This window comes from Synergistaceae bacterium, assembly GCA_017450125.1.
Taxonomy (GTDB): domain Bacteria; phylum Synergistota; class Synergistia; order Synergistales; family Aminobacteriaceae; genus JAFUXM01.
In genome coordinates this window covers 1-57,671 of the sequence record JAFSWZ010000019.1, presented here as the reverse complement: position 1 = coordinate 57,671, position 57,671 = coordinate 1, and the positions used below count along the sequence as shown (strand labels likewise).

Annotated in this window: 48 protein-coding genes and 1 tRNA gene (1 of these 49 running past the window's edge); 17 read left to right on the top strand and 32 right to left on the bottom strand. The window is 54.0% G+C overall.

Annotated elements, in window-relative coordinates; translation table 11 throughout:
• The 4 genes from IJT02_04340 to IJT02_04325 form a co-directional block, all read right to left on the bottom strand.
• Positions 1–371: the start of an ABC transporter permease gene (locus IJT02_04340; protein MBQ7544154.1), read on the bottom strand. It extends 646 nt beyond the left edge of the window; only the first 371 of its 1,017 coding nucleotides appear in the window; its start codon is at positions 369–371; its stop codon lies beyond the left edge, outside the window.
• 3 nt (positions 372–374) lie between these two features.
• Entirely contained in the window at positions 375–1,931 is a 1,557-nt protein-coding gene (locus tag IJT02_04335; GenBank protein ID MBQ7544153.1) for a sugar ABC transporter ATP-binding protein, read from the bottom strand.
• Between the two features lie 76 nt (positions 1,932–2,007).
• Entirely contained in the window at positions 2,008–3,033 is a 1,026-nt protein-coding gene (locus IJT02_04330) for a sugar ABC transporter substrate-binding protein (protein MBQ7544152.1), read from the bottom strand.
• 92 nt (positions 3,034–3,125) lie between these two features.
• Entirely contained in the window at positions 3,126–3,902 is a 777-nt protein-coding gene (locus IJT02_04325) for an SDR family oxidoreductase (protein MBQ7544151.1), read from the bottom strand.
• Between the two features lie 169 nt (positions 3,903–4,071).
• Here IJT02_04325 and IJT02_04320 point away from each other — a divergent pair, with 169 nt between their 5' ends.
• From IJT02_04320 to IJT02_04305, 4 genes are all read left to right on the top strand, one after another.
• Entirely contained in the window at positions 4,072–5,193 is a 1,122-nt protein-coding gene (locus tag IJT02_04320; GenBank protein MBQ7544150.1) for a sugar ABC transporter substrate-binding protein, read from the top strand.
• Between the two features lie 78 nt (positions 5,194–5,271).
• A complete protein-coding gene (locus tag IJT02_04315; GenBank protein MBQ7544149.1) occupies positions 5,272–6,210 on the top strand; it encodes an ABC transporter permease in 939 nt (312 codons plus the stop codon).
• A 13-nt stretch (positions 6,211–6,223) separates the two neighbouring features.
• On the top strand, positions 6,224–7,717 hold the full coding sequence (locus tag IJT02_04310) for a sugar ABC transporter ATP-binding protein (GenBank protein MBQ7544148.1): 1,494 nt from the start codon (positions 6,224–6,226) through the stop codon (positions 7,715–7,717).
• Between the two features lie 12 nt (positions 7,718–7,729).
• Positions 7,730–8,695, top strand: coding sequence for an ABC transporter permease (locus IJT02_04305; GenBank protein MBQ7544147.1), 966 nt, complete (start codon positions 7,730–7,732; stop codon positions 8,693–8,695).
• A gap of 47 nt (positions 8,696–8,742) precedes the next feature.
• On the opposite strand, the gene IJT02_04300 is transcribed toward IJT02_04305, so the two are convergent.
• Both IJT02_04300 and IJT02_04295 read right to left on the bottom strand, forming a co-directional pair.
• Entirely contained in the window at positions 8,743–10,053 is a 1,311-nt protein-coding gene (locus IJT02_04300) for a cation:proton antiporter (protein MBQ7544146.1), read from the bottom strand.
• A gap of 27 nt (positions 10,054–10,080) precedes the next feature.
• The gene (locus tag IJT02_04295) at positions 10,081–11,016 is read right to left on the bottom strand and encodes a ribokinase (protein MBQ7544145.1); all 936 of its coding nucleotides are present in this window, start codon (positions 11,014–11,016) and stop codon (positions 10,081–10,083) included.
• Between the two features lie 85 nt (positions 11,017–11,101).
• Here IJT02_04295 and IJT02_04290 point away from each other — a divergent pair, with 85 nt between their 5' ends.
• Together IJT02_04290 and IJT02_04285 are read left to right on the top strand one after the other, a co-directional pair.
• Positions 11,102–12,520 (top strand): alanine:cation symporter family protein, encoded by a 1,419-nt coding sequence (locus tag IJT02_04290; GenBank protein MBQ7544144.1) that lies wholly within the window; start codon positions 11,102–11,104, stop codon positions 12,518–12,520.
• On the top strand, positions 12,517–13,497 hold the full coding sequence (locus tag IJT02_04285) for a hypothetical protein (protein ID MBQ7544143.1): 981 nt from the start codon (positions 12,517–12,519) through the stop codon (positions 13,495–13,497). The genes IJT02_04290 and IJT02_04285 overlap by 4 nt, the downstream gene beginning before the upstream one ends.
• A 50-nt stretch (positions 13,498–13,547) precedes the next feature.
• On the opposite strand, the gene IJT02_04280 is transcribed toward IJT02_04285, so the two are convergent.
• The 6 genes from IJT02_04280 to IJT02_04255 all read right to left on the bottom strand — a co-directional run bounded on the left by IJT02_04280 (position 13,548) and on the right by IJT02_04255 (position 23,385).
• Complete coding sequence (locus tag IJT02_04280; protein ID MBQ7544142.1) at positions 13,548–14,993, bottom strand: Do family serine endopeptidase; 1,446 nt, start codon at positions 14,991–14,993, stop codon at positions 13,548–13,550.
• 58 nt (positions 14,994–15,051) lie between these two features.
• On the bottom strand, positions 15,052–15,846 hold the full coding sequence (locus IJT02_04275) for a prolipoprotein diacylglyceryl transferase (GenBank protein MBQ7544141.1): 795 nt from the start codon (positions 15,844–15,846) through the stop codon (positions 15,052–15,054).
• Between the two features lie 7 nt (positions 15,847–15,853).
• A complete protein-coding gene (locus IJT02_04270) occupies positions 15,854–18,313 on the bottom strand; it encodes an acyltransferase (GenBank protein ID MBQ7544140.1) in 2,460 nt (819 codons plus the stop codon).
• Between the two features lie 182 nt (positions 18,314–18,495).
• Complete coding sequence (locus tag IJT02_04265; protein ID MBQ7544139.1) at positions 18,496–19,374, bottom strand: MBL fold metallo-hydrolase; 879 nt, start codon at positions 19,372–19,374, stop codon at positions 18,496–18,498.
• Positions 19,374–21,002 (bottom strand): AMP-binding protein, encoded by a 1,629-nt coding sequence (locus IJT02_04260; GenBank protein MBQ7544138.1) that lies wholly within the window; start codon positions 21,000–21,002, stop codon positions 19,374–19,376. The genes IJT02_04265 and IJT02_04260 overlap by 1 nt, the downstream gene beginning before the upstream one ends.
• Before the next feature lie 100 nt (positions 21,003–21,102).
• Positions 21,103–23,385 carry an ankyrin repeat domain-containing protein gene (locus tag IJT02_04255; GenBank protein ID MBQ7544137.1) on the bottom strand — a complete coding sequence of 761 codons (2,283 nt, stop codon included), beginning with the start codon at positions 23,383–23,385 and terminating at the stop codon, positions 21,103–21,105.
• Between the two features lie 185 nt (positions 23,386–23,570).
• Between IJT02_04255 and iorA the strand changes: the two genes are divergently transcribed.
• The 5 genes from iorA (at position 23,571) to IJT02_04230 (ending at position 28,204) form a co-directional block, all read left to right on the top strand.
• A complete protein-coding gene (iorA, locus tag IJT02_04250; protein MBQ7544136.1) occupies positions 23,571–25,331 on the top strand; it encodes an indolepyruvate ferredoxin oxidoreductase subunit alpha in 1,761 nt (586 codons plus the stop codon).
• A gap of 2 nt (positions 25,332–25,333) precedes the next feature.
• Complete coding sequence (locus IJT02_04245; protein MBQ7544135.1) at positions 25,334–25,909, top strand: indolepyruvate oxidoreductase subunit beta; 576 nt, start codon at positions 25,334–25,336, stop codon at positions 25,907–25,909.
• 24 nt (positions 25,910–25,933) lie between these two features.
• Complete coding sequence (locus tag IJT02_04240) at positions 25,934–27,238, top strand: phenylacetate--CoA ligase (GenBank protein ID MBQ7544134.1); 1,305 nt, start codon at positions 25,934–25,936, stop codon at positions 27,236–27,238.
• A gap of 15 nt (positions 27,239–27,253) precedes the next feature.
• Positions 27,254–27,688, top strand: coding sequence for an acetolactate synthase (locus IJT02_04235; protein MBQ7544133.1), 435 nt, complete (start codon positions 27,254–27,256; stop codon positions 27,686–27,688).
• An 81-nt stretch (positions 27,689–27,769) separates the two neighbouring features.
• Positions 27,770–28,204, top strand: coding sequence for an ACT domain-containing protein (locus tag IJT02_04230; protein MBQ7544132.1), 435 nt, complete (start codon positions 27,770–27,772; stop codon positions 28,202–28,204).
• Positions 28,205–28,239: 35 nt separating this feature from the next.
• Here IJT02_04230 and IJT02_04225 read toward each other — a convergent pair whose 3' ends face one another.
• From IJT02_04225 to IJT02_04150, 16 genes are all read right to left on the bottom strand, one after another.
• Positions 28,240–28,716 carry a GHKL domain-containing protein gene (locus IJT02_04225; GenBank protein ID MBQ7544131.1) on the bottom strand — a complete coding sequence of 159 codons (477 nt, stop codon included), beginning with the start codon at positions 28,714–28,716 and terminating at the stop codon, positions 28,240–28,242.
• 115 nt (positions 28,717–28,831) lie between these two features.
• Positions 28,832–29,062, bottom strand: coding sequence for a hypothetical protein (locus IJT02_04220; protein MBQ7544130.1), 231 nt, complete (start codon positions 29,060–29,062; stop codon positions 28,832–28,834).
• A 38-nt stretch (positions 29,063–29,100) separates the two neighbouring features.
• Positions 29,101–29,325: a hypothetical protein gene (locus IJT02_04215; protein MBQ7544129.1), complete on the bottom strand. Its 225-nt coding sequence runs from the start codon at positions 29,323–29,325 to the stop codon at positions 29,101–29,103.
• Positions 29,322–29,645, bottom strand: coding sequence for a hypothetical protein (locus tag IJT02_04210; GenBank protein ID MBQ7544128.1), 324 nt, complete (start codon positions 29,643–29,645; stop codon positions 29,322–29,324). The genes IJT02_04215 and IJT02_04210 overlap by 4 nt, the downstream gene beginning before the upstream one ends.
• Positions 29,645–30,334, bottom strand: coding sequence for a DUF1311 domain-containing protein (locus IJT02_04205; GenBank protein ID MBQ7544127.1), 690 nt, complete (start codon positions 30,332–30,334; stop codon positions 29,645–29,647). Before IJT02_04205 ends, IJT02_04210 begins: the two co-directional genes overlap by 1 nt.
• A gap of 25 nt (positions 30,335–30,359) precedes the next feature.
• On the bottom strand, positions 30,360–30,926 hold the full coding sequence (locus tag IJT02_04200; protein MBQ7544126.1) for a hypothetical protein: 567 nt from the start codon (positions 30,924–30,926) through the stop codon (positions 30,360–30,362).
• 88 nt (positions 30,927–31,014) lie between these two features.
• Positions 31,015–32,904, bottom strand: a complete 1,890-nt coding sequence (locus IJT02_04195) for a PTS glucose transporter subunit IIA (protein ID MBQ7544125.1) — start codon at positions 32,902–32,904, stop codon at positions 31,015–31,017.
• Between the two features lie 40 nt (positions 32,905–32,944).
• Positions 32,945–33,916 carry a sel1 repeat family protein gene (locus IJT02_04190; GenBank protein ID MBQ7544124.1) on the bottom strand — a complete coding sequence of 324 codons (972 nt, stop codon included), beginning with the start codon at positions 33,914–33,916 and terminating at the stop codon, positions 32,945–32,947.
• Positions 33,917–33,933: 17 nt separating this feature from the next.
• Positions 33,934–35,382, bottom strand: a complete 1,449-nt coding sequence (gene ascB / locus IJT02_04185) for a 6-phospho-beta-glucosidase (protein MBQ7544123.1) — start codon at positions 35,380–35,382, stop codon at positions 33,934–33,936.
• Between the two features lie 101 nt (positions 35,383–35,483).
• Positions 35,484–36,335: an amidohydrolase gene (locus IJT02_04180; protein MBQ7544122.1), complete on the bottom strand. Its 852-nt coding sequence runs from the start codon at positions 36,333–36,335 to the stop codon at positions 35,484–35,486.
• Positions 36,332–37,903 carry a sodium:solute symporter family protein gene (locus tag IJT02_04175; protein ID MBQ7544121.1) on the bottom strand — a complete coding sequence of 524 codons (1,572 nt, stop codon included), beginning with the start codon at positions 37,901–37,903 and terminating at the stop codon, positions 36,332–36,334. The genes IJT02_04180 and IJT02_04175 overlap by 4 nt, the downstream gene beginning before the upstream one ends.
• A gap of 70 nt (positions 37,904–37,973) precedes the next feature.
• A complete protein-coding gene (locus IJT02_04170) occupies positions 37,974–38,774 on the bottom strand; it encodes an MBL fold metallo-hydrolase (GenBank protein ID MBQ7544120.1) in 801 nt (266 codons plus the stop codon).
• A 4-nt stretch (positions 38,775–38,778) separates the two neighbouring features.
• Positions 38,779–41,691: an N-6 DNA methylase gene (locus tag IJT02_04165; protein MBQ7544119.1), complete on the bottom strand. Its 2,913-nt coding sequence runs from the start codon at positions 41,689–41,691 to the stop codon at positions 38,779–38,781.
• Positions 41,692–41,730: 39 nt separating this feature from the next.
• Entirely contained in the window at positions 41,731–42,348 is a 618-nt protein-coding gene (locus tag IJT02_04160) for a YigZ family protein (protein MBQ7544118.1), read from the bottom strand.
• Entirely contained in the window at positions 42,326–42,811 is a 486-nt protein-coding gene (locus IJT02_04155; protein MBQ7544117.1) for an HIT domain-containing protein, read from the bottom strand. The genes IJT02_04160 and IJT02_04155 overlap by 23 nt, the downstream gene beginning before the upstream one ends.
• 43 nt (positions 42,812–42,854) lie before the next feature.
• Positions 42,855–43,385, bottom strand: coding sequence for an epoxyqueuosine reductase QueH (locus tag IJT02_04150; protein MBQ7544116.1), 531 nt, complete (start codon positions 43,383–43,385; stop codon positions 42,855–42,857).
• A 35-nt stretch (positions 43,386–43,420) separates the two neighbouring features.
• On the opposite strand from IJT02_04150, the gene IJT02_04145 reads away from it, so the two are divergent.
• A complete protein-coding gene (locus tag IJT02_04145) occupies positions 43,421–44,365 on the top strand; it encodes a GDP-L-fucose synthase (protein MBQ7544115.1) in 945 nt (314 codons plus the stop codon).
• Here the strand turns inward: IJT02_04145 and rlmN are convergent.
• On the bottom strand, positions 44,310–45,359 hold the full coding sequence (gene rlmN, locus IJT02_04140) for a 23S rRNA (adenine(2503)-C(2))-methyltransferase RlmN (GenBank protein MBQ7544114.1): 1,050 nt from the start codon (positions 45,357–45,359) through the stop codon (positions 44,310–44,312). The two genes, IJT02_04145 and rlmN, sit on opposite strands and share 56 nt — an antisense overlap.
• A gap of 75 nt (positions 45,360–45,434) precedes the next feature.
• On the opposite strand from rlmN, the gene ftsH reads away from it, so the two are divergent.
• The 4 genes from ftsH (at position 45,435) to IJT02_04120 (ending at position 49,835) form a co-directional block, all read left to right on the top strand.
• Positions 45,435–47,336, top strand: coding sequence for an ATP-dependent zinc metalloprotease FtsH (ftsH, locus tag IJT02_04135; protein ID MBQ7544113.1), 1,902 nt, complete (start codon positions 45,435–45,437; stop codon positions 47,334–47,336).
• 38 nt (positions 47,337–47,374) lie between these two features.
• A tRNA-Gln gene (locus tag IJT02_04130) sits at positions 47,375–47,448 on the top strand.
• A gap of 26 nt (positions 47,449–47,474) precedes the next feature.
• Positions 47,475–48,848 carry a bifunctional UDP-N-acetylglucosamine diphosphorylase/glucosamine-1-phosphate N-acetyltransferase GlmU gene (gene glmU / locus IJT02_04125; protein ID MBQ7544112.1) on the top strand — a complete coding sequence of 458 codons (1,374 nt, stop codon included), beginning with the start codon at positions 47,475–47,477 and terminating at the stop codon, positions 48,846–48,848.
• Between the two features lie 18 nt (positions 48,849–48,866).
• The gene (locus IJT02_04120) at positions 48,867–49,835 is read left to right on the top strand and encodes a ribose-phosphate pyrophosphokinase (GenBank protein ID MBQ7544111.1); all 969 of its coding nucleotides are present in this window, start codon (positions 48,867–48,869) and stop codon (positions 49,833–49,835) included.
• A gap of 41 nt (positions 49,836–49,876) precedes the next feature.
• Here the strand turns inward: IJT02_04120 and IJT02_04115 are convergent, their stop codons facing one another.
• From IJT02_04115 to IJT02_04105, 3 genes are all read right to left on the bottom strand, one after another.
• Positions 49,877–51,880, bottom strand: coding sequence for a TRAP transporter fused permease subunit (locus IJT02_04115; GenBank protein MBQ7544110.1), 2,004 nt, complete (start codon positions 51,878–51,880; stop codon positions 49,877–49,879).
• Between the two features lie 89 nt (positions 51,881–51,969).
• Positions 51,970–52,944, bottom strand: a complete 975-nt coding sequence (locus IJT02_04110; protein ID MBQ7544109.1) for a TAXI family TRAP transporter solute-binding subunit — start codon at positions 52,942–52,944, stop codon at positions 51,970–51,972.
• 48 nt (positions 52,945–52,992) lie between these two features.
• Complete coding sequence (locus IJT02_04105) at positions 52,993–55,206, bottom strand: mechanosensitive ion channel (GenBank protein ID MBQ7544108.1); 2,214 nt, start codon at positions 55,204–55,206, stop codon at positions 52,993–52,995.
• A gap of 83 nt (positions 55,207–55,289) precedes the next feature.
• Between IJT02_04105 and IJT02_04100 the strand changes: the two genes are divergently transcribed.
• Positions 55,290–57,533, top strand: a complete 2,244-nt coding sequence (locus tag IJT02_04100; GenBank protein ID MBQ7544107.1) for a flavocytochrome c — start codon at positions 55,290–55,292, stop codon at positions 57,531–57,533.
• Positions 57,534–57,671 lie beyond the last annotated feature (138 nt).

The window sequence follows — 57,671 nt, the reverse complement described above, 5'->3', positions numbered from 1 at the left end:
GTCGCGATGATTGCCGGTATGCCTATAGTCGCAACCATAAAGCCGTTCAGGACTCCGATAAGCGTTGCCATCGCGATTGAGACGATGATTGCCAGCCACATGTTCCAGCCCATGTTCATCATCAGGTACGCGCACACGACGTTGACCAGAACGACTATTGACGCTATGGACAGGTCAATGCCAGCAATCAGAATCACGAACGTCATACCGATTGACGCGATGCCGTAATACGACACCTGACGGGAGATGTTCACGATGTTCGGGATGCTCAGGAATTTGGGGTTGAAGTATGCGAAGATTGCTATCTCGATGATGAACACAAGCCATATTGCGTTCTGCTTGAATGCCGCCGCAAATTTGTTCTGCTCCATAAGTTACACTGCCTCCTTCTTGCTTTCAGGAACAACTCCCGATGCGTATAACATGATTGTATCTGCGGTGAACTCGTCCTTCTGAAGTTCTCCCATAGCGTTGCCTTCCGCGAGAACTATAATTCTGTCGGACATGCCCATAAGTTCCTCCATCTCCGACGAAATCATTAACACTGCTACTCCGTCTTCAACAAGGTCATTAATCAGCTTGTAGATCTCGAACTTCGCGCCTACGTCGATTCCGCGTGTGGGCTCGTCGAAGATTATCAGCTTTGAGTTAGCCGCAAGCCACTTCGCCAGAATAACCTTCTGCTGGTTTCCGCCGGAAAGGTTCTTCACGAGCTGGTGAATGCTCGGGCACTTTATCTGTATGTCCTCGCGGTAACGTTCTGCTGTAGCCTTCTCCGTCCTCGCGTCAATAACCGTAGCTCTGGAGATGCGCTCATAAATCGGCATCGAGATATTGTTCTTGATGGAATTGGTGAGGAGCGCGCCGTGCCTCTTTCTGTCCTCCGGCAATAACGCTATTCCGTAGTCGATTGCGGCTCTGGGTGCATGAGGGTTAATCTCCTGTCCCATGAAGATAATCTTTCCCGACTCCTTCGGACGCGAACCGAAAATCACCTGCGCGATTTCCGTCCTGCCTGCTCCGACGAGTCCGCCGAGCCCTAAGACTTCTCCCGCGTGTACCTTGAACGAAATATCTTCGTCGCCGTTTCCGTAGACGTGCTGGAGTTCGAGGACGACATCATCACGCACGCAGGGTTTGCGCGGAGGGTATTTCTGGGTCATTTCGCGCCCGACCATGAGCTTGATGAGGTCGTCAACCTGATGCGGAATCGTCGCGGGGTCTTTGTCGGTTATGAGCGTGTCGACATATTCGCCGTCTCTGATGACTTCGATTCTGTCAGACAGCCTGAAGATTTCCTCGAGCCTGTGCGAAATGTAGATTATCGACACTCCGCGCGACTTCAGAAGCTCCACAACCTTGAACATGCTCTCGACTTCCTTAGTCGTGAGGGGCGCGCTGGGCTCGTCCATGATGAGAACCTGCGCGTTCTGCTGGATGGCCTTCGCGATTTCAACCATCTGCTGATAACCGACGGAGAGATTCTTCACCAGCTCTGCGGGGTTGATGTTGATCTCGAGCTGTGCAAACGCCTTCGCGGCCTCAGCCTCCATTGCTTTGCGGTCAATCGTGATGCCGTTCTTCTTGAGGATAGGGCGGCCAAGAAACATGTTCTCTGCGGCGGAAAGCTCTCCGACGTTGTTGAACTCCTGATAGATTATCGCTATTCCGTTCTCAGCTGCCAGCTGGGGAGTCATTCTCGCAAACTCTCTCACTTCGCCGTTGGGGTCTTTCTTGACCTTGATTTTTCCGCTCGTCGGGATAACCGCTCCTGAACAGCATTTGATGAGGGTAGACTTGCCTGCTCCGTTCTCGCCGATAAGTCCCAGAATTTCGCCGCGCCTGAGCTGTAACGTTACGTCCTTCAACGCCACGACACCGGGATATTCTTTGCGTATGTGTTCGAGTTCAAGCACATAATCTTCTGCCATTCTTACACCTCCTGTACTTAATCATAAAACGAGCCTCCCGTTACTGCCCGGGAAGCCCGTAAATTCTTCATCCTCTCTACTTCATTCCTGCCTGAATTGCGGCGACGTTCTCGGCGGTGATGGGTGCAACTGCCCTGAACACGTTCTTTGCGCCTACTTTGTCCTCAAGAATGAGTGCGAACATTGACGCGGCAGAACGTGCTGTGTCTTCGTCCGAGCCCTCGAAACCGATAATGCCCTTCGCGGGATATGTCGGGTCTGCGAGCTGTCCGAGCTGCTGCTTGGTTACGTCCGTCGTGAACACGCCCATATCTTCGGGAATCTTTCCGCCCGTTGCAATCTGCAGTGCTTCGTCTGCACCGATCATTGCGCCCGCGCCGATGCCTGTGAAGACTTTGCAGTCAGGGTGTGCCTGAAGGATTGTCTCTACTGCGTCCTGTGCAAGGTTCGCCTCGATTGCGGCGGTCGTGGCTACGATCTCGTACTTGCCGGCGGCTGTCTCTTCGAGTCCCTGCTTGATGCCGTTCTCACGCTCAAGAAGGATTACTGTCTGAGGATAGCCGATAATCGTAACTTCAGCCTTCTTCTCCGCGCTGTAATGCTGGTTGATGAATGCTCCGGCGAGCTTGCCGATCTCTGTTCCCAGATAGGTATTGTTCAGAACCCAGTTAGCGTCGGTGTTGGTCATGGGGTCATCCCAGCACATAACCTTGATGCCGAAGTTGCGGGCTTCTGCGCAGGCATCCTCGACTGCGTTTGCGTCTGACGGGTGAACCATGATGAGGTCGCATCCTGCTGAGACGAAGTTCTCGATCTGGGAGATCTGAGTTGCGGAGGAGTCGTTGCATCCGACGATGGTATATTCTGCTCCGGCGGCCTGCAGGATTTCTCCGAGTGCGGTCATAACGCCTGCCCAGTAAGCATTCTGCAGGGACTGAATCGTGATGCCGATTTTCTTGCCCTTGAGCGTCTCAAAGTTAGCCTTTGCGTAGAACTCAGGGGAGGCCTGTACGCCTTCAGTCTTGCCGGTGTCGGCGGCCATTGCTACGACGGGGAGAGCGAGGATCATTACGAGGGTGAACAGTGCTGCAAACTTCTTCATGAGTGTATCTCCTTTGCGTGAATATATTTTGCTTCGTCCAAACGATAAGCTGTTATCGTTTAACGCTAAAGCCTAACTTCGTTGCGCAGGGCTTAGAAGCAGGTGAATGCTCCGTCAAGGCAGAAATCCGCGCCCGTAGTAAACGTGCTGGTGTCTCCTGCCAGATATACGCAGATTGACTCTAACTCTTCGGGTTTTCCGAGTCTGCCCATCGGTGCAAGTTCATTCCACTTTGCGATTAAGGGCTTCAGGAACTCGGAGCTGAGAGTAAGGTCTGTGCCGATATAGCCGGGACTGATTGAGTTCACACGGACTCCGCGCTTTGCCCACTCGATGGCGAGGGACTTCGTGAGCTGGATTACTCCGGCCTTCGAAGCGTTGTAGGCGCACTGAGGCTGAGGGACGTTGACGATGTGCGCGGACATTGATGCGGTGTTGATGATTGAGCCGCCTCCGTGAGCGAGCATGTACTTTCCGGCGATTGTGTCGGTCAGGAACACGCTGTTGAGGTTCACATCAATGTTCTTCTTCCACTGGGCGTAGGTCATCTCGTCAGCGGCAGCATTGATGCAGATTCCCGCGTTTGCGTGGCAGAAGTCCAGTCCTCCGAGCTCAGCAACTACCTTATCAACCATTGCCTGAACATCGGCTTCATTGGTTACATCGCACTTGATGGCGATGACTTTGCGTCCCGTAGCCTGTGCGATCTCCTGAGCTGTCTTCTCGGCTTCAGCTATGTCCAAGTCGACAATGGCAACATCCGCGCCAGCCTCCGCGAATGCCGTAGCCGTACACTTGCCGATACCTCTGGCCGCGCCTGTAACGAAGCCTTTTTTGCCGTCAAGGCGCATCTTCTCAATAATGCCCAATAGTAACCCCTCCCGTTTCTCAAATGAGCATAGGATAATGTAAATTGTTCGGAAATTTGGAATAGCATAAAAATAACGTTTTGCAGTGATTTTGTCAACGCGGGATTACGTGTTAGAGAGTATAATATCTGCGCCCAAACAATTACAATTTATTCACGGAGGTATTCTCATGAAGAGAAGACTTGTTGCTATTCTTATGGCTGTATCGTTCATCTTCGGTACTGCCCCCGCAGTTTTTGCCGCCCCGATCAAAATCGGAATCTCCATCTGGAGCAGCACTGACACGCTCGGCAGCGAGTGCAAGAGAATCATTGACGCTGCAGCAAAAGCACTCGGTGTTGAGACGCAGTGGGTTGACCAGGCTCACATCTCCGAGCAGGTAACCTCGAGCGCAGAGACCCTCGCCCTTGCGGGATGCGACGGAATAATCATCTGCAACAGTGCCAGCGCAGAGATGGGAAGCGTCATCAAGACTTGCGACGAGAATGAAGTCTACGTGGCGCAGTTCTTCCGCGTAATCGACAAGGACGCAAACCCCGACGAATACGCACAGGCTTCCGCGTCAAAGTACTACGTCGGAGCAGTCCACGAGTCGGAGTTTGACAACGGCAAGAACCTCGTGCTTATCCTCGCAGGACAGAAGGGATGCCGCAAGATCGGCCTCGAAGGCTGGGAGCCTGGCGACGCAACGTTCTTGGGACGCTGGGCTGGCTACAAGGCTGGCGTTGAGGCGTGGAACGCAGAGCATCCTGATGACAAGGTAGTTCTCCTTGACCCGCAGTACGGACGCACGACAACCGACACAGGACGCGCGACCGCAGAAGCAATCATCGACGCGAACCCTGACATCGACGCGCTGATAGTTGCTGGCGGCGGCGGAGATACGTTGCTGGGAGCAATCGCGGCAATCGAGGCCAAAGGACTTACAGGAAAGATAGCGGTTGTGTCTACAGACTTCCTGCCTGACCTTGACGCGAAGCTGAAGAGCGGTGCAATGGCGGCAGAGTCCGGCGGGCACTACGCAGATCCGTTCTTCGCGTTCCTGATGGTCTATAACGCGGTAAGAGGCAAATTCGAGGCCAAGACTGACGGGTTCTATGATATGGTGTTCCCGTATATGTACGTTGCGAGCCCGGAGGATTACGCGAAATATGCGCAGTACTTCACGGGAGATGCCCTGCCCTATACAGCTGATGAGATTAAGGCACTCGCTGAGCTGGGCTATGATGACCTTGCGGCGGCTTGCGCGAAGCTGTCCGTTGAAGACGTTGTAGAGCGTCATTCGAAGTAAGAGCTGTTATGTTCGTGAGGTCGGAGCTGTGATTTACCGGCCTCATTTTTTGTGCACACTAAAGGATGTGAAAGGTTTATGCAGAACTTCAGGAACAGTAAATTTTTCGGCTTCATGATTCTGGGAGTGATGGTGCTGTTCTTCTACTCAGTCTTCAAGTTCCTCACGCCCGGGAACTTCGGAAGCCCGGCAAACATGTACTCGTACTTCCAGTCGTCAATCATCTACTCCGTCGGAGGGTGCGGACTGTACTTCATCGTAGTTATGGGACTGTTCGACTTCGCTGTCGGTGCTAATATCGTCCTCTCGTCAATTGTCGGCGTTCTGCTCTCAAAGAACTTCGGCTATCTCGGCTTCATCGTCGGATGCTTGGGCTGCGGTACGTTAATCGGAATACTAATCGGCTTCCTCTACAATCAGCTTAACGTTCCCTCAATGATCGTTACCGTAGGGTTAATGCTGGTGTTCGAGAGCTTGGCCGTGTTCGCGGCGGGAGGAGTGAAGCAGACCCTAGACCCGAGCCTGCGCTTCTTCTCGGGAGCTCCGGGCAACATCATTCTAGCCTTCATGGCGTTCGCGCTGATGTGGTTCATCCTCAACTATACCCGCATAGGCACATACTGCAACGCAATCGGGAGCAACGAGTTCACGGCCAAGAACATGGGAATAGACGTGAAGAAGTATAAGCTCATCGGCTTTGCGCTGCTTCATTTCTTCGTCGGGGTAATGGCAATCCTCACCGTCTCTTACGGCACAACAATGACCGCCCTTACCGGCATGAGCACAATGAGCCGCAACTTCCAGCCCCTAATGGGAACGTTCTTCGGGGTTGCCTTCAGGAAGTACGGAACTCCGATAAGCGCGATAGTGATCGGCGAGTTCATCATTGCGATAATCTTCAACGGCTTTGTTGCTCTGGGTGCACCGACGACGATTCAGAACGTTGTTACCGGCGCGGCACTGCTCCTCATCGTAACCCTGACGGCACGCGGAAAACGCGGCTCTGTCGTGAAGTAAGGAGGCGTGAAGAATGAGCACACTGCTTAAGGCTGAACACATAGACAAACGGTTTGGGATTACCCACGCGGTCAACGACGTTAGCCTGAACATCGAGGCAGGAGAGATACGCGCGCTCATCGGGGAGAACGGTTCGGGGAAGTCGACGTTCTGCCAGATGCTTTGCGGGATTTACACCATTGGCGGAGGGACGTTCACCCTTGACGGCAAGGCACTGAGCGTACGCAATCAGGTAGAGGCAAACGACGCGGGAGTCTCGATCATAGTTCAGGAGATGGGCACGCTGTCGGGCTTGAGCGTCGCGGAGAATATCTTTCTGGGGCACGAAGAACCCTTCATGCACTGGGGCATCAAGGACACGCGCGCGATGATTCGGGAGGCACAGAAGCTGCTTGATGATTACGGCTTCGGGAAGATTCGTGCTGGTGCAATGATAGACAGCTACAACTTCGAGGACAGAAAGCTCGTCGAGATTGTGAAGGCAACCTACATGAAGCCCAAAATCCTAATCGTTGACGAGACGACAACCGCGCTTTCACAGAACGGCAGGCTCGAGCTGTATAAGATTATGGACGCAGTGAGGGCGGACGGACGGAGCGTGATATTCATTTCTCACGACTTGGCCGAAATCCTCTCGCACAGCGACACAATCACAGTCCTGCGGGACGGCGAATACATCGACACGGTGAACGCTAAGGACATCGACGAGGACGGCTTACGGAAGCTGATGGTCGGCAGGGACATCGGCACAGCGTACTACAGGACGGACTACGGCACAGAGATAAGCAGCGATGTTGTGCTGAGCGTGAAGAACGTCTCTGTACCCGGCCAGCTCGAGGACATCTCGTTCGAGCTCCACAGGGGAGAGATTCTCGGTTTCGGCGGCCTGAGTGAATGCGGAATGCATGAAGCGGGTAAAGCGGTCTTCGGCGCGTCGTGGGACAGGACAGGCACGGTAACCCTCGCGGACGGTACAGCCATCAACGATATTCCTACAGCCATAAAGCACTCGATAGCCTACGCCAGCAAGGACAGGGACAACGAGTCCGTCATCTTGGCCGAGAGCATCAGGAACAACATTGTTCTTCCGTCGATTGATGACCTCGCGGAGAAGCACATACTCTGGGGCGGAAAGCTGAGCCGTTTTGCGCAGAAATACGCCGAGCAGATGCAGACGAAGATGCAGGGAATAAATCAGTTCGTCTCTGACCTGTCGGGCGGCAACAAACAGAAGGTAGTCCTAGCGCGCTGGATAGGCAAGGGCAGTGACATTCTCGTGCTGGACTCTCCGACGAGGGGAATTGACGTGAAGGTGAAGCAGGCGATATACGCGCTGATGTCGGAATTGCGTGCGCAGGGAAAATCCATCATCATGATTTCCGAAGAGATACCCGAACTGCTGGGAATGTCTGACAGGATACTTATCATGAAGGACGGACGTATCAACGGAGAGTTCATGAGGTCAGAGAGCCTGAGCGAGGAAGACCTCATCGCAAAAATGGTGTAGGAGGCGGGAACAATGGCACGGAAAAACAATGATGAGCCTTCGGGACTCTCTGCGTTATTGGCTAGCGACACGTTCAAAGGGTTGCTGCCGTTCATCGGGCTTGTGGTGATTCTGGGAGTAATGTACTGGCTCACGGAAGGCAGGATAATGCAGCCGAGAAGGTTGCGGCTTCTGATGTCGCAGGTGTATTACCCGATGATAGTTGCTACGGGAGTGTTCTTCGTGATGACGCTGGGTTCAATCGACTTCACGGAGGGTTCTACGCTCGGTGTTGCTTCAATCGTAATCTCTGAGCTGTCGTTCTACAGCATACCGTTAGCGATAGCCGGAGGGATTCTCACAGGCGCATTAATCGGGGCGGTCAACGGTTTCTTTCACGTGAAGTTCAAGCTCCAGAGCTTCATCGTAACGATCTGCACAATGTACCTGTTCAGGGGAGTATGCGCGTACATGACGACTGAGACGGCCATACCTGCGAGCGCGGCCATCAAGGCTCTCGACAGCGACAACCTCAAGATAGGCGTAACGGTTGCGGTGCTTGTAGTTGCGTGGTTCTTGTTCAGGTTCACGCGTATCGGCGCGGACGTTAAGGCTGTCGGGAGCGGCGAGACTGCGGCAAGGTTCTCGGGCGTTCGGACGGACAGGGTGAAGTTCTGGGTGTTCGTTGCGGCGGGGGCACTGACGGGGCTAGCGGCGTTCGTGAACGTCATCAAGGTAGGTTCGATCACGGCGACTGCGGGCAACCAGCTTGAGACACAGATATTAATCTCGCTTGTTCTCGGAGGACTGCCGATTACGGGCGGTGCGAAGGTGCGTTTCTCGAACATTATCGTAGGAACGTTAATGTACACGGTGCTGAACAACGGGCTCGTTATGCTGGGGCTTGAGTCGGCGACGCAGCAGCTCATCAAGGGGATTGTGTTCCTAGTGTTCGTTGCACTGACGATAGACAGGAAGGCCTTGAAGGTGATTAAGTAAGCGGGCAGAAAAATTCCCTCCCCCAAACGCTGAGGGAGGGATTGTTGTTATTCGCCGCCGTACGTCTGCTGTGCCAGAAGACTCCTTCGGTGGAACATATCTTCCGCTATCTCGTCGGCCTGCTCGTTCACCATGAAGTTATCCTCGAACACCGTGCTTCCTGCCTCGTCAGCACCCTTGAAGGCATCCTTCAGGAAGATGGGCGTGATTATCGTACACACGATTATCATGATAACTATCGGGCCGAGATAATCCTCACTGATGAGGTTCATCGCCATTCCCTTGCCCGCAACGATAAGCGCAACCTCTCCCCTGCAGACCATTCCCAGCCCTATCTGGTAGCTCTGCCTCTTGCTGAACCCGCACATCAACGCTCCGAGCCCGCAGCCCCATAGCTTGGAGATTATGCTCACAATCAGGAGTGCCGCCGTGAACGTCATCAGGTCGTACGAGAACTCCGGCAGAGTAACTTCAAGGCCGATGTTCGCGAAGAATATCGGTGTCAGCAGCAGGTACGCTATCGTGTCGAACTTGCTCGCAACGTACTGGCCTTTAGGCGACATCGCGATAATCATTCCGGCCGCGAAAGCACCGATGATGTCCGCAACGCCGAAGACGACTTCCGCCGCCCACGCCATGAACAGGCAGAACGCGAAACCCATAACAGGATAACGCCGGAGGTTGCGCTCCTCCTGCACTCTGTCCGACCACACCATCCAGTTGTAGTACGCCAGCCCGGCAATCCCCACGAACAGGAAGAACCCGAGAATCTTCACAAGCACGAGCCAGATGTTCACGTCTCCGCCGGCAATTCCTGTGATAACCGTGAGGCAGATTAAGCCCAGAATATCGTCTATCAGTGCCGCAGCAAGAATCGTGTTGCCGACCTTCGTTGACATCTTGCCGAGCTCCTTCAGGGCTTCGACGGTGATTGACACTGACGTTGCCGTGAGGACTGCTCCGACGAATATTGCTGACGCGAACGTGGCATTGTCGTCGAAGAAGAACATCAAGCCCGCACCAAGTCCCAGAGGCGCGAGAACTCCCAGCAGTGCCACGAGGAATCCGACCTTGCCCGATGCCTTGAGCTCGTCGACGTTGGTCTCCATTCCGGCGGTGAACATGATAACGATGACTCCTAGCTCCGCCATCCTGGAGAGCAAGGGCGAAGGCTGAAGGCAGAACGCAGCACCAAAGAAATGCTTGGTTATTGCACCGAGAATCGCCGGGCCGAAGAACAATCCGGCCATCAATGCCCCTACGACTTGCGGGAGCTGTGCCCTGCGCGACAGTATGCTGAAGATTTTTGTGGACATTATGATCACGCAAAGGCTCAGCAAGTAAGTATAATCTTCCAAAAATATTACCCCCTATGTTGGCAAATTTTAGAGCTCATATTCATCATCGCCTGCTTCTCCCAGAAGAGCACCTACCTGATGCCGCCACGGGAGGGACGGATGCGCACCTATCTTTGTACACGCCAGAGCACCGCACGCCGCACCGAACCTTGCTGCCCGGCGCATGGGCATTCCTTCGCTGAGGCCGACGCACAGTCCGGCGCAGAACGCATCCCTCGCACCTGTGTTGTCGACAGAACGGATGTTGAACGCGTCGAACGCGAAATTGTCCCCTGTCTTCGTGAAGACCATTCCTCCGCGCGCACTTCTCGTTACGACGAGCTCGCGTACTCCGCGATTGAGGATGTCCCGCGCCATGTCGCTGATCGATCCTCTGGATGTAGTATCGGCATAAAAACTGAGTGCACGTTCATTGAGAATCATGCACTCGATGTCCTGCCATGCTTCTGACGGGAGGGAGAACGGAGGTTCAGCTGAGAGGAACGTTCGGCATCCGTACCGCCGTGCCATCTTCAGGCCTGCTGTAACTGTCTCTGCCGGGCTCTCCATCTGGAACAGTGCCGCGTCGCTCGACGTGAAGACCTGTTTTGCCTCGAGAATGTCGCTTTCTGTGAGAAATGCATTTGCTCCCTGAGAGATAACTATTGCACTTTCGCCGTCATCCGTTACTGTTATGACTGCCGTGCCTGTTGAAGCCTGGCTTCTGGTATGAAGGTGTGTACAGTCCACGTTGTTTTCTGTGAGGACGTTGCGGAGTCGTTTTCCGAAATCGTCATTCCCTACACAGCCTATCATGTAAGATTTTGCGTTCAGGCGGGAGACTGCCAGAGCCTGATTCGAGCCCTTGCCGCCTCCTGTTATCCCGAATGGCCCGCCTATAACTGTCTCGCTCTTGCCGGGACAGCGCGGAGCTCTCATAATCAGATCGATATTCAGCGAACCTACCACAGCTATAGTTGACATAATAATTTTCCTCCTGTAAAGAATAATTCCGCGTATAATATCACAATTACCGCATTTCACTAATCTTACAGGGAGGTTTTGCTTTATGCAGGAACTTATCAATTTCCTCGACCAACTTGACAGCTTCCTCTACTACCCGGTACTTGTTGTCGTGCTGACCGTTGCGGGAGTGTATTTCTCCTTCCGCACAAAGTTCGCGCAGATACGGCTGTGCTTCGAGAGTGTCAGAATCACGGGCGAGCGTCCGTCCGACACAAACGCTATCTCGTCGTTCGGTGCGCTGATGGTCTCGACGGCCTCGCGTGTCGGGACGGGCAACATTATCGGTGTCTCGACGGCAATATGTCTGGGAGGGCCGGGAGCGGTGTTCTGGATGTGGGTGCTGGCGATACTCGGAGGAGCTAGCGCACTCATCGAGAGCACCTTAGCGCAGATCTACAAGCACAAGGACGAGAAGACCGGCCACAGCTACGGAGGCCCGGCGTACTACATCGAGGCGTTGATTCACAGCAGGTTCGTCGCTGTACTGTTCTCCGTGTTCCTCATTGCGACGTATGCCTTCGGGTTCAACGCTCTTGCGTCGTACAACCTGCAGTCAACGTTCTCTGTCTACAGCTTCTACAACCCTGAGACCACGCCGTTAATCATCGGCTTCGTGATCGCGCTTGCCGTCGGCTGGTGCTTGTTCGGCGGGGCGAAGAGGATAGCCGATGTCAGCGGCGTAATCGTGCCGTTCATGGGAGTGGTGTACGTCCTCACGTCGATAGCGATAATCTTCATGCACGTTGAGGCTCTGCCTGCCGTCCTGAAGGTAATCTTTGAGGACGCGTTCAACTTCAAGGCAATCGGGAGCGGCATAGCAGGTTCATGCTTGATGTACGGCATCAAGCGCGGGCTGTACTCGAATGAAGCCGGTGTAGGTTCAGCACCCAACGCCGCCGCCGCCGCGCAGACTTCTCACCCCGTGAAGCAGGGGCTCATTCAGATGCTCTCGGTGTACATCGACACGATACTAATCTGTTCCGCAACAGCCTTCATGTGCCTGATGTCCGGCGTTCCCGCAACGAAGGAAGCTGCAGGAGCTCAGTACGTGCAGGCCTCAATGAGTGCGGTATTCGGTGAGTTCGGGCCTGTGTTCGTAACGGCGATAATGGTTCTGTTCGCGTTCACGACACTGCTGGGAAATCTCTTCTACGTCGACAATGCTTTAGCCTACATCAACGGCAAGAAGATGCCCGGCGAAAAATTCATGTCGTTCTTCAGGGTAATCTGCGCGCTGGTGATTCTGTTCGGAGCAGTACTGCCGATGTCGACTGCGTGGGCAGTTGCTGACATAACGATGGCATTCATGACGCTCATCAATATTCCCGTGATTGTTGTTGCGGGGGGAATTGCGATGAAGGCACTCGCTGACTATGAGAAGCAGAGGCGCGCGGGGAAGAATCCTGTGTTCCATGCGGCGGATATTGGGCTTGACCCAGAGAAGCTGGATTACTGGAAATGAAGATATGCTTTTACGCGCTCAGGGACGACGAGCTGGACTTCTGCCCTGAGATGCAGGCCAAGTACGGAATAGACTTCATCTACACGCCCGAATACCCGAACGAGAACAACATTTCTCTTGCGGCCGGATGCGACGGGATGAGCTGTACACCCTGCGACATGTCAGAGAAGGTGCTTCGCGCTTTCCGTGATGTCGGAGTGAAGTACGTTCTTACGCGCTCGATAGGCTATGACCACATCGACCTGAAGGCGGCGCGTGAGCTCGGAATGAACGTCGACACCGTGAGCTACACGCCGACGGGAGTTGCGGACTACGCGATACTGTTGATGCTGGCGAGCATAAGGAGATTCGCGCACACGCTGAAGAGGGCGGAGCTTCAGGACTACTCGCTGAAGAACAAGCTGGGCCGGGACTTCACCGCGTGCACTGTCGGCGTAATGGGCACGGGACGAATCGGCACGACTGTCCTTCAGCACTTGTCGGGGTTCGGGTGCAGGCTTCTGGCGTATGACGTTCACGAGAACGACACGGCCAAGAAGTTCGCACAGTACGTTGACCGTGAGACATTGTTCCGCGAGTCGGACATCATTACCCTCCACATGAACGCCAACGAAGACAACTACCACATAATCTGCCGCGAGAGCATCGCCATGATGAAGGACGGAGTTCACATCATCAACACAGCGCGCGGAAAGCTCGTAGACTCTGGGGCTCTTATTAAGGGGATAGAGTCCGGCAAACTCGGAGGGGCGGCACTTGACGTTCTGGAGTACGAGAACGGACTGTACTACTATAACCGTATGGGCGAAGTCATGATTAATCCCAAGCTGGCGATACTGCGTTCATTCCCGAACGTGATTCTGAGTCCGCACACTGCGTTCTACACTTCGGAGGACGTGAGGGACATGGTTGAAGGCGTGTTCAGGAGCTGTTACGAGTTCGGGACAGGCAAGCGTCCTCACGGAATCGAGGCATAACAAAAGCGGGATTCTCGGTTGTGAGAGTCCCGCTTCATTCTTCAACGCTGTTACTTCTTAGTTCTGTCGACCTGCAGGAAATACGTTGACCCTTCACGTTCAATCATGAGCACAACAGAATCATCACTGCCGACTGCCTTCACGAGGTCTTCTGACGTTCTGACTTCATGGCCGTTGAGCTCGACGATGAGGTCGCCCTCACGTACGCCTTCCTCGTAGTACGCTGGCGAGTCCTTGTCCACCTCAACGATGACGAGGCCTTCACTGCCTGCATCAATCTTGTACTGCCTGCGGAGTGCTTCATTCACCGGCACAACGCGGTCAATCCCGAAGTCCTTGAGTGCCTCGCTGCCGGAAGTCTCGGGGGCTTTTATGTCGCCGCCGGGCTCAGGCCTGCCGTCCGCAGTGGCGGGGCGTTCACCTAGCTTCACGCTGAAGTCCATTGTCCTGCCCTTGCGCACAATCTGCAGTTTCGCCGTCGAGCCGGGAGCGATTGTCCTGATCTTCTGCACAAACGCACTTGCGTCCTTGATGTCATCGCCGTTCAGCTTCACAACAACGTCTCCGCGCTTTATGCCCGCCTTGTCCGCAGGGTCGTCCTTGAACACGTCGTTAATCATTGCGCCGTTCGTGCCCTTAACGCCGTAAGCCCGTGCCATCTGCGGGGTGATGTCCCTCACGCTGACTCCGAGCCAGCCGCGGCGTGCCCTGCCGTACGACACGAGGTCGCCCATGATCTCCTTCGCCTTGTTGACGGGAACAGCGAAGCCCAAGCCCTGAGCGTAGGGGATAATCGCAGTGTTGATGCCGATGACTTTTCCGTCCATGTCGATTAACGGACCGCCGGAGTTGCCGGGGTTGATTGCCGCGTCGGTCTGGATGAAGTCGTCGAAGTTCACGTCCTGCGCGTGAATGCTCCTGTTCTTGGCCGAAATCACTCCCACAGTTATTGAGTGCTCAAAGCCGTAAGGGTTGCCGATAGCGACGACGTATTCACCGACTTCCGTTGCGTCGGAGTCCCCGAGCTCGAGAACGGGAAGGTCTCCGTCCGGCTCAATCTTGATGACTGCGAGGTCATACGTCGGATCACTGCCCACGATTTTTGCGGGGTAAGTCTTCTTGCTGCCGTCAACAAGCTGGAGCGACACCGTTATCTTGTCCACGCCGTCAACTACGTGGTTGTTTGTGAGTATCTGGCCGTCCTTCGTTACGATGAAGCCCGAGCCTCTGCCCTTCATGGGGACTGAACGCGTGAAATCCTTGAACGCATCCCCAAAGAATCTCTTGAAGAACGGATCATCGTCGAACGGGAAAGGCGACACCGAACGTTTTGCTGTCTTCTCAACGTCGATGTTCACGACCGCGACAGATGCAGTCTTCACGATGGGAACTATGGGGTTGTTCTGCTTTGGGAACGCCGCCCATGCACTCCCATAAAGCGAGAGTATCAGTGCAAGCGCAAGAGATAACGCTAAAAACTTTCTGCTTCTCAAAATGTGATTACCTCCATCAAAATTTTTCAGGGAAGAATTTTAGCGGGCAAATGTGATTATTTCATGGCTTGTTTGGCTTATGTGAATTTTCTGCGTTTAACCTAAGTAAACTATACGCGAGCCATAAGCATATCAGCGGAAGCAGTGTAACTATCCATCTGTACGTCCACGAATATTTCACGAGCCACGAGAGAGGCTGAGGGTCGCGCACGAAGGTTACGGCTATCCTCATGAGGGAGTAGAGGAGCATTCCCAGAGGCGCAATCACGGAGTAGTAGCGTTCCTTCTTCATGAGCCTGCGTTCTACGAGAAGCAGAACGACGATTATTGCGGCGGAAATGACAGAGTAGTACACCTGCACGGGGTGGCGGAAGACTCCTGCCCTGTCTCTCGGGAAATGCACAGCCCCGAAGAAGTCCGTAACGCGTCCGAGACAGCAGCCGTTGAGGAAGCAGCCCCAGCGTCCAACGGCAATAGCGAGGAACGCGGGGATTACAGCTACATCACAAAGCTTAAGGAAGGAGATTTTTCCGCGCGAGAGCAGGCACATCACCCACGCGGACACGAACGCTCCGGCGACTGCTCCGAACTCGTGAAGCCCTCCTCTGTTGAGGTCAAGGAAGTACGAAGGGTGCTCGAGGTAGGTCTTCCAGTGCGCTATATATTCGTATGACCTTGCGCCGAGAAGCATGAACAGGAACGACACAGCCATGACCCTGCGGGAGTCGTCCTCGTCGAGGCGGTAGAGTTCGAGCCTGCGGATGCTCCAGAGTATCGCGAGGCTAAGGGCGATGAACCACACTACGCTGTATGTGTCGATGCGGACGCTGCCGATGGTGAACAGAGTAGGGTACATAAATTTATCAGTCCTCCTTGCGCTGACGATTATATACCCGCAGAAGATACGCCTTGCACAGGTTCTGCATTGCGTATGTCTCGCCGGAAACAAAGTAATTTTCGCCTTCACCGAAAATCTTACCCGTCGTGTTTCTGCTGACCATAAGCATTACTTCTTTGAGGTGAACATCTGCCCAGTCTGAAGCCTTCAGGCCTTCGGGACAGTCTTTGTCCAGCCCGAAAATTTCTGCCTCAGTATCAGCCAGGTAACAGCTCGTGAACCACTTTCCGCCCCAGTCATTAACGCCGGGCATGTCAAGTTCAGGTGCGGGCATCCCGTCCTCTGTCCTGCCGTAAAAATGATGTCCAGCTTTGCTGCTGTCATATGTGCCCAAGTCGAGATTGACCAGCGCAGAATAAATAATGTCATGGTTGAAGAATGCGGACTCCGGGACTTTACGGCCTGCGAGCGCGTAAATTATCGCTGTGCCGGTCATGCCCTCTATCGTAGTGGTCATGTAGTCTATGTGGTACAGCCCGTGATTCATTACAGTACCGTCTGAATTTATGTTAGAGCCGTGCAGGACATCCCCGACTTTCACGCCGTCAATGCTTCTTTCTGATGACGTATCTTCAGGGACGGCGGTCGAGGACAGCAGGAGCTCAGCAAGTTTCGCCTCCCACAGCCTGCAGTGCTCGTGCTCCGGCAGCATACACGCAGCTAATGCCAGTATCCGCGAGTTCCACGCGTTCTCTTCGGCTTTTGTGTCGTCAGGGGAAATCACGCGGCCTTCACTGTCTCTGTAATACGGAACTTCATAGCCTATAAACCTGTCTGCCTCGTAAACCAGCATGTTCAAGACGAAAGCTCGGTCCTGCTCCGAGAGGTCATTCCACATAAGCCAGCCCGCAAAAGCTATGTTCTCTGCCCACAGCGCGCTCTGCCAGAGTCTGCCCCAGCCGCCGTGAGAGTTAGAGCAGTGATTACGTGCGAGAGTGGCGGTCAGCTTGCAGACCATCTTCACAGCGTCATCTTTCGGGATTCCCGTAATCCCTTCCTCGTAAATGTTGAATCTGAGCACTGAGGACAGGATAAAGCATGTGTGTGCCCAACCCCTCAAGGCACTTTCTCCGGGCACTACGTCCGGGCATTCTTCAAGAGTGTTGGCAACATAGAGATAGTCGTTGTCCCGCCAGTTCCTGAAGGACTCTGCGCTCCGCAAAACATTTCTTCTTGCGGCGGCTGACAGTCCGAGCGGAGCACTCGTGTTGCTGTTCTGCGAGAATGCATACCAGTGCGGCTCGTTCCACCGCGTAACAAGAAGGTACTTGGTGCTGAGCGCGATAATTTCTCTGAGCGTACCTTTATCCTGCAGAGGTGAGGTGTCAATCCTGCTCCAGTCCGGCAGGTGTACATCCGCATATGAAGCCTTCAACCGATAATGCCCCGCGAAGTTCACTCCTGCAGATGTGAGAAGCAGCACCGCAAGCGCAGAACACACCGCAAACTTGAGACAGCGCGGGCTTGATGATTTGCCGAGAGCCGCCTTCAGCGCAGTGCGCGAGAAAATCACACTGATGAACATCAGCGCAACCATCGAGACAGCCAGCACTCCGCAATGTTCAGCCAGAAGCATCAGCTTTCCGTGAGCCTCAGCATTCCCGAATACTCTTCCTGAGAGCTTGAACGCCGCAAGAATAACGATCTGATTCAGGCACAAGTACACGATGGAGTTTTTCCCTACGCTCTGAAGGCAGCCGTCAATCAATGTGCCCTGAAAAGTTCTGTGCAGTATCTCAGCTAGGCTCATCCCGACAATGCACGACAGCAGAACATTGACGTAGAACAGCGGAACAAATCCGTAAACGCCTATCCTCACGTTCACGTAACCGTTGAGGAAAATTAATGCTCCTGTAACTGTTCCCAGTGCCAGCGTTTTTCCCAGAGACAGCGTGAAAAGTCTGCTGTGCTGCCTGAGCATTGCCCCGATGTGGTACAGTCCGAGACCGACTAGGGCAGCTCCTCCGGCAAAAGGCAGAGTTACGGGGCAGAAGTAATACGCGGCATGTCCTGCCAGAGTAAGAAGGATGATGACTGCGTGCCTGATGTATTCACTTCGCACACAGCGGAAGATTATGCAGTACGCGGCTTCGGTGAGGAATAAGGCGGTCAGAAACCAGAGCGCGCCCGCATAAGGCAGTGCGTAAGTGTTGACGGACATCAAGTGCAGCAGCGGAGAAAGATAGTTTACGGTTCGCCAGTGCCTTAGAGCCCACAGAGCATAATGAAGGCTTCCGAAGCATACATACGGGATAAGCAGTGTCTGTGCTTTGCGTTTCAGGAAGGAAGAACAGGGATTCGCTGATGTGCCGCAGAAACGTTTGTACGAGGGCTCGAAGAACATTCCCGACACGATGAAGAACATGGGCATGTGGAAAGCGTGGATGAAGTGGTCAAACTCTCCTCCGAATCCTATATGACCCATAACCATAAGCAGGATTCCGAAGGCTCTGAAGATGTCTACATGTTCGATTCTGCCTTCATGAAGACAATCGATAGGGTTCGTGGTTCAGTTTAACGATTTTTTCCGTCATTGTCAACGTTCCTTTCTCGTAAAATGTAAAAATTTCTCCCCCTGATGCCATTAACACAGAGGGAGCAAATTCCTCACACTGCCTCCCACAGTAACAGGTTATCCGCAAAATACGCCCTCAGCCTTCCGCTCTCCTTCATCCACGACAGGTAAGAACGCACCGTGCTTCCTACAAGCGCGTATTGTTCGAACGTCATCGTGAGGTTCAGCTCAGCAGACAGCCTCTGAAGCACCGCCTCAAAGTTCAGAGGAGTACGGCAGATTTCCGCTATCGTGTCTGCGACCTCGTTAGCCTTGTCGATGTTGAGCTGTGCGAGCTCCGCAATGTTCTCTGTTACCGGCGCATGTGAGGGCACGAACACATCAGCCTTCATCGTCTTCACCATCTCCAGCGTAGAGATGTATGCTTCAACATCATAGAGGAAAGTTATCTGGTACTTGGCCAGCGTTTCGGCACTCGACAGGCAGTCCGCAAGATACACAACGTTATCAGGAGTCCGAAAACCCGCCATACTGAAGAAGTGTCCGGGCAGAGGAATAACCTCCCATCCTTCGGGCATAACTTCAGGCGTGAGGTACTCGGCGGGACTCTCCTGAGCCATCAGGAACTTGTGCCGCAGTTCCTTCACCGGGAAGCCACCGTACAAGAACGACGGCTCAAGTACGGGATGACGCGTGAACGCGCACTCAGCATCAGGAGCGTAAATCCTGCACCCCGTCTGAGCGTGAAGGTACTTGTTGCCGCCGATGTGGTCAGCGTTCGAGTGAGTGTTGTAGATTGCCGTCAGAGTCCAGCCGTTAGCGTCGAGAATCTGCCGTACTTTTCTCCCCGCTTCCTTATCGCTCCCGCTGTCGATGAGGCAGACATTATTACCTTCCAGCTTCACGAGCCCGATTTTTGCGGGGCTCTGTATGTAATAGCTCTGCCCCTTAACGTGAATCAGCTCGTACATTATTCGGCCTCAGGAAAGCTGCTTCCGTGCGCGTACATTTCGCGGAGCTTCGGCTTCTCGATTTTGCCGGTCGGGTTGCGCGGAACATCAGCGAAAATGATTTTGCGCGGCCTCTTGTAGCGCGGAAGGCCGAGACAGAATCTGTCTATCTCTTCGGCTGTGCACTTCATGCCCTTCTTCACCTGAATTATTGCCGCTGGAATTTCGCCGAGTCTCGGTTCAGGAAGACCGATAACAGCAACATCATGAACCTTCGGGTGTCCCGCCAAGAAGTTCTCAATCTGCACGGGGTAAATGTTCTCTCCGCCCATAATGACCACGTCCTTCTTGCGGTCAACGAGCCACACAAAGCCGTCCGAATCCATCATCGCCATATCTCCAGTGAAAAGCCAGCCGTCCCGAATGCTCTCGTGCGTCGCGCCGGGATTGTGGTAGTAGCACAGCATTACGCCCGGCCCCTTCACGCAGAGTTCGCCGGTTTCTCCCTGCTTTACTGGGTTTCCGTTGTTGTCGACAATCTTCAGCTCCCAGCCGTAGCCCGGCACGCCGATTGCTCCGACCTTGTGAATGTTCTCGAGGCCAAGATGAACACAGCCCGGCCCGGTTGACTCCGAGAGGCCGTAATTCGTGTCGTACTTGTGGTCAGGGAAGTAGTCCAGCCAGTGCTTGATGAGTGCTGGAGGTACAGGCTGAGCACCGATGTGCATTAACCGCCACTGCGAGAGATGCCGCCCCTCAAGTTTGATGTCTCCTCTGTCGAGCGCGGTAAGTATGTCCTGTGCCCACGGAACTAACAGCCACACAATCGTACAGCCTTCCCACGACACAACGTCAAGAATCGCCTTCGGTGATGTGCCTTTGAGGATTACTGCGCGGCTGCCGGTGTAGAGAGAGCCGAACCAGTGCATTTTTGCGCCTGTGTGGTAGAGCGGAGGAATGCACAGGAACACATCATCATGAGTCGTAAGGTGGTGCTTGGCCTCCATCCGTGCTGACTGAAGAAGTGCAGTGTGGTTATGGAGTATCGCCTTCGGGAAGCCTGTTGTGCCGGAAGAGAAGTATATAGCCGCCTCGTCAGTGTCCTCAACGAGAATCTTCGGCGCGCTCGAGGAGCAGTTGTTCACAGCGTTGTTGTAGCTCTCCGCGAACGACGGGCAGTTATCCCCGACGAAGAACAGCAGGCACTTGTCCCCGAGAGCCAGCACGGTGTTTTCAACCCTGCCGATGAACTCCGGGCCGAAGAACAGCACATCAACATCGGCCAAGTTCACGCAGTACTCTATCTCTTCTGAGGAATAGCGGAAGTTCAGAGGGACAGCTATTGCGCCGGTCTTGAGAATCCCGAAGTATATAGGCAGCCATTCGAGGCAGTTCATGAGGAGGATTGCTACCTTCTGCCCCTTCTTGATGCCGCGCGAAAGTAGCATATTTGCGACACGGTTAGCTTTCTCGTCAAAGACTTCCCAAGTTATGTCGCGCCTGTAAGGTTTTGAGGATGTCGGCTGAATCAGCGCGTATTCTTTCCATGTAATACGTATGGGTTCTTCCTGCTCGGGGTTAATCTCGACGAGAGCGACTTCATCCCCGTAAAGTTTTGCGTTGCGTTCGAGCAAATCAGTGATGGGCATTGTGAGAAATATTCCCTCTTTCACTAAGAATAAAGCCCTGCAGAATGCCAGCAGGACTCGTGAAAATTACCCTAAACGAGAATTTATGTCAAGAAATCAATTATGCTTCAAGTTTTCTCAGAGCTTCCGTGTCCTCGAGCCTGTAGTTTCTCCGTGCGTAATCGAGTGCCGAAAGCCCCGCGTTGTTGGTGATGGTCTTGTCAGCTCCCGCCGCGAGCAGTGCTTCTACAACGTCTTCTGTGTTCCTGTATGCCGCGTAGAATAGTGCTGTGCTTCCTGAGTTGTCCTGAGCGTTGAGGTCTGCACCGGCGGTGATGAGCATGTCGACGATTTCTGCGGTGTTGCTCTGTGCCGCGAACATCAAGGGAGTCGCGTTTTCTTTGCTGGTTACGTCGATGGAAACTCCGGCTTCGAGTGCTTGTGTGAGGTCTTCGGGGCTTCCTGCCCTGCAGATTTTGAGGATGTCGCGCTGAAGTGTCATCCTGAGTGCCTCGCTGGCTTCCGCCTCCTGCTCCTGCGTCAGTGCTTCGGGCTCTTCCGGCGTTTCTGGTACAGGTCCTTCCGGCTCATCAACGGCGGGCTGTTTCTTGCCGAGCAGGGCTAAAAGTTCCGCGTCGTGGCACGTTCTCGGATTCTTCTCCGCGTAATACAGCGCATCATGCCCCTTGCCGTCCTCCGCGTAAATGTCTGCCTCATAATCCAGCAGCGTCCTCACAGCTTCAGTCGTGTTGCTCTCCGCCGCAAACATCAGCGCAGTCTTGCCCTTCGAGTCCTTGTCGTTCACGCGCGCTCCCCTGCGAAGCAGCATCTCGATGAGTTCCGCCCTGTGATGAGACACTAGGAGCATTAGTGCCGTCGTCTTCGCGTTCAAGGTCTTGGCGTTGGGGTTAGCGTTGTGGTTCATCGCACTGATTATCTTGCTCTCGTCGTTGCCCTTGCAGAGTTCGAGGAACAGCGTCTCGGCTTTGCGCTTCAGCTTCTTGGCGATTTTCCGGCCGTAGGGTGCCGCCGACACAACGTAATCCATCGCAGTCTTGCCGTCGCAGTCCAGTGCGAAAACGTTGGCGTTGTGGTTCAGCAGGGCATCGACCGCGTAGATGTTGTCGTTCTGCACCGCGAACATCAGAGCAGTGTGCCTGCTGATGTTTCGTGCGTTCGGCGAAACTCCGCGTCCTATGAGTGCGTCGATTACACGTGCCTTGCCGTGCTGTGCCGCCAGCATAAGGGTTGTCGTGCCGTCCATCGTCTTCGAGCTAGGGTCTGCTCCGCCCTCGAGGGCGCGAATAATCTCGTTCTCGTTGCCGATCTGGCACACACGCAGAAAGTCCGCGTTTCCTCCCGCCGAAACAGCAATCACCGGCCTGCTTTCTTCCGCGCCGGACGTGCCTTCAGACTTTGCGTCTGCGTCCTTCATGCTCAAGTATAACGGCTCTGCTGTGTCCTTCGGGTTGCTCACAATCCTGAACGAGTACACGTCCCCGCTCTCGCACTCGGTATTTTCCGGCTTCTCGTCGCTGTTCACCACTCCGGCTAACGGCCCGATGTCTACGCTTATTTCCCCCTCCGAAGTTACGTCGGCTATCTTGCCCTTCACCGCGTCTCCGGCTTCAGCTATCTTCCTGAACGTCCACGCACACAGCTGCAGTGCCTCGTCAATGAGCTGCTCTGCCCTCTCCGAAGAAGACTCGCGCTGGTGAACCGCCCTGTTCCTTGCATCACGGAGCTTGTAGAGGATGTCCTTCTGCTCGTCGCCGATTATTCCGTTGCGCTTCAGGATTTCTTCTTTCTCTGAGGTGTCGGCCTGCTTGAAGCTCTGGCGGTCATAATCCTCCATCTCTTGCGCGTACTTCTTGCCCAGAAAGTCGCAGAGGAACTCGCCGATGTTCCCCAAGCACAGAAGGCTGTAACGCGTCCACGTGTAGAGGCTCTCCTCTGCCTCAGAGCCCAGACCTGCCGCCTCAGACAGGGGCGAGGAAGATGCTCCGGCGGGAAGAAGCCCGTTGAGGAAGTCGAACTTTCTGCGGGACACGAACCATTCGCACAGCTCGTAGGCCGTCGTGAACATCCTTATACATGCCATGTCGGAATCATAATCATCACGCAGGGCATCATCCCTGACTTCGAGGAGCGTATCTATCTTGAGGCGTATATCTTCACCGATTATCCCGGCATTAGCTAAGGCCTGCACAGGGTCATGACTGTGCTTGTAGGGAATATTGCTGTGCTGGCACAAATGCTTGACGATTGTTTCAGCTATCCTCCCCAAGTTCAGGAGGCATATATTCCTGTCAGAAGCAAGTGCGTTGTTGGCGGCCTGTCCGTAATGAGCAAGCTCCGGGTAAAACTCGCCGAAGAGCCCGAAATTTTTCTGTGTAAACTGCATGGCAATTATCTCCTGAGATTTTGTCCGTTAATTGTAATACACGCGGGAACATTTGACATTGGCACACAGCGCAATAATATAATCTCCTGTTCTCCAGCGTTTATGCAGTTATGAATTATTAATGAGCGCATAAGTACAGGAGGGCAGGTGTTACAATTCACAGCAATTCAGAAGGGGGAAAAATTATGAGACAGTTAATGCAGGGCAACACCGCCGCCGCCAGAGGACTTTGGGAAGCGGGATGCTGCTTTGCGTCGAGCTACCCGGGAACGCCGAGCACAGAAATCACAGAAGAGCTCGCGAAGTTCGCTGAGGTGTATTCCGAGTGGGCACCGAACGAGAAGGTAGCGATGGAGGCAGCGTTTGGTGCGAGCCTCGCGGGAAAACGCAGCTTCTGCGGGATGAAGCATGTCGGCCTGAACGTTGCGGCTGACCCGCTGTTCACGGTCTCTTACACTGGGATTAACGCGGGAATGATTATCTGTGTCGCCGATGACGCGGGAATGCACTCAAGCCAGAACGAGCAGGACAGCAGACATTATGCGCGCGCGGCCAAGCTCCCGATGCTCGAGCCGTCGGACTCGCAGGAAGCGTTAGAGTTCTTCAAGAGTGCTTATGCTCTCTCGGAAGAATATGACTCGCCGGTAATCGTGAAGATGTGCACCCGTATTGCGCATTCACAGTCAGTAGTTGAGACAGGAGAGAGAACCGAAGCTCCAGAGCACCCTTACGCAAAGAACATCGCGAAGTACGTCATGATGCCCGGCAACGCCATAAAGAGACATCCTGTCGTTGAAGAGAGGATGCTACGGCTTCAGGCTTTCGCGGAGACATCAGACCTCAACCGCACGGAAGAAGGCAGTGATTCATCACTCGGGATAATCACATCTTCGACCTGCTATCAGTACGTGAAGGAAGCGTGCGGAGACACATTCCCGATTCTGAAGCTGGGTATGGTGTGGCCGATGCCCGACGGGAAGCTGAAGAGTTTTGCGCAGAGCGTCAAGAGGCTCGTAATCGTTGAGGAGCTTGACGGCTTCATAGAGGGTTACTGCCGGGAACTTGGCCTGACTTGCGAGGGAAAATCGCTGTTCGGACTTCTCGGAGAACTGAGCCCCAACGTGATTGCGGAAAAGCTGGGGCTTGCTCACGGAGAAGGAGTGAAGCTCGGGGAAACTCTGCCAGCTCGTCCGCCGATGATGTGCGCGGGCTGTCCTCATCGCGGAATCTTCTACACCCTCAACAAGCTGAAGTGTACGGTTCTGGGGGACATCGGGTGCTACACGCTTGGTGCAGTTGCTCCGCTCTCCGCAATGGAGATGACGTTATGCATGGGAGCATCTGTGAGCGCGCTTCACGGCTTCAACAAGGCAAACAGTGCCGCTCACTCTGTTCACGGCAACCCGCCCGCCCACCCCCCAGTAGCCGTAATCGGAGATTCAACCTTCATGCATTCAGGAATGACCGGCCTCGCAAACATCGCCTACAACCAGAGCAAGAGCGTCGTGATAATCCTCGACAACTCCATCACCGGAATGACCGGCCACCAGCAGAACCCCACGACAGGCCTGAACATTCACGGAGACCCGGCGGGGAAAATCGACCTCGAGGCACTGTGCAGGGCAATGGGCTTCAATCGCGTCAGAGTCGTTGACCCCTACAACCTCAAGGAATGCGAGGATGCCTTACGCGAGGAACTAGCCGCAGGTGAATCCAGCGTGATAATCTCCCGCAGACCGTGCGCTCTCTTGAAGTACGTTAAGCACAACCCGCCCCTTCATGTCGACACCGCAAAATGCGTCGGGTGCAAGTCCTGCATGAAGATAGGCTGCCCCGCAATCTCGATGAAGGACGGAAAAGCCCGCGTTGACGAAACATTATGCGTGGGGTGCGGAGTGTGTACGCAGATGTGCAGGTTCGGAGCGTTCTTGAAGGAGGGTGAGTAGACATGAAGACGCGCAGCATCATGATAGTAGGAGTCGGCGGACAGGGAAGCGTGTTAGCCAGCAAGCTGCTCGGGCATCTCTTAATCACGCAGGGCTATGACGTGAAGGTCTCGGAAGTTCACGGGATGAGCCAGCGCGGAGGAAGCGTCGTAACTTACGTGCGATACGGCGACAAAGTATATTCTCCCGTAATCGACAAGGGACAGGCAGATGTGATTGTGTCTTTCGAGCTTCTGGAGGCCGCGCGAAATCTCGAGTACCTCAAGAGGGGCGGCCAGATAGTTACCTCAACACAGCAGATTGACCCGATGCCCGTACTCATCGGCGCAATGACTTACCCTGAAGACCTGTTAAGCAAGATTAAGGCTCTCGGCGTGAAGATTGACGCTCTCGACTGCGTGAAGCTCGCCGGACAGGCAGGAAGCACCAAAGCCGTGAACCTCGTGCTTCTTGGAAGGCTGTCGCATTACTTCGACGACATACCTTCTGAGGCATGGGATGAAGCGATAAATTCATGTGTTCCACCGAAATTCCTCGAACTCAACAAACGAGCCTTCGAGTTAGGGAAGAACGCATAAAGTTATATGGAGATGATGTAAGCAATGGAACAGAGATATTTTCAGCCTGAAATAGAGACGATGCCCCGCGACAAGATCCGCGACCTGCAGAATGAACGTCTCTTGAGGCAGGTTCGGCATGTGTGGGAAAACGTACCGTATTACCGCGCAAAGATGCAGGAGAAGGGCTTAACCCCCGACGACATCAAGTCGCAGGATGACCTGTACAAGCTCCCGTTCCTGACGAAGGACGACCTCCGCAAAGCGTATCCTTACGGCCTGATGGGGAAGCCCCTTCATGACTGCGTACGTATTCAGTCGACGAGCGGAACAACAGGACAGAGAGTCGTAGCCTTCTACACGATGCATGACCTCGACATCTGGGAGACGATGTGCGCCCGTGCAATCGTCGCGGCAGGCGGGAGCAGGGATTCTGTTGTGCAGGTGTCGTACGGTTACGGTCTCTTCACCGGCGGGCCCGGCCTCAACGGAGGAAGCCACAAGCTGGGCTCACTCACCATTCCTACATCATCGGGCAACACCGACAGGCAGATAATGTTCATCAAGGATCTGCAGGCTACGATTCTGTGCTGTACACCGAGCTACGCGGCCTTCATCGGCGAACGCATGAAGGAAATGGGCATGAAGCCTGAGGATATTCCGCTGAAGGCAGGGATTTTCGGCGCGGAAGCATGGAGCGAGGCAATGCGCCATGACATAGAGGCAACGATGGGCATCAAGGCTTACGACATTTACGGCCTCACGGAACTTTGCGGGCCCGGCGTGTCGTTCGAGTGCGAGGATCAGCACGGAATGCACATCAACGAGGATTTCTTCATCCCCGAAATCATTGACCCGAAGACCGGCGAACCTCAGCCTGAAGGAACGCTCGGCGAGCTGGTGTTCACGACGTTAGACAAAGAGGCCTTCCCGCTCATCAGGTACAGGACGCGCGACATCACTACCCTCACTCATGAGCCATGCCCTTGCGGTCGTACTCACGTGCGCATGACGAAGCTCAAGGGCAGGACGGACGACATGCTGATTATTCGCGGAGTAAACGTCTTCCCGAGCCAGATTGAGACAGTCCTCATCAACAGCGGCTATCCTGCGAACTATCAGATTATCGTTGACAGGGTGAACAACACGGACACTCTTGATGTCAGGGTTGAGATGACCCCCGAAATGTTCACGGACAATCTCGGTACGGTCAACAAGAGGCAGGCAGAGCTGGTTGACGGACTGCGCTCGATGCTCGGCCTGAAGGCGAAGGTTACACTTGTTGCGCCGAAAACCATAGTGCGCAGTGAGGGCAAGGCTGTACGCGTAATCGACAACAGGAAGATTTAGTGAGGTGAACGAACAATGAGCGTAAAACAGATTTCCGTTTTTCTGGAGAACAGGCCGGGCTGCCTTCACGAGATGACGAAGGCTCTTGCGGACGCGAATATAGACCTGCGAGGACTCTCCCTTGCTGAGACGAGCGATTTCGGAATTGTGAGATTAATCGTTGATGACGTTCTCGGCACGACAAACACCCTCAAGGATGCCGGGTTTGTGGCGAGCATGAGCGACGTTCTGGCAGTTGAGGTGCCCAACGTTCCGGGCGGGTTGAACAAGGTGCTGGAGATTCTCAGCGGGACAGGCATCAACGTTGAGTACATGTATGCGATTCTCGGGAACAAGTCATCGCAGACAGCGTACATGATCTTCAAGGTCAGCGACAACGACAAGGCGGCATTCGCGCTGAACATCGCGGGAGTGAAGATTCTGGAGGCGGAGGAGCTTTCTGCCTTGTAGCAGTAGTATCGTATAAACGTAAACATTTCAGAGGCTGCTGCTCGTAATGCGGCAGTCTCTTATTTATTTGAGGTGATATGTATGAACGTCAAGCAGATTTCTGTGTTTATGGACAACAAGCCGGGCAGCTTGTACGAGATTGCGAAGGTCTTTGCGGATAACAATATAAGCATCAGGGCACTGACTGTTACGGAGACGAGTGATTTCAGTGTTGTGCGGGTGATTGTGGATAATGTCCTGTGGGCTTCGTCTGTACTGAAAGACGGAGGCTTCTTCACGAAGATTCAGGAGGTTATTGCGGCAGAAGTCCCCAACACTCCCGGCGGGCTCAACAAGGTTCTTGGGGTTATCAGGGACGCGGACGTAAATATAGAGTACACGTACACGATTCTGACGGGCAGATACGTAATCAACACCTGCATGATACTCAAGCTCAGCGACAACCTTAAGGCAATTGCTGCACTGAAAGAAGCCGGGATCAAGATTCTGGAGCAGGAAGAGTTTTCCGCGCTGTAACTCAAACAGCCCCGTGAAGGACACTGCACACTTCTTCACGGGATTTCCCTTAGATGACGCTTCACGGTGTTCTGCACAGACATTAACCCTATTCCGTGCTCTTCGCCGTCCGAACGCGGAAGGCCGTTCCGCCCGAGCACAACGCTTCCGCAGAAAGGATTCTCGACTGACAGCCCGATTATCGCATCCGAGAGCAGGGACGAAATCACCTTAACCCTACGCCGTTCTTCAGGAAGATTCTTGACGGCCTTTAACGCATTCTCGACCAAGTTGCCGAGAACAGCGCAGTACTCTGACTCGTTCATCGGGAGTTCAGCCGGCAGGTTCATGTGCCATTCTATGCCTGCTCCCAGCGACTCAGCGTAAGCCGTGTAGTGCGAAGCCACAGCATCAGCCGCAATGTTCCCGCAGTAGCCCGTGTAGCCTGCCTCCGAAGCGTCCGCACACTGCTGAAGGTAGTATTCTCCTGCCTCTGCCTCGCGCCCTCCGAAAACTTCGCCGACGTCCGCCACAGCAGATAGTAGAACAGAAGCAGCACCAGCGGAATCAACGGCAGAAGGATGAGCGTAAACATCTGAACGCGTCCGACCAGAAAATATTTCGGCCACACGGGAGTCATCCACGCTATCAGAAGCACTGCTCCGAGAAGAATATGCACCCGGCCAAGACAGAGAGGCTCAGGGACATAATCCCCTCATCGAGGCTCAGAAGCCGCGCGGAGTCCCAAAGAGGATTCACCGCTTCAGCAGAGACCATCAAGGCGATTGAGTAGAGCAGACAGAACGCACCGAGCATCACTGCGTTGAAGAAGCAGAAGAGCTTGCGGCCAAGAGAAACTTTCACGGAGAGGCAGAACACCAGAAACAGGAAGGTTACGCTGACAACGAGAGCCGGGATTACCGGCAGGAAGATGAAGACTGCGTCGGGGATAATGATTGCGAGAACGCCGCCTTCACCTGCGCGCGGCCGTTGACCTTGATGGGGTACACAGCACCGTTCTTCATGATGAATGTTCCGTCCTTCATGTCGTAAATCTGCGACATGTTCACGATTATTCCTCTGTTGCAGAGAAGAAAATCACTGTGCCGGGACAATTCCTCTGCTGCTTCGCGGAAAGTCATACTGCATAGTCTGAGTGCGGGACTCTCAGCCTGATTTTCGGGTCTTGAGCATCAAGGAATCTCACGGCTTCGGCGAGGACTTTGCTGACGTTCTTTTTCGTGCACGGCTTGATGATGTAATCGAACGGGTGAAGCGGAAACGTGTCGAAGGCGTATTCCTTCGAGGTTGTGAGGAAGATTATCAGCATTTCCTCGCCGCTCTGGTACGAAGTGATATTAGGCACAACATCAAGAGACTCCTCAGCCCCAAACCACGTGCGGATGAAGCTGCGGAGTCTCATGCTGTCTGAGAGATCATCGTCAACGATTGCGATGTTCATTACCTGCTATAAAGTCGCGTATACCTGCCCTCAGCGTTAAAGTCCATTGCACGGTTGAATGCCTCGTTGGTCTCGATACGTATGGCGTTCGCATTGACGAAGTACAGCGTTACGGATTTGCTTCCGGCTTCTGCTGTAAGTTCCCGTTCGTGAAGGCGACCCTTCCCGAACCATTCTTCATCACCGCAGCGCAGACGGACTCCCATAAGCCTTGAGGACTTGTTGACCCACTGGACGGACATATAGACATCGTCGTCTTTGCTGAATTGCCCGGTAAAGATGTCAAAATCGGGTCTGTTCGGGTTGCGTCTTGGTTCGGCAGGTCTCGGTGTGCTTGGCCTGTTGCGCGGAGTTCTTGCTGAGTATTCCGAAATTTGCTGCCGGATATAGGCGGTTCTGCGGCGGGTAACTTCGGTGTAGGCCTCAACGCGGGAATAGTCCTGACGCATGAGTCTGCTGGCTTCCTGATCGCGGCCGTAGTCTATCCATTCGCGCTGTGATTCCCTGAGTTCCTCGAAGGCCGAGTAACTCATAGCATCTTTTGCGTCGTTGTAGGCACTTGCGAGCGAACGGTCAGCCTCAGCAAAAGCTGGGGATCTCTTGAGGCGGATATACTCCTCATCACTGAGGGCGTGTGCGGGGACGCACAGAGCAAGTATCAGTGTCAGTGCAGCGAGTAGACGTTTCATGATATTACCTCCTTAAGACTAACAGCTATCTGTTGTACCACTGTGTTTTGAGCGAAAGGATTGCCCACGTATTTTTGCCTTTGAACTTGTAGGGCTTCGCACGGGCTATGAATGATGCTACCTTCTCTTCGCCGACACCTGAAGAATAAACTTCTCCGCGCATGGTGATGATGTTTCCGTTGCGAGAGACCTCCTGAACGTCCGCGTAATCAGGAACACCGTCCGCAGCAGCGAAGTGGTAGACTTTGCCGTCGTAATGCTCATCCTCTGTGCTGGCGTGCTCAAGCACAACGTCAAAGTATTTCCTGACGGACTCAGCAACATACTTCTTGTCGATGACAAGCTCGCCGTAGGGGCATTTTTTCCTTGAGCAGCGTTTGACTCTGGAGTTGCGGTTGTTGATGTAGTTGTGCCAGACTCCGAAATGCACAAGCTCTTCCGACGTAATAGTGTCAATGTCGATGTCGTACATGCCCAGCTCAGTGAAGTTGCTGATGAATGTACCCATACGAGCCATTTCGGTACTAGAAGCCCCGAAGACCGGACTGCATACGAATGCAGCGATAACCAGCGCGTAAAAAACTCTTCTCATTGCTAATAAACCTCCTTGAAAGATAGGGAAATGCACTTTTATGCACAAGCCCCCTGCCGTCAAAAGCAGGGAAAAATTATACACTACATTACTTCATCAAGCTGTCGCCCCTCTTCACGGAAGCTCCGAACTCGATGAACGACATCAGCTCGTCTTCACGGACAGGCTCGGTGATTACCACGATGGTCTGCGGACTGTAACCAGCTCCCTTAACCGCATCGAGGTCAACGCGCACAACAGGTTCTCCGGCCTTGACGGTGTCGCCCTGCTTCTTGAGGAGGGTAAAGCCCTTGCCGTTGAGCTTCACGGTGTCTATTCCGATGTGAACGAGAAGCCCCGTACCGTCCTTCATCCTGAGGCCGAAAGCGTGAGCCGTCGGGAAAATCATCTCTATCGTGCCGTTTGCCGGTGCGGCTATTATTCCGTCGGCAGGGTCAACCGCGATTGTCTGTCCCATCGACTGTCCCGCAAATGCTTCGTCCTTAATCTCGTCCGGGCCGATGAACCTTCCGTCAGCCACAGCGACGATTGCATCATCAGGTACGTCGGGCAGAACTTGGCCGAGTTCTTCGGGTGCGAGCTTGCCCTGCTTCTTCCAGATGTCGAACATGATGTTGCACGCCACCCACGAACCGACGAACGCAATCACTACGCCGCCTATCACAGCGTGCATGAAGTTCGTCATTGTGTAGCCCATCGCCAGAGCCTCAGCGTGAGGGATGTAGCCCGGCAGAACCAAGAGTCCCGGAGAACCGCCCGCGAACCTCGCAACGCGCGTCAGTCCCATGTACAGGCCTCCGAGCCCTCCGCCGATCATCGCGGCATAAAGCGGGAACGTGAAGCGCATGTTGACACCGTAGAGCACCGGCTCAGTGATTCCGAGAACGGCAGTAAGTCCTGCAGATGAAGCCTGCTGCTTCGTGTCGGGGTTCTTCGAGCGCACTGCAACTGCAAGACCAGCCGCACCCTGCGCAACGTTGGAGGGGAGCATTCCGATGACGACGGAGTCCCACTTCACTGTGGCGAGGTTGTTCGTGCCGATGGGGATAAGTCCGTAATGTGTGCCAGTCATGACGAGCAGCGGAGAGAAGATGCCTACGACTGTCGGGACGAGCCAAGGAATTGTGGCGTTCATCCACGTGAACAGCGAGTTGATGAGCCCGGAAGCCCACGAACCCAAAGGCCCGAGAAGCGTAATCGTTACGGTTGCTCCGACGACGAGGCTGACGAGAGGAACGGAGAAGAACTTTATCGAGCGCGGAGAAACCTTCTGTATCCAGTGCTCAACTACCGACATGAACCACACGCCGAGAATTATCGGTATGACTGATGAGGCGTAAATAGCTTTGGTTACGGGGAGGAAGCCCAAGAACGTAACGGCCTCTTTCCCGCCGAGTAGGCTCACGAATGACGGATACACCAGCACTCCGGCGAGGGCTAATGCGTTGCCCTGATTGCACTTGAACTTTCTGGCACAAGACGCGGCCAAGAGTATGGGCATGAAGTAGAAAGCTGCGTCTGCCATCGCGTTAAGGATTGTGTAGGTCTGAGTGCCGGACTTCAGCCACCCCAGCCACACGAACAGAGCCATCAAGGCTTTCAAGAGTCCTGCGCCGGTGATTGCGGGGATGATGGGCTGGAAGATGCTTGCGATGCTCTCGAGGAGCTTGCTCAGCTTCGAGCGGTTGTCCTCTTTCTCGGCGTTGGGGTCATCGATTGCGGCAGAGGACTCGAACCCTCCGGCAGCTACGACTTCCTGATACACCTGCGGAACGTCCGGGCCGATGACAATCTGGTACTGTCCTCCGGCGTTGACGACCTGAAGAATGCCCTTCAGCTTGGTGATTGCGTCAGTGTTAGCTTTGGTGTCGTCGTTGAGGGTGAAGCGCAGACGTGTTGCGCAGTGCACTACACCTTTGACGTTGAACTTTCCACCGACGAGCTCGATGAGTTTTTCGGCTAATTCCTTGTAGTCCATTGTGCTACCTCCTGTGAAATTTTAGTTGTTTTGTCGCAGATTACCTCAGGCGTTCGAGGGCTTGTTCTGCGTCCTCATTCCCATTAGCAGCTGCTTGTTCATACCATTTGCGCGCTTCGTTAAGGTCTTTCGGGACTCCGATTCCGTTTTCGTATATTCTCCCCAATTTGTATTGTGCTATCGGAGCAAAAAATTTTCCCCGGAGGTCTTTCCTAGCGGCTTCTTTATGGTATCCTTCCGCGGCTCTGCTATACCACCTCATAGCCTCTGATTTGTCTTGACTCACTATCTCGCCATCAGAGTACACATCTCCTAAATGGTATTGAGCGTCAGCATCTCCATTTTCAGCTAATTTGCGACACCACTTGAAGGCTCTCCATTTGTTCTGAACCCTCATGTCATATTCGTAATTAAACCAAAGGCGATGTTGGGCTTGTACATGTCCCTGTTCAGCGGCTTTAGTCCACCATTCAATTGCCACCCTGATGTTGCCTTGCAAATAGTCTCCATCCACATAGCCTGAGTAATACATACACCCTAACTCGTACTGAGCTTCTGCAAGGCCTTGTTCTGCCGCTTTACGATAAAAGTTAGCAGCCTCTGAGTAACTTTTACTCACCCCACGCCCCCAACGGTACATATCGCCTAGCTTACATTGAGCCTCAGCAAGTCCCTGTTTAGCGGCTCTGCTATACCATTTGAAGGCTTCAGCATCATCCTCTTCTGTGCCATAGCCGTAATAGTACATATGTCCCAGATTGACTTCTGCTACTGCAAGACCTTGTTCTGCAGACTTACTAAACCACTTGAAAGCTTCTGTGTAGTCTTGCTGTACTCCATCACCGACTGCGTACATAAGCCCCAAATAACATTGTGCTTCAGCGTTCCCAAGCTCTGCATATTTTTTCAAGGCTTCGCTTTGAGTAGCATACGAGTATGTTGCCAATGACAATAACCCTGAAAAAAATACCAAGCTCACCAGCAAGGGCAATAAAAATTCTCTGCGTCGCATTAGTACTCCTCACTTCGTCAATAATCAAGGCTTGCACCGTCCGACGCAATCACTCCCTTGTACCACCAGAAGCTGTCCTTCCTCGAACGCTTCAGAGTTCCTCTGCCTTCGTCGTCCTTGTCGACGTAAATCATCCCGTAACGTTTCTTCATCTCCCCGCTCGACGCACTCACAAGGTCAATGCACCCCCACGCAGTGAACCCCATCACAGGAATCCCGTCCTCAGTTATCGCGTCCCTCAGAGCCAGCAGGTGCGCCTTCAGGTACTCTATCCTGTACGTGTCGTGAATGCTCCCGTCAGCTTCCGGCGTGTCGTTCGCACCGAGCCCGTTCTCCACAACGAACAGCGGCTTCTGGTAACGGTCATACAGCGCATTGACGGTTATCCTCAGTCCCAGCGGGTCAATCTGCCATCCCCATTCCGTATGCTTCAGGTATGGGTTCTCCACAGCACGGAACACCGCATTTCCCGGCCTCTGGTGTTTCGCGAAAATTTCCGGGTCTGCAGTAGTGCACCTCGAGCAGTAGTACGAGAACGACACGAAGTCCACCGTTCCTTCACGCAAAACTTCAGCGTCTCCGTCCTCGAAGATGTTTGTGATGCCAGCGCGTTCCATTCTCTTCAACGCCCACACAGGATATTCGCCCCGCGCCTGAATGTCCGTGAAGAAGTAATTATCCCTGTCCTTCTCCGCCGCGTCCCAAACGTCAGCAGGATTGCAGGAGTACGGGTAGAACTGTCCCGCCGCGAGCATACAGCCGACCATTGAGCCGGGCATAATCTCGTGAGCCAGCTTTACGGCCTTCGCACTGGCTAAAAGTTCGTGATGCGCTGCCCTATACTTCACCAGCTCTTTGTCCTCGCCATCAGCAAACGCGATGCCCGCCCCCATGAACGACATGTGAAGCAGCATGTTGATTTCGTTGAAGGTCAGCCAGTACTTCACTAAATCTTTGTAGCGCGTGAATATTGCCCGGCAGTATTTGAGGTACGCATCAATCATTCTGCGGTCTCGCCAGCCGCCGTATTTCTTGATTAACGCTATCGGTGTGTCGAAGTGGTCGATGGTTACGAGTGGTTCAATGCCGTACTTCCTGCACTCCCTGAACAAATCCTCGTAGAACGCTAGGCCTTCCTCGTTCGGGGTATCATCGTCGCCGTTCGGGAGAATGCGCGTCCACGCGATGGAGAGCCTGTAGCACTTGAAGCCCATCTCCGCGAATAAAGCTATGTCCTCCTTGTAGTGGTGGTACATGTCGATAGCCTCATGTGCCGGGTACGTGAAGCCAGGTTCGCACTCGAGCATGATGCGCTCGCCGCGAGCTACCTTCATGCGCTCAGAGCCAGCCGGTACGGTGTCAACGCTCGATAGTCCGCGCCCGCCTTCGGTGTAGGCACCCTCGCACTGATTAGCGGCGGTTGCTCCTCCCCACAGAAAGCCGGGGGGAAATGTTTTGCCTGCCATTAAGAGTCCTCCTTCATGACAAATTATTTAGTTGTGTGAATATTGGGAAACTAGGGGTAATTATAATGAAGCCCCCCCTGATTGTTCAAGGGAGGCAGTAACTATATGTTGAGTAGTCTTTGTGCGTTTGCGGAAAGTATCTGCGCTTTCTCGTCCTCGTTCAGCAGTTCGGACACAGCCCGCAGTGTTTCAGCTTGCGATGCCCACGGGGAATCCGTCCCGAACAGCACGCGTTCAGCCCCGAAAGCATGAATCATCTTCACGAACTCTTCAGCTCCGAGCATCCGGCATTCATCGCGTGAAGAGTAATACCCGCCGCCGTTCGGTGTGAACTCTCCGAGAGAAAACGCCGTGTCAATGTACACATTGCTACGTGCGAAAACTTCTTCTGCTTCGCGCCACGCCTTCCACCCGCCCATGTGAGCGAGTATCACGAGGACATCTTCTGCCTCACGCAGTGCACGTTCAATCCTCTCAGGGAGTGCCTGTTCACCGCCGGGAAAACCTATATCCCATCCAGCATGCATCAGCACGATCAGGCCAAGTTCACCGCATCGGCGGAGGATTCTGATGTAACGTTCATCGTCGATGTTCACGCCCTGATACACAGGGTGCAGCTTGATGCCCTTAATGCCAGCCCGCGAAAGCCTCGCCAGTTCATCAGCATATCCCTCAAAGTCAGGGTGCATTGCTCCGAATGACATTATCCCCGTCTCCGTGAACCTCTCGTTGATGGCAATCGAGGAGTCATTCACGTGAACAACCTGCTTCGGGTTCGTTGCCACAGGCTGAATGACCGAGCACGTTATCCCGGCTTCAGACATTGAGCGCGCAAGACCCTCTAGCGTTCCGTCGGAGAAGTTCACGGTGTGGCTCTTGGCTCGAAGCACAGAAATTGCACGTGCCGCGATTTTCTCAGGGAACGTGTGGGTGTGAATGTCTATGACTCTCATTCGTCGTCAGCCAACGCGCTGGACTGCCTGACTGTTACGGTCTTGGTGTAGCAGGAGAACGCATCATCGACAAACTTTCTGTCGGGCTTGGGAGTTACGAGGCTCACAACCGGCACAATCAAGAACCCTGCTAGCATACAGAACGCGCCCGCATTAATCGGAGACTGCAGGAGCGGAGGGAAGTCCGGCCTCACGAAAATGTTTGCGACCATCACGACGCTCGAGAACAGGAAGTTCACCCAGCATGATAATTTAGTTACACCCTTCCAGTAGAGGCTATACATGAACGGCGCAAGGAATGCCCCCGCCAGTGCTCCCCAAGACACGCCCATTAACTGCGCAATGAAGGTTACGTTGGAGCGGTACTGTATCAGCGCGAGCACAACAGAAATTGCGATGAACACCACGATAAGCACACGCATAATCTTCACCTGACGCTTCTCGTCCATGTCCTTGATGATGTGTCCCTTCAGGAGGTCAAGGGTTAATGTTGAGCTCGAGGCCAAGACCAGAGAAGACAGGGTAGACATTGACGCGGAGAGCACGAGAATCACGACGACACCCAGCAGAATGTCAGGCAGTCCTGAGAGCATTACGGGAATAACGGAGTCATAGCCTCCCGCAGGAACTCCGGCGGCCGTCGGGTTAAGCTGTTCGGTGAAGAGCCTTCCGAAGCCCCCGAGAAAGTAGCATCCTCCCGCAACAACCAGCGCAAAGAACGTAGAAATCACCGTGCCTTTGTTGATGTCGCCCTCGTTCTTGATGGCGTAGAACTTCTGCACCATCTGCGGCAGTCCCCAAGTTCCCAGAGACGTAAGGATAACAACGCCCAGCAGGTTCACGGGGTCAGGCCCGAAGAATGACGCGAAGACTCCCGGCGACTGCGCAAGCTCGCTCGCTGCTTTGGGGTCAGAGATTTTCGCGATTCCGGCAAGTGCCGCCGTGAAACCTCCCTTGCTCTCGAGGACTGCGATGATTACCGCGACAATTCCGACGAGCATTATTATTCCCTGAATGAAGTCATTGATTGCCGTAGCCATGTAACCGCCAGCTACGACGTATATTCCCGTGAGCACTGCCATGAACACAACGCACACGGAGTAATCTACACTGAAAGCCATTCCGAAAAGTCGGCTCAAACCGTTATAGAGAGAAGCTGTGTAGGGGATGAGGAACACGAAACATATCAGTGATGCAACAATCTTGAGCGCGTCACTGTTGAAACGTTTGCCGAAGAAGTCGGGCATTGTTGCGCTGGACAGGTACTGGCTCATTATGCGGGTGCGGCGGCCGAGAACTGCCCAAGCCATCAGCGAACCGATAAACGCGTTTCCGAGTCCTGCCCACGTCGCCGCGATGCCGTAACGCCATCCGAACTGCCCCGCGTAACCCACGAACACGACCGCCGAGAAGTAGCTTGTCCCGTAGGCAAAAGCAGTGAGCCACGGCCCGACAGACCTCCCGCCGAGAACGAAGCCGCTAACGTCAGTGGAATGCTTGCGGCAGTAAAAACCTATGCCGAGCATCAGCCCGAAAAATACAACTACCAGTAAAATTTTGATGAGCATAATGGATTAATCTCACTTCCGAAAAAATTTCGCGTGAAAGATTAACCCGCAAAGGCCGCAAAATCAACCCTCACAAAAGCGCGAGACTCTCCAAATCATCAGGAACATATACATTCCCGCAGAAGTATTGCCGTGCTTCGGAGGTGTAACGTTCCTTCCTGTGCGCGAGGTCTGAGTCTTCAGTGTGGTAGAGCAGGAGATTCTTCACGCCCAGCCTCTGCGCGAGTGAAGCGGCATCTTTGACGGTGGAATGATGTTTCTCGTAGGGCTTAAAGGTTTCGGCCTCAGAGTACAGGCAGAAGGCCTCGTGAAGAACCCACTCCGCACCTTCCGCGTAATGTTCCGTCTCTCTGTGGCAGGGTTCATCGCCGTAGCAGATCAGCACCTTTCCGCCGTAAAGCATCCTGAAGCCGTATTGCTTTGTACGGGCTGAATGTATGTCGAAGAACGTGAACTCCTGGCCGATCAGCCGGAGAGTCTGTGCGTCGCTGACTGTGTGAAGGTGAATGCGTTTTCCGACAAACGCCGATTGATACGGAAGCAATAATTTTTGCGAGAGGTCATGAAGGAGGGGGATAACTTCATCATGAGAGTAGATTTGAAGCTCGCTGTCATACGTTCCCTTGTTCATGAGCTGTGCTGTTATGCGTATGAGCCAGACAACGCCGAGAAGGTGATCTATATGCTGGTGGGTGATAAACACGCTGTGAATGTCCTGCAGGGTGAAGCCTGCGTGCTTGAGCTGGTGAAGCAGCCCATTCCCGCCTCCTGCATCAACGAGGAGATTTCCGGCCTCGCTGCTGAGGATGAAGCAGGTGTTGAAGCATTCCGTAACCAGCGCATTCCCTGTTCCGAGCATCGTGATATTCATGATGTTATTGTTCCCAGGGGTCATTGATGCGTGATTGTATCTTGCGGGAGAAAATCTCTATGAGCTGTCTTGACGGCTCTATGAGGGACTGCTCGTGTTTGATCTCAGCGAGTATCCTTTGCTGTTCTTCCAGCGGCGGAATGTTTACAGTAATGGTTGCAAAATTAGACTTTGATACCTCTTTGAACGTTGCTCCTGAAGCTAAATCATTCATCTCATCAGCTTTCGCCCGCAGCAGCAGAGCCAGAAACTCCGGCATAATAATGCTTGTGTCCTTGATGATGACATTCTTGAAGCCCTGATTTGTCGCCAACGGTACGCGGGCAATGCCTACTCGTCCAATCGTAGCTCTTGTTGAGACGCAAACGGCACCAACAGGCAATAATTTCGCACTGGATTTATCCAGGCCTTTTTGTGTGATTGTTCTCTCAGAGCTTTTTATCTCCGTAACGTAATCTTCTGGCGGCAGGTCAGCGAGCGTTATCCAGTTGATTCCGCCGTTCCAATACTGAGGCTCCGTGCTGCTTGGGGTTCCGCCGGATTGTATGTCGAACAATTCTGTTGAGCCTAATGCTGCAATCCTTCCTTCGTAAGGCGGAAGATGGGGGACATATGATGCTATGACTTTCTTTGCGCCGGAGATTATATTTTGGTAGCCTTCAAGCTCTGCAATAATGCTTCTCTGAACTTCAAGGGGAGGTACAGGAATGCGGTATTGCTTCACATAGTCAAGAGTCAGCATCTGTTGTCCTGCTGTACCTATCATGTAATTTTTCCCGCTGTCTATAAATTCGTGGGTATTAATGTGATAGAAAATCCACTCAGGATAAACAATTTCACTATTCGCACGCATAATAAGGAGTTGCGCAGACCCAAAGCCTATTCCGTTCTTGAGATTGCGGGCTACTCCTGCTTTACCATTCTCAAAGCAAGGTGTTATTCTGGCTAGAAGAACATCTCCATCCCTAAAATAAGAATACCCTTTAATAACATCTTCGAGCCTACGTTCTTCTCTTGCCTCAAACGAAGCATTAAAAGTGTTGATGTCAGACATCGGCACAAACGAAACTGCAGTATCACCGGCAAGATGCCTCACTTCATCTTTTGACGGACTGAATAATGCAATTTCCGCTAAGGCTTTGCATTCTCCTGAGGCACAGCGTCCTGAATGTACAGCCTTTTGCTGCCTGTACATCCTGCCTACAAGCACAAATCCATTCTCCCGCACCCTGTCGAACGGAATCACCTCAAACCCTGCCCGAATCATATCCTCTCGCTGCTCGTCATCAAGTCTGCGGTACTCCTCATATCTTGTTAAGTCGCCGGGCTCATCAAGTTTCCTGCGCTGGTTGTTCAGCGTATAGCCGTCGCTCTTCACATCAAAGTACCAGAAATATTTTCGTCCGCTGAATGCTCCATGCCCCTGATTCACCTTTTCTGCATAAATGATGTCGGTCTTCACTCCTGTGTACGGCAAAAACACTCCTTGAGGCAGAGAAATTACGCTCCGCAATTCGCATCTCTCCAGAAGATACTCCCGAACTCTCGCCAAATCTTTGCGGAACAGAAATCCCTCAGGTACTACAATAGCCATCCTCCCATCAGGAGAAGCAGCGTTTACGGCTCTTATGCAGTGCTGAACACATATGCTGTCCCCGTTGTTGCCCGGAAGTTCGTACAGAGCACCGTGCTTTGTCGTCTGCGAATACGGCATGTTCGTAATCACAACGTCATATTCCCCGTCAACAGGGTCTGCGAGGCTGTCCTTCATGTGAATGTTGCTGTGCCCGTCCCCTGCAAGAATCATGTTCATCTTGGTGATGCGCGCTGTATTGGTTATCTCGTTGCCGTATATTGTGCTCCCCCTCAAAAGTGCAAGGTTTGACTCCGTCCTAGCCATGTTGTTATAGATATGCCGGAACGCCTCAATCAAGAAGCCTCCTGTTCCGCAGAACGGGTCATAAACTTTCTCGCCTATGCGCGGATTGACAAGCCTGACCATAGTCCTCACGATGTGGCGGGGCGTGAAATACTCGCCTAAATCATTCTGCGTTGATGTCGTAGACCTGAGGAAGTACTCAAATGCATCGCCCTTCACATCGCTGTCAACATCTGTAAGCGTAAGAGAATCCAGCTTGTCCATAATGTCATCAAGTATGCTGACATCTCTTATCTGCAGCGGAGTGAATATATCCGTCCTGTAAAGTGCATTCAGCCTCTCGTACACAGTCCTGTTAATGTAGTCTATTCTGGCTGAAGACGGAACATCCTTTACTGCCTCCCAGCTGCAGGCAGGATCAAAAGTTGAAGCAACGCCTCTCTCCAGCTTGGCCTGTTCGTTCTCATCAATCAGCTTCAGGAAAAGTATATTCGCAAATTCCCCGAAACGTTCAATGCCTGCCCTCAAGCCTTCAGCGCGCAGTATGTTATTGGCTTCGTCAAATACCTTTATGAGTTCCTTGCGGCTGTACTGGACTTTGGGGCTTACTGTGTTGACCTCGTGCGTGTTCAGATAACGCAGAGCCAGAGCCTCGCGGATAAGTTCATGAATTTCCTCACCGTTCAGGATAGGGGGGCGGTTCGCGAATGTGTGGAATGATTTGCAGAATACGCCGTCAGTAGCGAAAACCAACGGAACTTCTAGGATGCGGGCATAAGCTATTCCTTGTTCGAGCGCGCTGTCAAGGCGTGAACCTCTGCGCTTGGCCTCAATTATGATTAGAGGTCTGTTAATCGTCTTTGAGTACAAGACATAATCGGGACGTTTCCCCTCCAGTTTTCTGCGTTCCTGTACAGTTCGGGGGGATTCAGGATATATATTCTTCTGTCTGCCGCCAGCTTTCCAGCCAAGATTCTCAAGGCTTCGGTCAATGAGCATTCTTGTATCCGCTTCTAACGGTAAGACAATATCGCTCATAACGACCCTCCTGAATTTATGTTATTGTTTTAGCCGGAATCATCTGCGTATTATAACCCATTCTGCAATAACTTTCCGTGCCCTAAGCTCCTCGAGCTCTCGAGCAACCCTCTCATATTCGCTCACCGGCACATCAGCTTTCACGCTGACCCCTTCGCCGTAATCCCACACCAAGCCCGACGCTCCAGCACCTTCAAGCAGCCGCGTAACAGTCCCGACAGCCTCATAGCCCATCGACACACCGAGCTTCTTTGTTACGACGCGTTCCACACTTCCGGCGAGAGCAAGTGCCTTCTCCGCAATCCCGCCGTATTCGTCGATAAGCCCCCTAACTCCGAGCTTCACCCCGCCGTAGTACCTCGTTACGACAACGGCAGCATTAACGACTCCTGCGTGCTTAATTGCGTTGAGGATGGGCTTGCCTGCTGTGCCTGAAGGTTCGCCGTCGTCGGAAGAATATTCCGTCCCGTCAGCGAGAACGAACGCCCGGCAGTTGTGCGTCGCGTCCCTGTGCTCTGAGGAGACAGCGGCGATGAAGGCTCGTGCCTCTTCCTCGTCGTGGCACACTGAGACGTTCGCGATGAACTCCGAGCGTTTGACCTTCTCCGTGAAGGTTACGGGTTTTGCGGGCTCACTATAGGCTGTCGTTCCAGGCATCCTTTATCTTGCGCCAGGAGTTGGCGATTGCATCGGAGAGCACGCGCGTTTCAGAGAGAACCGGCATGAAGTTATTGTCGCCGTTCCAGCGCGGGACTATGTGCCGGTGAAGATGCCCTGCTACTCCTGCTCCGGCGGTCTGGCCTAAGTTGATGCCCATGTTGAAGCCGTCAGGACGCATAACTTTCTTGAGGACGGTGATGGCTTTCGAGGTGAGGCTGTGGAGCTCTAGGGCTTCTTCGTCGGTAAGGGATTCGTAGATGTTCGTGTGCCGGAAAGGTATCACCATCATGTGCCCGGGATTGTAGGGGTAAAGGTTCATGATGACGAAGCACGTTTTGCCCCTGTGAACAATGAAATGTTCGTCGTCCTTGTGCTCTGCCGGAAAATCGCAGAAGATGCACCCGTCATGTTTCGGGGCTTCGATGTAGGACATTCGCCACGTGGCATAAAGCTGCTGCATAAACTATTCCTCCTGATTTGTTGGTGTATGCAGGAATTATAGCCTATATGCTGAACGTGCACCCGCAATAATTCTGCCGGTACAGCCCGAGCTCGCGTGATGCCCTGACACTGCGGAGGAAACCGTCCTTCTTCCGCCATATACGATTTTCCCACTGAAGCCCGTGTGATGCGGCTATGTCTTGGCCGAGCGTGTTGATTAGGGAGGCGTTCTTGTGGGGGCTGATGGTGAGGGTCGTGCACAGGTACTCGCAGCCCAGCTTCACCGCCTCACGCGCAGAAGCCTCGAGCTGAATCGTGAAGCACCGTTCGCATCTCTTGCCGCCTTCGGGTTCTGCCTCAAGGCCTCTGACACCGTCAAGCCACTCTTCAGGCTCGTAGCACCCTAACACGCAGTTAATCCCGCAGTGCTGTGCGAGGATGTTCACAGCCTCGAGCCGTCTGATGTACTCTTCCTGCGGGTGAATGTTGCTGCCGTAGAAGAAGCCCGTAACGTTCCAGCCTTCAGCCAGAAGGTCAGGAACAGGAACAGAGCCGTCGGGTGCACAGCAAATGTGTAAGAGAATTGATTTCATGGGATAATTATACGTCATTAAGGAGAAGCGATAACATGAACAAGGAAGCGAAAATCTACGTAGCCGGACATCGAGGAATGGTCGGCTCAGCAATCGTTAGGGAGCTCAACCGTCAAGGCTACACGAACATAATTACGCGTATGCACAGTGAGTTAGACCTTACGCGACAGAGTGAAGTTGAGGAGTTCTTTGCACGCGAGAAGCCGGAGTACGTGTTTGTGGCGGCGGCTAAAGTCGGAGGGATAGGCGCGAACTCTGCGGCACTTGCGGACTTCATGTACCTTAACATGATGATAGAGATGAATATCATTCACTCAGCCTTCGCGAACAACTGTAAGAAGCTGGAGTTTCTGGGCTCGTCGTGCATTTACCCGCGAATGTGCCCCCAGCCCATCAAGGAAGAGTACCTGCTCTCTGGTTACCTCGAGAAGACGAATGAGGCCTATGCTATCGCGAAGATTTCCGGCCTGAAGTACTGCGAGTTCCTCAACACACAGTACGGCACGGACTACATTTCTGTGATGCCGTGCAACCTTTACGGCCCGAACGATAACTACCACCCCGAACACTCGCACGTTCTGCCCGCGCTGATTCGGAGATTCCACGAAGCGAAAATTTCCGGCGCGTCGTCGGTAATCTGCTGGGGAGACGGAAGCCCCCTGCGTGAGTTCCTGTACGTCGACGACCTCGCTGAACTGTGCGTGTTCCTGATGAACAGCTACTCAGGGAACGAGACCGTCAATGCAGGAAGCGGCAGGGAGATTACGATAAAGGCTCTCACTGAGCTTGTGGCTGAGGCTGTGGGTTACACGGGAGCGGTTGAGTGGGACACCAGCAAGCCCAACGGGACACCGCGCAAGGTCATGGACACGAGCAAGGCGCAGGCTATGGGCTGGCATCCCAAGACAGACCTCCGCGACGGCATCAGGATGGCGTACGAAGATTACCTGACGCGGCAAGCTGACCGCACGCGGCCATAATATCACCGCCCCTCTCCTTGCGAAGCTCAAACTCTATCTTAAGCTCGGAGAGTGCCGCACAGAACGCCTTTACCCTTGAAGCATCCGACCGTGCAAGCTCCGGCCTCGAGGGTATCGGGTTGAACGGTATCAGGTTGATGTACGGAGCAAGGCCGTCAAGCAGTGCCGCCATCTCGTAAGCGTGTTCCGGCTCGTCGTTCACGTGATCGATTAACGCGTACTCGAAGGTTATGCGTTCACCTGTGCGCTCGTGGTATCTCCTGAGTGCGGCGGTCAGCTTCTGCAGAGGATACTGCTTGTTGATGGGCATCAGCTTTGAGCGCAGCGCGTCATTTGGCGCGTGAAGGGACACTGAGAGACGTAACGGTATCTCGAAGTCGGCCAAGTCCTCGATTCCCGGAACAACCCCTGAGGTAGAGATGGTGATGTGCCGTGCACCGAGATTGCGCATGTCTTTGTCATTCAGCGAACGTACAGCAGAGAACACCGCCGCTTCATTCAGCAGAGGTTCTCCCATTCCCATGAAGACAATGTTGTTGATGTCAGAGCCGTTCATCTTCTCCATCACAAGGAACTGCCCGAGAATCTCGCCGCGCGTCAAGTTCCTCGTGAAACCGTTAGCTCCCGTCTCGCAGAACGTACAGCCCAGCGGACACCCGGCCTGGCTCGAGATGCAGGCTGTCTTGTGCCCGCCGTGATTCAGGAGTACGCTCTCTATGCGTGAGCCGTCCGCCAGCTGCCACAGGAATTTCTTTGTGCCGTCCCGCGAAGTCTGCTGTCGTATCAAGATGGGAAGAGTCATCAGAACGTTCTCGGTGAGCTTTTGGCGCAGGGGCTTGGAGAGGTTGCTCATGTCGTGGTAACCGAACACCTTTTTTGCGTATATCCACTGGCACACCTGCCCTGCCCGGAACTTAGGCTCTCCCCATGAAGCAAAGAGTATCTGCCAGTCATTCAGCGGGAGTTCAAGCGCGTCATAGTAATTGTCATTCATCTAAGGTTTCCCCCTCTGTTATAATGCTTGCTATCTCATGAAATTATATCTTACCCGTTGGAGGGATTATCTATCTTGAACAAGATCGTGAAGAATCTCGGGCTCTATCTTGTGCTCGTTCTTGTTGTGGTGTCTATGGTCAACATGTTCCTAGCACCAGAAGAAGTCCAGAAACAGTACGACGAAATCAGCTACACGCAGTTCGTCTCAGACCTCGAAGCCGGGAACATCCGCATACTGCAGATACGCAACAACACCATTCCCGGCGAATCCAGTTCTGCGACGTTGCAGGGCGAGACCGTCAGCGGCCAGCGTTTCCTGACCTACGGCATCGACGTGTCCGGCATTGCGGAAAAAGCTGTCGCCAAAGGCATCACCGTAACCTTCGAGGCTCCACAGAAGAACACGTGGCTGACATCGCTAATGACCTCGCTGTTCCCGACGCTGCTGCTCATCGGCGTGTGGATATACTTCCTCTATAACATGCAGGGCGGCGGCGGAAGGATAATGTCTTTCGGCAAGAGCAAAGCAAAACTCTTTCTCGACAACAAACCTAAAGTTACGTTCGCGGATGTTGCGGGGTGCGATGAGTCGAAAGAGGAACTGCAGGAGGTTATACACTTCCTGAAAGACCCTGAGAAGTTCCGCAAGCTCGGTGCGCGTGTCCCTAAGGGAGTCCTCCTCGTCGGCCCTCCCGGCACGGGCAAAACTCTTCTTGCGCGCGCGGCGGCCGGTGAAGCTGATGTTCCGTTCTTCAGCGCGTCGGGCTCAGACTTCGTTGAAATGTTCGTAGGTGTTGGTGCGGCGAGAGTACGAGACCTCTTCGAGCAGGCCAAGAAGTACCAGCCGTGCATAATCTTCATCGACGAGATGGACGCAGTCGGACGGCACAGAGGAGCGGGACTCGGCGGCGGGCATGACGAACGCGAGCAGACACTTAACCAGCTTCTTGTTGAGCTTGACGGCTTCGACGACACCAGCAGCACGATACTCATTGCGGCGACGAACAGACCCGACATTCTCGACCCCGCACTGCTGAGGCCGGGAAGGTTCGACAGACACATAACCGTTGACCGCCCGGACGTTAAGGGACGCGAAGAGATTCTGAGGGTTCACATGAAGGACAAACAGTTTGCGGATGATGTTGATGTAGGAATTTTAGCGAGGCAGACACCCGGACTCGTCGGCGCAGACCTAGAGAACCTCGTCAATGAAGGCGCGCTCTTGGCCGCACGTCATGGCAAGGACAAAATCGGCATGGAAGACCTCGAGGAAGGCATTGAGCGCGTAATGGCCGGCCCGGAACGCAAGAGCCGTCTCATCAGCGACAAGGAGAAGCGCATAATCGCCTACCACGAGACAGGACACGCGATCGTCGCGAAGGTTCTTCCCGGCTCTGACCCCGTGCACAAAATCTCCATCATCCCCAGAGGACACGCCGCGTTGGGCTACACACTGCAGCTCCCGGAAGAGGACAGGTTCTTGATGTCGAAGTCCGAACTCATGAACAGGATAGCCGTTCTCCTCAGCGGACGCGTGAGCGAAGAGATTGTGTTCAACGACGTAACCAGCGGTGCGGCAAACGACCTCGAACGCGCAACGCAGACAGCCCGCCAGATGGTTACACAGCTGGGAATGAGCGACAGTCTGGGGCTCGTGAAGCTCGGGAACAAGCGCGAAGAGATTTTCTTGGGACGCGACATCTCAGAGGACAGAAACTACAGCGAGGAAGTTGCGTACAAGATTGACCAGGAAGTAAAAGCTATCATCGACGCGTGCTACCAGAAGGCACGTGCAATCCTCACCGAACGCAGGGCACTCATGGACAAGATAGCCGCAACTCTCCTTGAACGCGAAGTGCTGGATGCTGACGATTTCGCCAAGCTGATGGACGATGATGCTCATTCCGATTTGCCGGAACTTCCTGACGCTAGGATAGACATTCTGCCGAACACAGGGCGGGATTTTTTGGCGTGATATAATTAGCGCGTTTTCACGTGGAACAAAATTTCAGTTGGGATGTCGTCCAAGGGCAGGACGCGGGACTTTGGATCCTGTAATGATGGTTCGAATCCATCCATCCCAGCCACATGTTCACTCAGAGGTGATGCAGGTATGAATAGCTTTTGCGTTCTCATTATGGCCGCAGGAAAAGGCACGCGAATGAAGAGCGCAATACCGAAAGTGTTACAGCCCATTCTTGACCGTCCCATTATCGATTACGTCATCAATAATGCTCTCAGAGCCGGAATAGCTCCCGAAGACATCGGTGTGCTTGTAGGTTCAGGGGGAGAGTTAGTCGAAGCACACATCTCACAGAATTTCCCGACAGTAAATGTATTGTGGCAGAAGGAGCAGCTCGGCACAGGCCACGCCGTAAAGTCAGCCCGCCAATGGTGGGGCAGGTATAAGCACATGGTCGTGCTGAACGGTGATGTCCCCCTCCTGAAGCCCGAAAGCCTCAGCGAACTTGCCTCCTGCTGCGAAGAATACGACTGCACGGTGATAACGTTCATTGCGGACTACCACAACGAATACGGCAGGATAATACGCCTGAAGGATTCCGTGAGCATCGTGGAGTACAAGGACGCAACGGAAGAACAGCGCAGGATTCAGGAGGTCAACGCCGGATGCTACGCTTTCAGGGTAGAATCCCTCGACAACGTAATAGACTCCATCACGAACGATAACATTCAGCACGAGTACTACCTTCCTGACGCGCTCGGCCTCATGAACGCACGCGGAATGAACACAGGAGCTTTCACCCTCCCCGAAGAGGAGATGAAGGGCGTGAACACTCAGGCGGAACTTGCGGAAGTTACGAGGGTAATGCGCGAACGTATACTAGCCCGCTGGATGAAGGAAGGCGTGAGGATAGTTGATCCGTCGACGGTGTATATCAGTGCCGACGCGGAACTGTCTCCAGATGTCGCGATAATGCCCAACGTCCAGATTCTCGGGAAGAGCAGAATCGGCGAAGGCTGCTATATCGGTTCAGGCTCAATCCTGAGGAATGCTGTACTTGGCCGGAACGTCGAGGTTGTAGCGTACGCAGTTATTGAGGACAGCGAGCTTCAGGACGACTCGAAGGCCGGGCCTTTCTGCTACATTCGGGATGGCTCATGCTTAGAACCTCACGCGTTTGCAGGGAAGTTCGTCGAGCTCAAGAACTCACGGATAGGCGAGAGGAGCAAAGTCCCTCACCTGTCGTACATGGGAGACGCGACGCTCGGACACGGCGTGAACATCGGAGCGGGAAGCATAACCTGCAACTACGACGGGGAACACAAGCACCCAACGCGCATCGGCAACAACTGTTTTGTCGGCTCTAACACAATGTTCGTAGCACCCGTAGAAATCGAGGACGGTGCAGCTACAGCGGCGGGGTCCGTGATAACCCGGCAAGTCCCTGAAAACGCACTAGGAGTAGGCAGGGCACGGCAGACAAATATTGCGGACTGGTCATCAAGGAAACACCATCAAGCCTAAACCCGAAAGGAAGTAATAATCTTGTCCAGAGGAAACGGCCTCAAGATATTCACAGGCACAGCGCACAGGGAGTTTGCAGACAGAATCAGCAGTGAGCTTAACGTTCCGATTTCGGATGCGAAGCACTACAGGTTTGCCGACGGAGAGATAGGAGTCTCGCTGAACGAGAGCGTGAGGGGTTCTGATGTTTTCATCATCCAGCCTACATGTGCACCGGTCAATGAAAACATTATGCAGCTGCTCATTATGGCGGACTCAATGAGGAGAGCTTCAGCCAGCTACGTGAATGCAGTAATCCCGTACTTCGGGTATGCCCGGCAGGACAGGAAGGCCAAGCCCCGCGAGCCCATCACGGCGAAACTTGTCGCGAACCTTCTGACGCATGGAGGAATTGACAGGGTAATCACGGCAGACCTTCACGCGGGACAGATTCAGGGCTTCTTCGACATTCCTGTTGACCACCTGACTGGAATGAAGCTCCTGGCCGAACATTTCAGGACGGAACTCTACGACCAGCTGTCGAGGGGTGAAGTCGTTGTAGTGTCGCCGGATGTCGGAGGGGTTGCGCGTGCGCGGAAGTTTGCGGTGATGCTGAACACGGACATAGCCATAGTGGACAAGAGGCGCAACTACGAGAAGCAGAATGTCTCTGAGGTGATGGACATTGTCGGGAACATCAAGGGTAGGACGGCGATTCTGGTTGATGACATCATCGACACAGCGGGGACGATCTGCCACGCGGCGGACGGCCTGAAGGAGAGAGGATGCGCGAGGGTGTTTGCGTGTGCGACTCACGCGGTGCTGTCTGATCCGGCGGTGGAGAGGATAGAGGCCTGTGCGATAGAGAAGCTGGTTTTCTCGGACACGATACCGATACCCGAAAGCAAACGTTCTGCGAAGATAATGCAGCTGTCGATAGCTCCGCTGTTTGCTGAGGCGATTCGGCGGGTGCACAACGAAATATCGATAAGCAGTATGAGCGACTAAGGATAAACGAAGCCCCCCGTTGATGAAGCGGGGGGTTGTTCTTACGCAGGATTGTTCTGCTTCCTCTTCATGTACTGCATACTTGCCACAAACCCGACAAGCACCAGCCCCACAATGTCGCTCACTATGCCTGGCACTAACATGCTCAAACCTCCCGCGCAAATCACTATCCTCATCAGGAAGTTCATCGGCCCGTAAAGATACCCGTTCAGCGATGCCGCTACACCGAATATCCCCAGCAGTGCCGTCCCGCAGATTAACGCAATCTCGAGCGCAACAAGAATATTCGTCAGGACAGGCCCGGCGTTCGCAATCTCGATTATCGGCTGAACGTTCTCGAACAGCATCGCAGGCGTGAACGCGAAAATGTACGGCACAATGAACGCACCGATCGCCAGCTTCGTCGCGTTGAAGGCGGTCTTCATCGGCGGAGCTTTGGCGATTGCGCTTCCCGCATAGGCCGCAAGTGCAACAGGCGGTGTTATGTCCGCAACTATCCCGAAGTAGAACACAAAGAAGTGTGCGCAGATCTTCTCGATGCCGATTGCCGGAGCCATCAGAATCGGTGCGCAGGTCGCCGCCATAATGCAATAATTAGCAGTCGTCGGGACTCCCATTCCCAGAACGATACAGCACAGCATCGTGAGGAACAGCGCAATGAACGCGTGCCCTCCCGAGACGTTCACTACCATCGTGATAATCTCGCTGGCGAGTCCCGTTGACGTTATGCACCCGGCAACAAGCCCAGCCATCGCACACGCAACAGCTACCGTGATTGTCCCGCGACCTCCGGCCTCGAGAGCGTCAATCACCTTCTTGAACGTTATCCTGTCGTCGGAGTTGAACAGCCCCACGAAAATTGCGATGCCGATTGCTATTGCCGCCGAGAACTGCATTGTGTACATGTTGGTCGAGACCATGAAGACCAGAACAACGAGCGGAAGCAGAAGGTAGATTTTCGGCAGCAGGCTCAGAATGTGAGGGAGCTCCTCCTTCGGGATTCCCTTCAAGCCCAGCTTCTTGGCCTCGAGGTGAACAGCAATGTATATTCCCGTGAAGTAGAGCACAGCAGGGAGAATCGCTTTCAGCGCAACCTGAGAGTACGGGATGCCCATGTATTCCGCCATCAGGAACGCCGCCGCTCCCATTATCGGAGGCATAATCTGCCCGCCCGTCGATGCCGCCGCCTCTACTGCACCGGCAAACTCCGGCCTGTAACCCGTGCGCTTCATCATAGGGATTGTTACGCTGCCTGTCGTTACGGTGTTCCCGACGGACGAACCGCTGACCATTCCGCACAGTGCAGAAGAGATTACCGCGACTTTCGCTGGCCCTCCGGCGGAAGCTCCGGCTATGGCGTTCGCGAGGTTGATGAAGAACGTTGATATTCCCGTGCGCTCGAGGAATGCACCGAAGATTATGAACACCACAATGTACTTTGCGCAGACCTCTATAGGCGTGCTCCTGAGTCCGTCGCCCGTCGAGTAGAACAGGTCGTAAATCACCTTCCCGAACCTCACCGTCGAGAACGCGTAAACCATCAGTGCACCAACAACACACAGAATCGGAATCCCGACGCACCGCCTGCACAGCTCCATAGCAGACAGTATCGCGAGCACCGCCATAGTTATCATGATTCTGTAGTTGGGGTTGCGGGGGCTCGTTACGCGGAGTGCCAGCCTGATTATGCTCTCGGCATTGTACGCGAAATAGAAGAACGGTATCACTCCCGCGAGCATGATTATCACGTCGTAAATCGGTATGTGGTTCACGCGGTGGTGCGTCTTGCGTATCGGGTAGTGCAGGTAACCCAGAATCAGAATCAGGCCAAGAAACACATTCAGCCTGACTTCCGGCATCGCAGTGCTGAACAGCGTAACGTAAATGCAGTACACCGAGAACAGCGCGGACAACCAGCGCACGATCACTGCCGGAGTGCCGTACCAGTGCCGGACGTTGGATTCGCGGTCGTACTTCTTCATTACCGCGTCAACGTTGGCTTCCATTTGCGCAATATCTTCCTTCGTCAAGTCAGTATCACTCATAAATTATCATTCCTCCTTAAAGCATAAGCGGCCATGAAGTCAATCACAGCCGCCCGCAAATTCCGTTATGTTTGTGTGTCAGGTAACTCTTAGTCGCCGACTATCTTGCCGGATACCTTCATTCCCTTTTCCGCGTAATACTTCACTGCGCCGGGATGGTAGGGGACTGCTGTGTAGCTTGCCGCGAAGTCCAGCTTCAGCTCTGCTCCCTTTGCGTGTGCCGCCGTGATTTCGTCCTTGTTCTCGAACACTCCGTACAGGAAATTATACACGTCAGCTTCAGACACATCATCGCGCGCTATAACTACTGCACCGACCGCTACGGTGATTGCGTCATCTTCAGTGCCGTATGTGTTCTTGGAGATTACGTTCTTGCTGTAGTACGGAGACTCCGCAAGAAGGCTCACTATGTGCTCGTCGTCAAGGCTGACAAGATAGACCTTCTTCGTGGCCGCGAGAGAAGTTACCGCCGTCGTAGGTGCACCCGCAACGATGAACGCCGCGTCAATCTTCCCGTCCTGCAGTGCCTCGACAGAATCACCGAATGACTGATACGTCGGCTTGATGTCCTTCTCAACGTCAAGGCCGTACACCTTCAGCACGTCAACAGCGTTGAAGAACACTCCGCTTCCTGCTGCTCCGATTGATACGTTCTTGCCCTTGAGGTCGGCTACTGTCTTGATTTCAGGGTTGAGGGTTACTATCTGCACCTGCTCCATGTAGAGATTTGCGACAGTCGAGAAGTCAGAGATTTTCTCGTTCTCGAAAAGCCTCGTACCCTTGAAGGCATACGCCCCTACGTCGGACTGCGTGAAGCCCAGCTGTGCGTCGCCGTCAGACATCGCCTCAATGTTCGCCTTCGAGCCGCCAGAAGCAATGACCGTTACCTTCGTGGAAGTCTTCTCGCCGACTTTTCCGGCCAAGACTCCGCCGAACCCGTAGTACGTTCCCTGTGCTCCGCCGGTGGTGAAGACTAACCGTGTCCCTCCAGGCATAGGCTCAGCAAAAGCCGCGAAAGCCGCCGCGAAAACCAGAAGCATCGCAATAAAGATTACCTTCTTCATGAATCTTAACGCCTCCTGAAACTGCTTAGATTGGATGGCGATATTTTATCATGCTCCGGCTGATTCCTTGATGATGTGCACATCCCTCTGAGGATACGGGATGTTTATACCCTCCCGCTTGAACACAGCCGCAATGTGGTGCCGCATGTCGCTCGAGACCTTTGCGCCCGAAGCCTTCCGTAGCTCTATCCAGTAGTATATCTCGAACTCGAGGCCGTCATCACCGAAGTTCTTAAAGATAACGAACGGCGCAGGGTTCTTCAGAACGCTTGAGTGTCCGTTAGCGATGTCCAGCAATAACTGTTCCACCTCGCGGCTGTCAGCATCGTACGACACGCTGACCTTCAGAAGCTCCCTCTTCTTGAGGTCTGAGCCCGTCCAGTTGGTTACGCTGTTTTCCAGAAAATATCTGTTCGGCAGCACAACGTCAAGCCCGTCCCACGTGCGGATTGTCGTTGAGCGCGAGCCGATGTCCTCGACGATGCCCTGAGTGCCCGCAACCTCTACGATGTCGTTGACCTTGAAGGGGCGCGAGAATATCACGATGAAGCCGCTTATCAGGTTGTTGAAGATGTTCTGCATCCCGAAGCCTAATCCAACCGCCATAGCACCGCCCATGAACGCAAATGCCGTCAGCGGAATCTTCACGATGTTCAAGGCAATGAGCGCGAAAGCTACCCACAAGATGTAGAACGTTATGCGCTGGACTGCGTTAGCTGCCGTAACACTGGACTTGAAGCGGTTAATCATCCTGCGCTTCAGCCACTTGCTGCCCCACGACGAGAGGAAGAAGCTCGACAGGAACACTGCCACAGCGATAATCAGCTTGCTCACCGTTACGGAATACCCTTCACCCTGCCACAGCTCGGTGTTCAGGAAGCCCATAACCGTCTCTTTGCTGAACGAGCTCACTTTCTCGGCGAGCCGGAGTGCGCTCAGGTGGTCGTTAGCCTCAGCGTTGAGCCTCTGCTGAAGGAACACTGCCTGCGGAATAAGCGACTCGTACCTGTTGAAGATGTCCGCGATCGTCTTGCGGTAGTTGTCGGCGGCCTGAATCAGGTTCTGCTGAACTGTTCCGCTGATACCTTCTGCCTGAGCCTGCGTCGTGTCGATCTGGCGGAGTATCGTGCTCTCCATAGTGCGCACGCCTTCAAGCTGACGCTGTAGCTCGGCGATTCTTGTCTCCGAGTTCTCGCGTATCTTCCAGATGTCTTCGCCGCTGGCCTGGTCGTGGAAGAGCTTATACCTGTCCCGCCAAGCCTGCTGTTCCTCGCGGACAAGGACGATCTCGTCATCAATCAGCGAGACCATGTGCTCCCAGTAGTTCACGCGCGCACTTCTTGCCGCATAATTTGCGCTGGCGTTGGTGAGGGAGTTCACGTCCCCTGAACCTAACGATGCTCTTGCGCGTATCAGCGAGGAGTTAGCGGAGTCGAGGGCTTTGCGTGCGGAGGACATCTCTTCGGCTAGCGAGGTCAGACGCGCCTGCAGTGCCTCGAGGTTCTCGTCAAGCACAGACTGCGGAAAAGCTATAACCTTCTGCATGTCCTCAAGCCGCCTTCTGAGACGCTGAATTGCCGAGACGTTTGCGTCAAGGGCACGCTTCTGCGCACGAACCTGAAGACGCGAAAGAGCGACATTAACCCTTGCCGCCTCGAGCTCGAGCACGTGAGTACGCGGAAGTTCCAGAGCTTCGCCGCCCTCCTGAGCCTCCTTGAGCCTCTTGCTGAGTAAGGAGGCTTCGGCCAAGTCCAAGCGTAACTTGCTGAGCTTCGACTGTATGTAGAACACCTGAACGTCGAGCCCGCGCGATACCTTCCTGATCTCCTGCCTGAGTGCGTCGCTGTCGTTGATGTCCGGCGAAACGATATTACCCAGATTCTCAACGCCAACATCAGCCGAAGCAGAAGCCTCGCTTCCTCCCGTCAAAGCACTGTAAGCGGCGTAAGCTACGGAGAGTTCCGAGAGTATGCGGGTGTGCGTTTCCCTCTGCTCGGGAGTGTAGCCCCACGCTGACATGTCGTCGGAAGCCTTCGCTGTGAGCTCCGAGAGTTCGGCGATTCGTGCGGCAACGTCGGAACTGCTGAGGCTTATCCCGGCAAGCTCTGCCTCGATGGATTCCCTGAGTTTCCCGATGTCAGAGCTTATCTCGCTCTGTATCCTCGTAACATAGTCCGTCGTGAGATCCTGCGTCTCTGCCCCGAATGACGGCACAACCAGCAACGCAATCACGAAGACTGACAGCATCAATTTTCTGCCCATGAACAAAAATTCCCCCTGTGTGCGAAAAATTTTCTGTCATAATATACGCATTCCACAAAACATTTCAAGGAGGCACTATAAACATGAAGAAGCGTGTATTTGCGCTTGTGTCTGCTGTAGTGATTATTGCCATCATGGTTATAACCCAGCAGAACGCAAAGAGTACCCTTACCGGCACAGGAACCGGCGACGGCTTCGGCGGCAAGGATGCAGTCAGTGTTACGGTGAGCGTCAAGGACGGTAAAATCACCGCAGTAACCGCGCAGGGTCCGAAGGAGACCGACGGAATAGGCTCGAAAGCCATCGAGGCCATGCCCGGCGCAATGGTGGCCGCGAACAGCATCGCAGTTGACGGAGTTACTGGAGCTACGATGACTTCAACGGGACTTCGTCAGGCCGCAGAGAGGGCATTAACCGCCGCAGGCCTCAACCCGGCAGACTTCGGAGGAGGCAAAGCTCAGGCCTCAGCACCAGCCCCCGCACAGCCAGCCCCTGCACAGCCAGCCCCCGAGCCCAAAGCCGAGAAGGCCGCCGACGGGAGCATTACCGGCACAGCAAACGCAGACGGCTTCGGAGGTCCGGGAGCACTCACAATGAGCATCACCCTCAAGGACGGCAAGATTGTTGACGTTAAGGCAGAGGGCCCGAAGGAGACTGACGGCATCGGTTCTGTTGCTGTAGCGAGAATGCCAGGTGACATGGTTGCAGGCAACACCATCAACGTCGAGGGCGTGAGCGGAGCTACCGTAACTTCAACAGGACTCCTCAAGGCCGCAGAAGAAGCTCTCAAGGCCGCTGGCGTGAACCCTGAGGACTACAAGAAGGCTTCGGCGGTTGTCGCAGAGGACAAGACGTATGACGCTGACGTTGCGGTCATCGGAGCAGGCGGAGCAGGAATGATCGCGGCAATCGTTGCGGCAGACGCGGGCAAGAAGGTCGTCCTCATCGAGAAGCAGGCAATGACCGGCGGAAACTCTGTGCGTGCTTCGGGCGGAATGAACGCGGCGGATACTCCCGAGCAGGACAAAAACAAGTTCAACGAGGAAGCCGGAGTCGAGAAGACCTTAAAGACGGCCGCCGAGAAGTGGGCAGGCAACGCGACAGTTACTGCGCTTGCTGAGGCAGTGAAAGCGAAGTGGGAAGCCTACAAGGCCAAGCCGGAAGGATACTTCGACTGCGTGGAGCTCATGCAGTTAGACACGATTATAGGCGGGCACGGCATCAATGACCCTGAGCTCGTCGAAACCCTCGTGAAGGGAACAGCACCGGCTATAGCGTGGCTGAAGACTATCGGCATTGACCTCACGTCGGTAGGAGCTGCGGGCGGAGCTTCGGTGAAGCGCATTCACCGTCCTCTGAACGAACAGGGCAAGGTTGTATCCGTCGGAGGCTACGTTGTCCCGAGACTCGAGAAGGCCGTAAGAGCGAGAAACAACATCACGCTTCTCACCGAGACTACGGCAACATCAATCACGACGAAGGACGGCAAGATTTCCGGCGTTGAGGCGACGAGCAGGGGCGCGAAGATAACCGTGAACGCTAAGGCAGTAGTCCTCGCGACGGGAGGCTTCGGAGCGAACCTGAAGATGGTTGCCCGCCTTAACCCAGCGCTTGAAGGCTTCATGACCACCAACGCACCCGGCATTAACGGCGACGGCATAACGATGGCTCAGGAGCTCGGTGCGGCGACTGTCGACATGAAGCAGATTCAGATTCACCCGACAGTGCAGTACGACTCCTCGAACCTCATCACCGAAGGACTGCGCGGCGACGGAGCTATCCTCGTGAACACTGAGGGTAAACGCTTCATCGACGAAGTTCTGACGCGCGACGTTGTGTCGAAGGCGGAGATAGACCAGCCCAACTCGTTTGCGTGGCTCGTGATTGACCAGAAGATGGTTGATGACTCGCTGCTTATTCAGGGCTACATCTCGAAGGGCTACACGTTCAAGGGCGACACGTACGAGGACTTGGCCAAGACGCTGGGGATTCCTGCAGACGTTTTCGCCAAGACAATGAACGACTGGAACGGTTACGTGAAGGCGCGCAAAGACCCTGACTTCGGACGTACGAGCTTCATCGAGCCGCTCGATAAGGCACCGTTCTACGCGATCAAGGTTACGCCCGGAATCCACCACACGATGGGCGGACTGAAGATCGACGGGCGCACGAGAGTCCTCAAGGCTGACGGGACGGTCATTCCGGGACTGTTTGCGGCTGGAGAAGTTACGGGCGGAGTTCATGGCGGGAACAGGCTCGGCGGAACGGCAGTGAGTGATTTCGTGGTGTACGGAAGAATCGCGGGACAGGAAGCAGCGAACTTCTAAAGAGAGATTCACACTTGGCCGGGTGTTCCCAAAGGCGGGATGCCCGGCTATAATATCGGGAGTATTTTCCCCGCTTGCGAGGAGGTTGACAACTTGAGAACAAAGCGTATAATTGCTTGCTTGCTTGCTTGCTTGCTT

Coding starts and splice junctions, on each gene's coding strand:
- IJT02_04100 (MBQ7544107.1), top strand. CDS start 55,290: ATGAAGAAGCGTGTATTTGCGCTTGTGTCTGCTGTAGTGATTATTGCC.
- IJT02_04295 (MBQ7544145.1), bottom strand. CDS start 11,016: ATGTCAACTATAGCTGTGGTAGGTTCGCTGAATATCGATCTGATTATG.
- IJT02_04235 (MBQ7544133.1), top strand. CDS start 27,254: ATGAGCGTAAAACAGATTTCCGTTTTTCTGGAGAACAGGCCGGGCTGC.
- iorA (MBQ7544136.1), top strand. CDS start 23,571: ATGAGACAGTTAATGCAGGGCAACACCGCCGCCGCCAGAGGACTTTGG.
- IJT02_04245 (MBQ7544135.1), top strand. CDS start 25,334: ATGAAGACGCGCAGCATCATGATAGTAGGAGTCGGCGGACAGGGAAGC.
- IJT02_04255 (MBQ7544137.1), bottom strand. CDS start 23,385: ATGCAGTTTACACAGAAAAATTTCGGGCTCTTCGGCGAGTTTTACCCG.
- IJT02_04105 (MBQ7544108.1), bottom strand. CDS start 55,206: ATGGGCAGAAAATTGATGCTGTCAGTCTTCGTGATTGCGTTGCTGGTT.
- IJT02_04160 (MBQ7544118.1), bottom strand. CDS start 42,348: ATGCCTGGAACGACAGCCTATAGTGAGCCCGCAAAACCCGTAACCTTC.
- IJT02_04305 (MBQ7544147.1), top strand. CDS start 7,730: ATGGCACGGAAAAACAATGATGAGCCTTCGGGACTCTCTGCGTTATTG.
- IJT02_04200 (MBQ7544126.1), bottom strand. CDS start 30,926: ATGAGAAGAGTTTTTTACGCGCTGGTTATCGCTGCATTCGTATGCAGT.
- IJT02_04110 (MBQ7544109.1), bottom strand. CDS start 52,944: ATGAAGAAGGTAATCTTTATTGCGATGCTTCTGGTTTTCGCGGCGGCT.
- rlmN (MBQ7544114.1), bottom strand. CDS start 45,359: ATGAATGACAATTACTATGACGCGCTTGAACTCCCGCTGAATGACTGG.
- IJT02_04170 (MBQ7544120.1), bottom strand. CDS start 38,774: ATGAATATCACGATGCTCGGAACAGGGAATGCGCTGGTTACGGAATGC.
- IJT02_04205 (MBQ7544127.1), bottom strand. CDS start 30,334: ATGAAACGTCTACTCGCTGCACTGACACTGATACTTGCTCTGTGCGTC.
- IJT02_04320 (MBQ7544150.1), top strand. CDS start 4,072: ATGAAGAGAAGACTTGTTGCTATTCTTATGGCTGTATCGTTCATCTTC.
- IJT02_04180 (MBQ7544122.1), bottom strand. CDS start 36,335: ATGAGAGTCATAGACATTCACACCCACACGTTCCCTGAGAAAATCGCG.
- IJT02_04145 (MBQ7544115.1), top strand. CDS start 43,421: ATGAACAAGGAAGCGAAAATCTACGTAGCCGGACATCGAGGAATGGTC.
- IJT02_04175 (MBQ7544121.1), bottom strand. CDS start 37,903: ATGCTCATCAAAATTTTACTGGTAGTTGTATTTTTCGGGCTGATGCTC.
- IJT02_04155 (MBQ7544117.1), bottom strand. CDS start 42,811: ATGCAGCAGCTTTATGCCACGTGGCGAATGTCCTACATCGAAGCCCCG.
- IJT02_04330 (MBQ7544152.1), bottom strand. CDS start 3,033: ATGAAGAAGTTTGCAGCACTGTTCACCCTCGTAATGATCCTCGCTCTC.
- IJT02_04190 (MBQ7544124.1), bottom strand. CDS start 33,916: ATGCGACGCAGAGAATTTTTATTGCCCTTGCTGGTGAGCTTGGTATTT.
- IJT02_04310 (MBQ7544148.1), top strand. CDS start 6,224: ATGAGCACACTGCTTAAGGCTGAACACATAGACAAACGGTTTGGGATT.
- IJT02_04150 (MBQ7544116.1), bottom strand. CDS start 43,385: ATGAAATCAATTCTCTTACACATTTGCTGTGCACCCGACGGCTCTGTT.
- IJT02_04215 (MBQ7544129.1), bottom strand. CDS start 29,325: ATGACTTTCCGCGAAGCAGCAGAGGAATTGTCCCGGCACAGTGATTTT.
- glmU (MBQ7544112.1), top strand. CDS start 47,475: ATGAATAGCTTTTGCGTTCTCATTATGGCCGCAGGAAAAGGCACGCGA.
- IJT02_04165 (MBQ7544119.1), bottom strand. CDS start 41,691: ATGAGCGATATTGTCTTACCGTTAGAAGCGGATACAAGAATGCTCATT.
- IJT02_04230 (MBQ7544132.1), top strand. CDS start 27,770: ATGAACGTCAAGCAGATTTCTGTGTTTATGGACAACAAGCCGGGCAGC.
- IJT02_04315 (MBQ7544149.1), top strand. CDS start 5,272: ATGCAGAACTTCAGGAACAGTAAATTTTTCGGCTTCATGATTCTGGGA.
- IJT02_04260 (MBQ7544138.1), bottom strand. CDS start 21,002: ATGCCCATCACTGATTTGCTCGAACGCAACGCAAAACTTTACGGGGAT.
- IJT02_04265 (MBQ7544139.1), bottom strand. CDS start 19,374: ATGTACGAGCTGATTCACGTTAAGGGGCAGAGCTATTACATACAGAGC.
- IJT02_04115 (MBQ7544110.1), bottom strand. CDS start 51,880: ATGAGTGATACTGACTTGACGAAGGAAGATATTGCGCAAATGGAAGCC.
- IJT02_04195 (MBQ7544125.1), bottom strand. CDS start 32,904: ATGGACTACAAGGAATTAGCCGAAAAACTCATCGAGCTCGTCGGTGGA.
- IJT02_04335 (MBQ7544153.1), bottom strand. CDS start 1,931: ATGGCAGAAGATTATGTGCTTGAACTCGAACACATACGCAAAGAATAT.
- IJT02_04290 (MBQ7544144.1), top strand. CDS start 11,102: ATGCAGGAACTTATCAATTTCCTCGACCAACTTGACAGCTTCCTCTAC.
- IJT02_04210 (MBQ7544128.1), bottom strand. CDS start 29,645: ATGAACATCGCAATCGTTGACGATGATCTCTCAGACAGCATGAGACTC.
- IJT02_04275 (MBQ7544141.1), bottom strand. CDS start 15,846: ATGTACCCTACTCTGTTCACCATCGGCAGCGTCCGCATCGACACATAC.
- IJT02_04270 (MBQ7544140.1), bottom strand. CDS start 18,313: ATGGGTCATATAGGATTCGGAGGAGAGTTTGACCACTTCATCCACGCT.
- IJT02_04240 (MBQ7544134.1), top strand. CDS start 25,934: ATGGAACAGAGATATTTTCAGCCTGAAATAGAGACGATGCCCCGCGAC.
- ascB (MBQ7544123.1), bottom strand. CDS start 35,382: ATGGCAGGCAAAACATTTCCCCCCGGCTTTCTGTGGGGAGGAGCAACC.
- IJT02_04285 (MBQ7544143.1), top strand. CDS start 12,517: ATGAAGATATGCTTTTACGCGCTCAGGGACGACGAGCTGGACTTCTGC.